The organism is Phormidesmis priestleyi ULC007, assembly GCF_003003695.1.
Taxonomy (GTDB): Bacteria; Cyanobacteriota; Cyanobacteriia; order Leptolyngbyales; family Leptolyngbyaceae; genus Phormidesmis_A; species Phormidesmis_A priestleyi_A.
The window spans coordinates 280,894-333,258 of sequence record NZ_PVWG01000002.1 but is presented as its reverse complement, the minus strand read 5'-3'; the positions used below and the strand labels follow the sequence as shown (position 1 = coordinate 333,258).

Sequence of the window (52,365 nt, the reverse complement as noted above, 5' to 3'; positions counted from 1 at the left end):
ATACCATCTTTCACGGTTGTCATCAGGGGTCACGACCCACTCAGCCTTCATCTTACAACTGATTTAGGATTGCTATATATCTGCGGTCGATCGTGCCGGAGAGCTTAAGCAATCTCCTCACTCGCTTTAGAGCATGATTAACGACGACTGGCGATCGCTTGAAACATCACATCCCAAAACACGCCGTTTTGCACGAATAATCCAAACCGCACCAATAGCGGGGCTTTAGGATTAATACTCAATTTCTCGAAAGCAACGGGCACGATCGTCAGGGCGATAAAGGCAGCTAAAATAAACGTCGGTTTAGAACTCTGAGCACGAATCACCCCACTAAAGTAGACTCCTACCAGCACCCCTAAATACATCAGCAGTTGATCTGCTGGCGATAGCTGCCCTTCTTCACGCTGAGTAAACGCTGTCCAAAGAGACAAGAAGATATCTCCACGAGGTTTAACGCTGACTTCGCTAGAAGACATCCATTGCTGGATAAAGTTGCTTCTGGTTTCAGTGACTTCCTGGCGATCGAGCTTCTTAGCTTTGATTGCACGTCGATTGAGATCGAAGTATTTCAGTAGTTTCATCTGCATCCCCTGATGTGTGCCGAGTGTTTATACCAACGACTCTTTCAACTAGGAAGCAATGTTGATGCAAAAGTTTCCTCAACCAACGCCAAACCCACCAATTTGATTCGCTCTTTACGAATGTGAATATCTTACCGATGTATCTAATTTGACAGACAGATAACATACAAAAAATCCCCCACCATAATGGCAGGGGATTTTGTTTTTAGTTACCTACAGCGTCGGTCAGAATTAACCAAACTTACCTGCCGTAGCCGCAATCACGAAGGCTGCGTAAGTGAGGACATAGCCAGCCGTAAAGTGAGCTAGACCCACCAAGCGAGCTTGAACAATGGAGAGAGCAACTGGCTTATCCTTCCAGCGAATCAGATTCGCGAGAGGAGTGCGCTCGTGTGCCCAAACCAGGGTTTCGATTAGCTCTTGCCAATAGCCTCTCCAGGAGATCAAGAACATGAATCCGGTTGCCCAGACCAAGTGACCCAGGAGGAACATCCAAGACCAGACAGCCAGGTTGTTCATTCCGTATGGGTTGTAGCCATTGATCAACGGAGCGGAATACTGCCACAGGTAGTCACGCAGCCAACCCATTAGATAGGTTGAGCTTTCGTTAAACTGAGCGACGTTACCCGACCAGATTGCCAGATGCTTCCAGTGCCAGTAGAAGGTGACCCAACCAATGGTGTTCAGCATCCAGAACATTGCCAGGTAGAAGGCATCCCAGGCAGAGATATCGCAGGTGCCGCCCCGACCCGGCCCATCGCAAGGGAAGCTGTAGCCAAAGTCTTTCTTGTCAGGCATCAGCTTAGAGCCGCGTGCATCCAACGCACCCTTGACCAAGACCAAGGTGGTGGTGTGCAGACCCAGCGCGATCGCATGGTGAACCAAGAAGTCGCCAGGACCAATGGTGAGGAACAGGGAATTTGTGCCACTGTTAATCGCTTCGAGCCAGCCAGGAAGCCAAACGTTCCCAAAGTTAGGCCAAGCGGTCGAGGCGATGCTGTTGGGGTCTGAAAGCAGAGTACTCAGTCCATACAGCGCCTTGCCGTGAGAAGCCTGAATAAACTGTGCAAACACAGGCTCAATCAGAATCTGCTTTTCGGGCGTTCCGAAAGCGACCACCACGTCGTTATGAACATACAAACCGAGGGTGTGGAAGCCCAGGAACAGCGACACCCAGCTTAAGTGCGAGATGATCGCTTCTTTGTGCTGGAGAACGCGATCGAGCACGTTGCCTTTATTGAGGTCAGGATCATAGTCCCGAACCCAGAAGATCGCGCCGTGAGCAAACGCACCGACCATCAAGAATCCAGCAATATACTGGTGATGGGTGTAGAGCGCTGCCTGAGTGGTGAAATCCTTCGCCATAAAAGCGTAAGGAGGCATCGCATACATGTGTTGAGCGACGAGCGAGGTGATTACTCCCAACGCAGCCAGCGCAAAAGCTAGCTGGAAGTGCAGAGAGTTGTTCATCACGTCGTACAACCCTTGGTGAGGCAGGTTGAACTGACCTTCTGACTTGCCACCGACCAGACCCTTCTTGCTGTCCAGCATGTCTTTGATGCTGTGACCAATGCCGAAGTTAGTCCGATACATGTGACCCGCAATGATAAATAGCACTGCGATCGCCAGATGGTGGTGCGCCATATCCGTTAACCAGAGAGACTCGGTTTGCGGATGGAAGCCACCTAAGAAGGTGAGGATTGCTGTGCCTGAACCTTGAGCCGTTCCGAAGACATGGTTCGCAGTGTCAGGGTTTTCAGCGTAAACGCCCCAGTTCCCGGTGAAGAAGGGAGCCAACCCAGCGGGGTGAGGCAGTGTGGTCAGGAAGTTATCCCAACCGACGTGCTGACCGCGAGATTCAGGAATGGCAACGTGAACGAGGTGACCTGTCCAAGCTAGAGAGCTAACGCCAAACAAACCAGCTAAGTGGTGGTTTAGACGAGACTCAGCATTTTTGAACCAAGCCAAGCTCGGACGGAACTTGGGCTGAAGGTGCAGCCAGCCTGCAAACAGCATAACTGCGGCTAGAACGAGCAAGCCAATAGCACCTGTATAAAGGTCGCCATTGGTTCGCATCCCGATCGTATACCACCAGTGATATAGACCCGAATAAGAGATGTCTACCGGATAGTTTGCGCCACCTTGAGTAAACGCTTCTACCGCAGGCTTACCGAACTGAGGGTCCCAAATCGCGTGAGCAATGGGACGGACATTCAGCGGATCTTGAATCCACTGAGGGAAGTTGCCTTGCCAAGCCACATGGAACTGACTGCCCGATGCCCACAAAAAGATGATTGCCAAGTGACCGAAGTGAGTCGCGAAAAGCCTTTGGTAAAGCTTTTCTTCCGTCATTCCATCGTGGCTTTCAAAGTCATGAGCCGTAGCGATTCCGTACCAAATCCGACGAGTTGTTGGATCTTGGGCAAGGTCTTGGCTAAATTTTGGGAATTTAGTTGCCATAAGTCTTTATGATTCCTCCTGGCTCAACCTAACGACAATGAACGAGCTAGGAAGAATGCCCAGGTTGTGACAATTCCTCCCAAGAGGTAGTGAGCAACGCCCACAGCCCGACCTTGGATAATGCTAAGAGCACGGGGCTGAATGGCAGGTGCGACTTTCAGCTTGTTGTGCGCCCAAACAATCGACTCGATCAATTCTTGCCAGTAGCCGCGACCACTAAACAGGAACATCAAGCTAAACGCCCAGACGAAGTGAGCACCCAAGAACAGCAAGCCATAAGCAGACAGTGCTGAACCGTAGGAGGTGATCACCTGGGAAGCTTGCGCCCACAGGAAGTCACGTAACCAGCCGTTGATCGTGATAGCGCTTTGGGCAAAGTTGCCGCCTGTGATGTGGTCAACGCTGCCGTCAGCATTCACCGTTCCCCAGACATCTGACTGCATTTTCCAACTGAAGTGGAAGATAGCGATCGAGAGGGAGTTATACATCCAGAACAGACCTAGGAAGACGTGATCCCAACCAGATACCTGGCAGGTGCCGCCCCGACCCGGCCCGTCGCAAGGGAAGCGGAAGCCCAAGTTAGCTTTGTCTGGAACCAGACGAGAGCTACGAGCAAACAGCACACCCTTGAGCAGGATGAGAACCGTAACGTGAATGGTGAACGCGTGGATGTGGTGAACCAAGAAGTCTGCCGTACCCAGTGCGATCGGCATCATCGCAACCTTGCCGCCAACGGCGATCGTGCCGCCACCAAATGCATAACTAGCCGGAGCTAAAGCGTTGGGAGCCGTGGAACCCGGAGCCAGCGTGTGCAGGTTCTGAATCCACTGAGCGAAGACAGGCTGAAGTTGGATTGCCGTGTCTGAGAACATATCTTGAGGACGACCCAACGCACGCATGGTGTCGTTGTGGACATATAGACCAAAGCTATGGAAGCCCAAGAAGATACAGACCCAGTTGAGGTGAGAAATGATCGCATCGCGGTGACGAATCACCCGATCGAGCAGGTTGTTCTGGTTCACCACAGGATCGTAGTCCCGCACCATGAAGATGGCTCCGTGAGCGGCTCCACCGACGATGAAGAAACCACCCAACCACATATGGTGAGTAAACAGAGACAGTTGCGTCGCGTAGTCAGTCGCCAAGTAGGGATAGGGAGGCATTGCGTACATGTGCTGAGCCACGATGATGCTCAAGGAGCCAACCATTGCCAGGTTGATCGCCAGTTGAGCGTGCCAAGAAGTGGTCAGAACTTCGTACAAGCCTTTGTGACCTTCCCCAGTGAAGGGCCCTTTGTGAGCTTCCAGCATTTCCTTGATGCTGTGACCAATGCCCCAGTTGGTGCGGTACATGTGTCCCGCGATGATAAACAGCACGGCGATCGCCAAGTGGTGATGCGCGGTGTCAGTCAACCATAAACCGCCTGTGACCGGGTTTAGACCGCCTTTAAAGGTCAGGAAGTCTGCATATTCACCCCAGTTAAGGGTGAAGAAAGGAGTCAGCCCTTTGGCAAAGCTGGGATAGATGTCTGCCATTAGCTGCGAGTTCAAGATGAACTCGTGAGGCAGAGGAATCTTATCCGCAGGAACGCCGCGATCGAGTAGCTCGTTAATGGGTAGAGATACGTGGATCTGGTGTCCAGCCCAGCCCAAGGAGCCTAGCCCAAATAGACCAGACAAGTGGTGGTTCAGCATCGACTCCACGTTCTGGAACCATTCCAGTTTGGGAGCGCGCTTGTGATAGTGGAACCAGCCAGCAAAGAGCATTAAGCCAGCCATGACTAGACCGCCGATCGCGGTGCAGTAAAGCTGAAATTCATTTGTGATCCCGGCAGCGCGCCACAGTTGGAAGAACCCAGAAGTGATCTGAATTCCGTGGAAGCCGCCACCGACATCTGCATTGAGGATTTCTTGACCGAAGATTGGCCACACCACTTGAGCACTAGGCTTGATGTGAATCGGATCTGCGAGCCAAGATGAATAGTTTGAAAACCGAGCGCCATGAAAATACATACCACTCAGCCAAATGAACACGACTGCCAAATGACCGAAGTGAGCACTAAAGATTTTCCGAGATACGTCTTCTAAATCGCTGGTGTGGCTGTCGAAATCGTGAGCGTTGGCGTGAAGGTTCCAAATCCAGGTGGTGGTTTTTGGTCCTTTAGACAGGGTGCGATCGAAGTGACCTGGCTGTGCCCACTTCTCAAAAGAAGTAGCGACCGGATCTTTATCTACGACAACCCGTGCCTTTGCCTCGCGCTCTGGTGGGCTAATTGTCATTGAGACTCTCCTCTCTTTAGACAAGGAACGAGGAATCCTCTAAAATCAGGCTCCATCTAGCCTCAAATCGTTTGCGACTTAGTAATCGCACGGTGACCTGCACTAGATAACTAGGTTCATGAGTCCAAAAGCCGAGGCTTTTTAACGATGAGTGCAGCGTGAGCGATCGATTTGAGCGGTAGAGGGTTGCTCACAACTAGGTCAGATATCTGCAATTGTTGTGAACATAGCCTTCGTGGGTTCTCATCGAGTCATTATAGGTCTTAGATGAAAGCGTTTTTAACGGGAATTTACAATAATTCAAATTCGGTACAGAGTTGACGATGACTGGGTTCTGACTTTTGACAAAGTTTAAAAAGTCAAGCATCTGTTGATTAAGTTTACATACCTCAACGATTGAGAAAAAACATCAAATCTATAGAAGAGGGTCGATATTTTACTTAACTTATTGTTAATATATCTTCGCGAAAAGGATGAGTGATGGGCGCTCTAAGCATTTATATAAGGAATTTAGCGGAGAGGATTCGATGTTTTCCGCTATAGTTCCGTATGGATGGCTCAATGAGGCAGTGTTTTGAACTGGGGATCACTCGTTTCTATCGGACGATCGCTGCCAAGACTTCCTGCTGTCGCTCATGTCTGACCGCTTGTTATTAGGAGTGTGCCTGGTGTTTGGGATCAATCTCTGGCGTAGTGTTGCAAGAACGTTACTCATATCTGGACTACTGGTTTGCTGTCTAAATCTGTGGGGGTGTGGCGGCAGTTCGCATGCAGTCCCTAAGGGCCGTTCAGCCTCTCAGCCATCTGCTAAGGCGGCCCCGGTCAAGCTGGCTGGCAAGATTTCGGAGGTTTCACCGCCAGAGGTGATTCAAGAGTTGCGGGCAGTGCTTGAAAAGTATCAGCCGCAGGTGACGATCGTGTCTCCTCGTCTCAATGAGGTCTTGCAAGAGGACACGGTATCTGTCCGCCTCCAAATCAAGGACTTTCCTCTATTTAAGGATGAAAAACTGGAGTTGGGGCCACACCTGCACCTCTTTTTAGATAACCAGCCTTATCAAGCGGTCTATGACGTGAGTCAGCCAATCGTGCTTAAAGATTTAGCACCCGGAACTCATACCCTTCGAGCTTTTGCGAGTCGCCCCTGGCATGAGAGCTTTAAGAATGAGGGTTCTTTTGCCCAAACAACCTTTCATATCTTCACCAAGACTCCAGATAACAATCCCAGCCCAGACCAACCTTTACTGACCTACAGCCGTCCGCAGGGTGTGTATGGCGCAGAACCAATTATGCTGGACTTTTTCTTGACAAATGCGCCGTTGCATCTCGTGGCTCAAGAAGACGATCAAGACGACGTGGCGGATTGGCGGATTAAAGTGACGGTCAACGGCTCAGAGTTTGTGCTCGATCGCTGGCAGCCTCTTTATCTCAAAGGCTTCAACCTAGGTAAAAACTGGGTGCAATTGGAGTATATCGACGAGCAGGGCAATCCGATTCAAAATGTCTATAACAACGTGGCTCGGAGCTTCACCTACACTCCAAATGGGAAAGACACCCTTTCTAAGCTAGTTCGCGATGAGCTTTCGTTTTCTCAAGTTCGCAGCATTGTTGATCCTAACTACAAAGCTGAGACTCCAGAACCCAGCCCTGAGCCTGTGCCGACTCCGATCGTGCCTCTTCCAGCCCCGGCTCCAGTGGTAAAGCCGTCTCCTGAAGTTAAAGAGTCGCCGATCGTTGAACCTACTCCCAAAATTGAGCCGTCAGAACCTCTTAAATCTGAGGAACCTAAACCTGTTGAAGAACCCAAAGGTGGATTCTTCAATCGTTTCCGTCGTCCGGCTGAAACTGCGAAACCATCTCCTAGCGCTACTCCTGAACCAATTCCGAGTGCCTCGCCCGAACCGACTCCGAGTGTAGCACCCGCTCCGACCGAGCCGATCGAAGAACCTGCACCCAAATTGGAAGAAGATAAACCTGCTGAAATCAAGGAGACTCCGAAGAAAGGATTCTTTGATCGCTTCCGTCGGACTGAAAGCCCAAAACCCGCTCCCGTCGTCATTCCCGAACCAACTCTGAGTGTGCCGCCTGAGATTGTACCGATCGAGAAACCTGCACCAGAAATCCCAGAAACAAAGGTTCCTGAAGTTCCGGTTCCGCAGAAGACAGAAGCACCAAAGAGCCGCTTTTACGATCGCTTCCGTCGCCCTGCTCAGACACCAAAGCCCTCACCCAGTATTGCTCCAGCACCTTTGGACAACATTGAGGAACCCACCCCTAAGCCAGCAGAAACGAAACCATCCGAATCTCCCAACCCTGAATTAAAGACAGAACTAGAGCGTCGATTAGGCATCCCGCTGACTTCACCGGGCAAATCAACCTCAGAAGTCAAACCTGCTGAGTCAAAACAGTCTGAACCATCAGAGGTTCTTGAAGTTAAACCAGTTGAACCGAAGCCTCAGCCGATTCAACCAAGACAGCCCAATCAGTTTCGTCGCCCGACTTCTAGCCCGATCGAGTCTCCCAAAGGTTGAAACAGAAAGTCTTTAGCTGGCAAAAAGTTCATGGTTCGCGTTCGTGCCCCCGAATTGCCTCAAAATAACGTTTGGTTAAACACAACGCGTCCCCTCTCGCTAGCAAGCTTGAAGGGGCGTGTTGTATTGCTAGACTTTTGGACTTATGGCTGCATCAACTGTCTACACGTTTTGCCAGACCTGAAATATCTAGAGCAGAAATATGAAGACAATTTGACGGTGATTGGGGTTCACTCTGCGAAGTTTGATCACGAAAAAGATACTGAAAATATTCGTCAAGCGGCTCTTCGCTATGACATTCAGCACCCTATTTTGGTAGACCGGGACTTTGAGGTTTGGCAGCAATATACCGTTCGCGCCTATCCAACTTTTGCAGTGATCGATCCTAGAGGCTATATCGTCGGCTTTGTCTCAGGTGAAGGTAAGCGTAAGTTTCTAGACGAGCTAATCGAAAAAATAATTCACGAGCATCAAAATCAAGAAGTCATCAACCTGCGAGACTTGGTTCTTGAACAACCCCGATCGAACACTCCTTTACGGTTTCCCGGCAACGTTTTGGCAGATCAGGAGCGCGATCGCTTATTTGTTGCCGATACTAGACATCACCGAATTTTAATCACGACTCTAAACGGCGAAGTTCTTGAGATCGTTGGCACAGGTCAGCCAGGGTTGACCGATGGCAAATTCTCAGAAGTTCAATTTTTTGCACCTCAAGGCATGACGCTTGATCGCACCACCCAAATTCTCTATATTGCCGATACTGACAATCATCTATTGCGACGAGTCGATCTGCACCAAAAAGCGGTCAGCACGATCGCTGGCACAGGAGAGCAGAGCCACACTATTTATCCTCATGGGGGAAAAGCGCTAGAAATATCCCTGAATTCTCCCTGGGATCTAGAACTGGTAGAGAATTGTCTTTTTGTGGCGATGGCAGGGTCGCATCAGATCTGGAGAATGGAGCTAGAGAATAGCACGATCGCGACCTATATCGGGAATGGAGCAGAAGGCTGTGTTGATGGGCTAACCACTCAAGCCGCCTTTGCCCAACCGAGCGGGATCACGATCGATCAAAAAAACCTGTTTGTAGCCGATAGTGAAACCAGTTCAATTCGCGCCATCAGCTTAGGAGAAATGCCCGAAGTGTCTACAATTTGCGGCAGCGGATTTCTCTATGGCTTTGGCGATATCGATGGCATCGGTGAAGCGGTGCGGCTCCAGCATTGTTTAGGAATCGAATTCACAAACAGCCTGCTGTGGATTGCAGATACCTACAATCACAAAATCAAAACAGTCACCCTAGATGGGATTTGCACCACAATTTTAGGAACCGGAAAGGCAGGACATCAAGACGGTGAGGGGCTAAATAGCCAGTTTTTCGAGCCATCAGGACTCAGCGCTACCCAAACTCATCTTTATATTGCAGACACAAATAATCATGCGATTCGACGAGTAGATCTAAAAACGTTGAGTGTGACAACGCTCAAATTTCCCAATTTATGCGCCCCGGATGTGTGCTTTCCAACATCTACCAAGATTTAAAGCATCGATAGGGACGCTCTGTCGAACGTCCCTATCAATGTTGAGCAAAAATCTGAAGCTATTCAGCGTGTTGGCGATACCAGGCGATCGTGGTTCTCAGTCCCTCTTCAAACCCAACTTGTGACACAAACCCAAAGGCTGCTTTTGCCCGATCGGTGTCTAAACAACGTCGGGGTTGACCATTGGGCTGATCGGTTTGCCAGACAATCTCGCCCTTAAACTCCATCAAGTCACAAATCAGCGTAATCAAATCCCGAATCGAGATTTCTTTCCCCGTTCCTAAATTAACTGGATCAGGATCGCTGTAAGTCTGAGTCGCCATCACAATGCCTCTCGCAGCATCTTCTGAGTAGAGAAACTCACGAGTCGGGCTGCCATCACCCCACACAGGTAGCTGACGATCGCCGCGCTGCTGTGCCTCATAAACCTTGCGAATCAGCGCCGGAATCACATGAGAACTGCGCGGATCAAAGTTATCTTCAGGGCCATAAAGATTGACAGGCAGCAGATAAATACCATCAAAACCATACTGTTGGCGATAAGCCTGAAGCTGCACCAGCAATGCTTTTTTGGCAATTCCATAAGGGGCGTTTGTCTCTTCGGGGTAGCCATTCCAAAGGTCGTCTTCCTTAAAGGGAACCGGGGTGAACTTTGGATAGGCGCAGATAGTCCCTAAACAAACAAACTTCTGCACGCCTGCCTGATAAGCAGCATGAATCAGTTGAGTCCCCATCATTAAGTTGTCATAAAACAACTCGGCAGGTTTTTCGCGATTCAGACCAATGCCCCCAACGTGAGCCGCCAAGTGAATCACGATGTCTTGCTGGTTGACTGCTCGCTGGCAGTTTTCCATCGTCTTTAAATCGCAATCGCGCGATCGCGGCACCGTAATCTTCTGGAGGTCAGCCCCTGCCTGAGACAGTTGACTAACGACCTGACGACCTAAAAAGCCCGCCCCGCCAGTCACTAAAATTCGCTTATTTCTGAGGTCCAACGTGGTTGAGGTCATGGTCTGAATTTAGTATTGTGTGGGGTTTATTGAGAGCTGTCCAACCTCAAAACGACACACTACTCGCGAGATTTTCACGAATGGTTGCCAAATCTTGAATGGCAGGTTTGTGATTGCCAGAATGAATGCCTAAAGCGCCTAAATCGCCTTCGACCATCAGGCGAACGAGTTGCTCAAAGGTAACTGAGGGTTCCCAGCCCAACTTTTGTTTGGCTTTAGTCGGATCGCCAATCAGCAGATCCACCTCAGCAGGGCGCAAATAGCGCTCATCAAACTCAACATAGTCTTGCCAGTCAAGATTGACATAGCCAAATGACAGATCTAAAAATTCTTTAATCTCATGGGTTTCGCCTGTAGCTACCACATAATCATCCGGCTGATCTTGTTGCAGCATGAGCCACATTGCTCGCACATAATCTTTGGCATAGCCCCAATCGCGCTTAGAATCTAAATTGCCCAAAAAGAGCTTCTTCTGTTTTCCAGCAACGATGCGAGCAACTGCCCGTGTGATTTTGCGAGTCACAAACGTCTCTCCCCGTCGAGGTGACTCATGATTAAACAAGATGCCGTTACAGGCGAATAGGTCATAAGATTCGCGATAGTTCACGGTTTGCCAGTGAGCATAGACTTTGGCGCAAGCATAAGGGCTACGCGGATAGAACGGGGTTGTTTCTACCTGGGGAACTTGTTGCACTTTCCCAAACATCTCGGATGAGCCTGCTTGATAAAAGCGGACTTCAATTCCGGTGCGCTGCTGATAGTCGCGAATTGCCTCTAGCAGGCGTAAAGTTCCCATCCCAACTGAGTCAGCCGTATATTCAGGAGAGTCAAAGCTAACGCGAACGTGAGATTGAGCGCCTAAGTTATAGATCTCAACAGGCTTAACGTCTTCTAAAATTCGCCGTAGAGTTGTGCCGTCTGTGAGATCGCCATAGTGAAGGAATAACTGTGCTCCTTCGGCGTGCGGATCTTCGTAGATGTGATCGATGCGATCGGTGTTGAAAGTCGAAGTGCGGCGGATGATTCCATGAACCTCATAGCCCTGCTCTAAAAGCAACTCACTCAAATAAGAGCCGTCTTGACCTGTGATACCCGTTAACAGTGCTCGCTTACGCTGCGTCATTCCTCAATTTCCTTGTTGAAACTATAGTGAAAAAGCTGGGCAGATATCATGCTTGACATGCTCCCGCTCAATGTAACCTTGATCGATTCTCAAACTTCACCCTTAGTAATCCCACTGATAGAAGGTCAAACAACATCTAACCTACCGCAAAGAATTCGCCTCAGTGTAAAGGAGCTGTCCATTTTTTAAGAAGCTCTGCTGAAGTCTGAATCGTACGACCTGATTTTAGGTAGCTCCCCGTTCTTGATCAACGGGATAACTGGGCTACACATTGCTAGAAAATACGTTCCTCTCAGTGGGCGATCCGGAAGCAGCGTAAAGATTGGTATTTAAAAACCACAAAATAACCCCTCAAGTGTTGCAAAGCGCGACATTGAGGGGTCAAATTTGTTTTAAGCATCAAACTTTAGTAAGCACCGTTATTTTTGGGAAAAACGACCACGCCGATCGTTTTGACCACAATCCACAAGTCCATCCAAAAATTTCTAGAGTTTGCATAATAAAGATCCATCCGAACTCGCTGTGGGTAGGGGATGTCATTGCGCCCAGACACCTGCCATAACCCTGTAATGCCAGGTCGGATTGTTAAGACTCTATCAATGTGAACACCATATCTAGGTAGCTCCTCTACAACTAGAGGGCGAGGACCCACCACACTCATGTCTCCCATCAAAACGTTCCAAAACTGGGGAAACTCATCGAGGCTGGTCACTCTCAAAACACGACCAATCCACGTAATGCGAGGATCATATTTGAGCTTAAAGTTGTCCTCAAATTCTTGTCTCAACTGAGGAGAAGTCTCGATCATATCCATCAACAGTTCGTCAGCGTTGACGACCATCGTCCTAAATTTAATGCAACCAAAGCGTTTGTAATTCTTACCGACCCGTTCCTGCACATAAAAAATAGGCCCTGATGAACTGAGAGCAATCAGTAACCCAAGGAGCAGATAAACCGGAGAGAAGAGAATTAAAACTGCGAACGAGAACACAATGTCGAACAGTCGCTTAGAGAGTTTCCTATCTAGTGCATCGAGGATAACTGATCTTATCCCCCGTTTTACGAATGCTCGAATCAGCTTACCGGAGATGAGTTGGCTTTCGGCAGTCATCTTACTCCTTTACAATTCCACACCACACACAGTCCTGATCATAAAGCCATAGACTGCTTATGCGACGTTTTTGCTCCCAAGTAAATGAGCAATTTTTCCTAGATTGACTTATGAATCGTAAAAAATGATTAAGAATTTTTGGTCTGGAATTCTTGATAGGCGTGTTCAAGAAACGCTAAATAGCGCTGTTGAAAGACTTTGGGGTGAAAAGAGAGTGCATGAGTACGCAAGATTTCAGGCTCGATTTTTTTTTGATGTTGCTCAAAAATTTTCACCGCTTCGACGATCGCCACCTCAGTTTGCTGCGGAAACAAAATTCCGGTGCCTTGATTTTGATGGTGACGCAAATCTCGCACCGTTTCTAACGTGCCCCCGGCTCCATAGGCGATCACAGGAGTTCCGCAAGCTTGCGCCTCAACAGGGGCGATGCCAAAATCTTCGTAGGCAGCATAAACAAAAGCTTTTGCTTGGGCCATATATTGCTCAACAACGGCATCGGGTTGCCATCCCAAAATCTGCACATTGGATTTCGCTAGTTGCTGAAGCTGCGACAATTCTGAGCCGCTACCAATCACGATTAGGGGTAGCCCCAGTTGATTAAAAGCCCGCACGATCAGCGCAATTTTTTTGTAACTAACCAACCGAGACACCGTGACGTAAAAGTCTTGCTTTTGGGCTTGAAAGGGAAAGCGATCGACCTCCACTGGCGGATAGATCACCTCGGCAGGCCGACGATAATATCGCCAAATTCGGCGGGCTGTGTTTTTAGAGTTTGCGATAAAATAATCGACTCGGTTAGCCGACAGCACATCCCACTGGCGCAACTGGTGTAATAAATAGCGAGTTAAAACTCCGGGCACTCCTCGACCCAGACGGCTGCTATTGAGATAGTCAAACGTGAGATCCCACACATAGCGCATCGGAGCGTGACAATAGCAGACGTGCAATTGCTGAGGTGTGGTGAGGACCCCTTTCGCGACCGCATGAGACGAGGACAAAATTACGTCATAGTGTCGCAGGTCAAGCTGCTCGATCGCCAGTGGTAAAAAAGGCAAATATTTTTGCACTCCGCTTTGAGCAAAGGGAAAGTGTTGAAGAAAAGTGGTGCCAATCTTGCGCTGGTAGAGATAGCTGTCGGGATTCACCGACTCAAAATCAATCAGCGCATAGAGGTCAGCATCGATATGCTTGAGAATTTCTCGCACTACTAGCTCTGACCCGCCTGTGGCTTTGGGCGTTAACCATTCGTGAACGAGGGCATAATTGAGTGTCACAGGAAGTTAAGAGCGTGGATTAAATACTGTCGGTTACTGGCAAGGTCAATGGGCACGGCAGTGCCATGCCCGTATGTAGATTCGCGATTTGATTCAACGTCGGTTCGACAGAAGCGGTTCGCTCCGGTTGTGAATTCGGGAAGTCCCCTAAATTCCCCAAATTGGGGAACCTCAAGCCAAAATTTTCGGTTCAAAGTCCCCCAGAATGGGGGATTTAGGGAGCAGAAGCCGCTCTTGACGAAGCAAAAACTCGTCGAACTGACGTTAATTCATAGTTCTTAGGAGGCGCGATCGAGCTTAGGCCCTGAATCATATCAAAATTACTGATAAAGAAAAGCCAGCCTCGTGAGAAGCTGGCTCAAAATCAACCTGTTGTTTTGCATTGGAGAAAACCGAGCTGCGCGTTCCCAAACATGCAGCGGGGTCTGTAGGGTCATTAAGCCCTATTCGCCCAACATTGTAACAACATACACAAACCTTTTGTCACGAAACTTCATGGCTTCCTGACATATCTATTTCTAACGACAGATGAGAGCTTGAACAATCAAGGTGCTTACTTGACGAAATCTGGTGCAGATTGAGCGATATATCGGCTAGCACATTGAGGTTGTCCCCAAATAACTCGCTCTTGCTTATAAATGGCAATGCCGGGTTTAGCCCCTTTAGGCTTATAAACGTGACGAGGCTCTGTGTAAATTACGGGAACCTGTTCGCTCTGTCGCGCTCGACTGTAGTAAGCGGCAATGTCAGCCACAAATTGCAAATCAGCTTCGTCGGCAACCGCCCCCGGCTCTAAGCGCAGCAAGACGTGACTACCTGGAATCTCTTGAGTGTGAAACCAGAGATCATAATCATTGGCTTGGCGAAATGTTAAGCGATCGTTCTGTCGATTGTTGCGCCCGACCAATAGCTCAAATCCGCTCGGTGTTTTGAACTGGTAGGGATGACTCGCAGCGTCATCTTTGCTAGATTCTTTGCGATAATCTGAACCCTCCATATAGTTCTGCTGGATCAGTTCTTCGCGGATTTCTTCGAGCGCTTCTAAATCTTCTGAAATTTGATAATCGTTAAATTGCTCGATCGCGGCCTCAACCTGTTCTAAATAGTCAATCTCATCCTGCACGGCATTTAGTAACGGCTCAGTCGCGGCACGGGTGCGCTTTAATTTTTGGTGACGCTTATAAAGCGCTTGTGCGTTTTGAACGGCGTTCTTTTCTGGATTTAGAGGAATTGTCACTGGCTGCTCGGTTTCAAAATCAGCCAGGTCGATCGTCTTCATGCCGGGTTTCCACTGGTGCAGGTTTGCCATCAGCAAATCGGCTTGTTGCTTGGATTGGTCAGCTCGATCGGACTGGTCTAATCGACTTGAAAACGTGTTTGCTTTAACGCGGAGCTTGCTTAACAGGGTGTCTATCTTTTGGCGAATTTGATGACGCAGTTGGCTAAATTCTTGACGATTTAGGCGGTCGGTATAGTAGCGATCGACCACTTCTTCAACTGTAGCGGTGGGCTGAGTCATGCTCCAACCCATCACGGTATAGCCGTCTGCCGTCCAACCGGGTTTAAAGTGACCATCTTCTAGCGTCTTGAGCCAGGTTTGCCAGCAGCTAAAGAGACGCTGCCAGTCTGATTCTGTCAAGGTTTCGGTGAGGCAGTCAGGATCGAGTTTGGCAGCATCTAGCATCGACAGCAGCAACGCGGAACTGAGTCCTCGATAGCTTTTAATCAGGTTTCGACGCAGGGCACCGGGGATCAGACTCACCCGCGATCGCCACGTCTCTTGAGTCTCACTCAAAGTTGGAGCGGGATCGGTAAGCGCAGGCGGCAACTCATAAGGCTGTCCAGTTTGAATCGGACGGACACTCGACTGATTAGAACTGACTTGATGAGCCGCCGTGACAATGAGATTGTCTCGATTTGCCAAAATCACGTTGCTATATTTGCCCATAATCTCAACATAGAGATGCCACAGGGCAGGGTCTCCAGGGCGGCGAGAAAACTGCAAATCAATGGCTCGTTCCCACGGTGAAACTGGCTCGATCGCGACCAGCGCCAACCCGCCCAACTGATGAATCAACTGTTGACTAAAGGTAAAAGTATCGGGCGCACGAGGTGGCGGATTGCTGATGCTCAATCGAGCGGCTTGCGGATGCCAGGAAACCGTCAGCCAGCTTCGTTTATCCAACGTGCGAAGTGCTAGACAGATTGTAAAGCGATCGCGCTGATAAACCTGTTCGAGCCGAGCCGGGAGCCAGGTCGTGCGAAGTTCACCGCAGAGTGCTGCGAGGGTTGTAAAGTCAACAGGTTGCAAGGAGTTTTTTAGTAAAGAATCAGAACCAATTAGTCAAAGCGTAAACGTTGAGAAAGGCGAATTTCCTCCGTTTTAAGTTAGGTTTCCCCTTGTTGCAAAAATTTTTTATAGATACGATGAAAAACAATCCCTCTATTTATTGCCTACTTGATGAGGCAGTTTTCTATGACGGACATTAAACTGATCAACATCGGGTTTGGTAATATTGTGTCCGCTGGTCGAGTTGTGGCGATCGTCAGCCCAGAATCTGCCCCCATTAAGCGTATCATTACCGACGCAAGAGACGAGAAGAAACTAATTGATGCCACTTATGGTAGACGTACCCGCGCGGTGATCATCGCCGACTCTGGGCACGTGATTCTCTCAGCGATTCAGCCAGAGACTGTTGCCAATCGGTTTATTCTCAGCAAAGATTCCCACGACGATGGATAGACGTTAAAAGATAAAACTTTCCTTCACGTTCGTCCTTTCCCCCTCACCCTTACTGATTGCAAGCTATACTCACTTAATCAGCAACATTGGGAACACTTAGCGCTAATCAGTTTGAGGCACACCATGGGCAAGGGCAGATTGATTGTATTGACAGGGCCCAGCGGGGTCGGAAAAGGAACCTTGCTACGATCGCTCCTTCAGCGACACCCTGACCTCTACGTATCGGTTTCAGTGACGACCCGTGCCCCTCGTGCTGGCGAAGTGGATGGGCAAAACTATTATTTTGTGACCCGTCCTCAGTTTGAACGAATGGTGGCTCAAGGCGAACTGCTTGAATGGGCAGAGTTTGCAGGCAATTGCTATGGCACACCGCGCAAAGCTGTTGAAGAAAAAATCCAGCAGGGCAAGTGGGTGATTTTAGAGATTGAGCTAGATGGAGCGCGACAAATCCGTAAAACGTTCCCTAGTGCTTTGCGAATGTTTATTCTTCCCCCTTCGCTAAGTGAGCTAGAAAATCGCATTCGAGGACGGGCACAAGACTCAGAAGACGCGATCACTCGTCGATTGACCCATGCGCGAGAAGAAGTCAGTGCCGCAGATGAGTTTGATATCCAAATCGTCAACGATAACTTTGAGGAAGCTCTAGGTAAAATCGAAGTCGCTCTGTTTAAACCCGCAGCCGCTATCTGTTAGAAATTCTAAGTTGATCTGCGTCAAGCAAACCGTCAATTAAGTTACACAAAGACTGAGGATCTATAGATTCTCGGTCTTTTTTGATGTGCTGATTAACGGCAATCTAGAATAGCGTGGACTTGAGACAAAAGCTCGTCGAACTCGATCGGCTTTCTTAAAAAGCCATCAACCTGGAAATCTTTAGAGAGAGTAAGCTGATCGTGACCCGTCACCATCACGATCGAGATAAACGGCAAATCAAGGTTTTCTCGAATCTGCTGCACAACTTCGTAGCCATTCATTCCTGGCATCATCACATCTAACAACACTAATTTAGGTGGAGATAGCTCAATTTTGGCGAGGGCAGCAGAGCCACTGTTGGCAACTTCAACTTGATAGCCTTCATCCTCTAAAAGCACTTGCAGTAAGAAAGAATTATCGGCAACATCATCAACCACAAGAATGTGGTCGGGTGTCGATGTGGCAGAGAGCAAGCTATTCATTTGTATACCAGACTTCATCACGCGCGGTGTTGTGTATCAATGATTTCAAACTCGCTACACATTCGCCTCGCACCAAAGATGGATTACGCCCGGTGATTTAGCTGAATTGTTCACAGAGAACGATCGTGTAAATCAAAACGATATGACTTTTCTTGAGCATCCTCACAAGTTTCTCAAATTGTTTCTCTATATTTGTTATTAGAGATAAAGTTCTTCGCTGATGGGGCATAGAAGCCTTATGTTTCACAAAATTTTGGTTGCGCTAGATGACTCTGATAGCAGTCAGCAAGTATTTGCCGAAGCTGTCGCCCTCGCAAAAGCAACAAACGCTTCGTTGATGCTGCTCCGGGTTCTATCGCCGTTTGAGGGAGACTATCCAGGTTCCGTCTATCCTGCGATCGACGGCATCTATCCAGGGTTGCATCACGAAACCGTGCAAATCTATATGAATCAGTGGCATCGGTTTGAGCAAGAAGCTTTGGAGGCACTACGATCACTGAGTTGCAAAGCGATCGAGGCAGGTGTGCCAGCAGAATTTACCCAAAATCTTGGCGATCCAGGTCGCATAATCTGCGAGATTGCTCACACCTGGAATGCAGACCTGATTATGGTAGGTCGTCGGGGTCGCGCTGGGCTGAGTGAGTTCTTTTTGGGCAGTGTCAGCAATTATGTGCTGCACCATGCACCTTGCTCAGTGTTGACCATTCAGGGATTGACCCAAGCAACTCGATCAGATAAGCCACTGCAACCTGATGTTGCGATCGCCCGTTAGGGCGTGGGTTAAAACTTCTGATCGCTTCGTTGCCGAGCGCTTTTCCCCCCTAAATCCTCCATTCTGGGGGACTTCCGACCCTTTCAAAGTCCTCCAGAATGGGGGATTTAGGGGGCTTCCAAGGGTTTAACACACTCCCTAGAACCTATTGTTTATTGATCAACGAGACATTGCCATGCTAAACAGAATCTTAATTGCTCTCGATAATTCTAAAAACCCTCAACCCGTATTTTCAACCGCAATTGCTTGGGCAAAAATAAATGACTCGCGCTTGCTGTTGTTAAACGTTTTGTCGAACCAGAGTGATCACACTCAAAATAATCTAGCAGAATGGGAAAGTTATTGCGTGAGCGATTTAGAAGAACTGCGATCGCTCTCTCACATCGTCAACAAAGTGGGTCTGATGGCTGACATTGCTCAACCTCTCGGTCATACAGGACAGAAAATTTGTGAGCTTGCCAATTCGTGGGGAGCCGATTTGATCATTCTTGGACAACCCGATGTCATGGCTGACCCAGAAAATGTGTTGAACGATGTCGGTCACTATGTTATTCATCATGCTCCTTGTCCAACCCTGGTCGTGCCTCATCAATGCGATCGTGTTTTTGAGTCTGATATTGACGCGATCAACGAACATTATGCAACGCAAAGAACTGCGGCGCTCAGTGCTGTTTGATGACTTTGGGATCGTGAATTAGAAATATTGGTTACTTGCAATGACGATGGGCATGGCAGTGCCATGCCCCTACGTGGGTTGGGGAATTGTGATGTCGATCGCGGTAACGGGTTGACCTAAACTTGCTAAATTGGGCTGGATTGCTTTTTGATTTCCGACTACTAAAGTGACGATCTTGTTGGGTTGAAGATAGGTCTTGGCAACTCGTTGAACATCTGCGATCGAGGTAGCTTCGATGGCTTTGCGATATTGAAAAATAAAGTCTTTGGGGTAGCCAAAATATTCATATCTCAACAGTCGTGAAAGCGTTTGACTGGGATCTTGAAAGTTGAAGATAAACGAATTCAACACAGAGTCTTTTGCAAAGGCTAATTCGCGAGTTTCTACTGGCTGAGTCCGAATTTTTTCTAACTCACTCAACACCGATTTGATAAAGGGCACCGTGGCATCCGATCGCGTCTGTCCTCCAGCAGCAAACACCCCCGGAAAATCAAATTGTGGACTCCAGCTTGCATAAACTGAGTAAGCAAGTCCTTGGCGCGATCGAATCTCGTTAAAGAGCCGTCCTCCAAACCCGCTCAACACCTCATTCATCACCGATAGCGCCGGATAGTCGGGACTGTTCAACTGTCCGCCGAGATGACCCATTTGAATATAACTTTGGGTTAACTGCGGCTGATCGACGAAGAATATTCCGCTTTGTTTCGCCTGTGAAACTTTGGGTAAGTCAGAATTTGATGCCGTTGTCGTAGGATTCCAAGTGCCAAACTTAGACTCGATTTGCGATCGCATCGTCTGGCTATCAAAATCTCCAACAATGCCTAAAAGCAGGTTGCTCGGACGGAAATAATGCTGATAAAAACGAATTAGATCATCACGAGAAATGTTCTCGATCGTGGCATATTCCACAACTCGCGCATAAGGACTTTCGCCGCCATAAATTAGCTTCTGAAACTCTCTCCCCACAATGCCATTCGGGTCATCATTTCGGCGAGCAATGCCGCCCTGAGTTTGCAGCTTTGCCAGATTAAATTTCTCAGGCGCAAACGCAGGTTGCTGAATAACTTCTGCAAATAAACTAAAGACTTCAGATAAATCTTCACTCAGCGCACTAAAGCCTGCACTGCCAGAAGTGGCTCCGATGCCCGTTTCGATCGAGGCTGCCCGTTGCTCTAATCGTTGATTTAACTGATCAGGGGAGTGTTTTTGAGTGCCGCCCGATCGCATGACCGCTCCGGTTAAGCCTGCCAAACCGACTTGATTAGCAGACTCAAAGCGATCGCCCGTCCGAATCAATGCAGTCCCGCTCACTAAAGGCAATTCGTGGTCTTCCATCAAATAAACCACCATGCCATTTTTAAGCTGAAAGCGGCTATAGTTGGGAACCTTGACTTCGGGGGCAGGGGCTAATTTTAAGTCAGTATAGTGTTTAGCGGTCTCTGCTGAAGCCGGAAGTAGGAGCGTCAAAAGCAAGATGACTAGCGGCACCACAATAAACGTAAACACGAGCGTGATAATTCTGGCAATTTGCTGTTTACGATCGTTCGATTTCATAATAATTAGGGCTTAATTTCTTGCGGAAGGATGCGTCCGATCGTGCGATTTTGACTCGTAAATGTAGCTTGAGAAACTCGCTGAATGTCGGCAGGCGTAATCGCAGCAATGGCATCGACTTGCTTAAACAAATTGCGCCAGCTTCCGGTTTTAATCTCATATTCTAGAAGCGATTCTGCCATCCCAGAATTTGAGTCAAGCGATCGTAATAGTCCGGCTCGTGCTTGAGTTTTTACCCGATCTAATTCTTGAGCCGACACAGGTTCAGTCTTTAAACGTTCAATCTCTAATCTGAGCGCTGTCGAGACATCATCCACCGATTTGCCGGGAGCCGTCAGCGCATAAAACATGATCAACGTTGGATATTTATCACCCGGAAATCCGTTGAACCCTTGAGCGGTTAAGGCAACCTGCTTCTCTTCGACCAGAGACTTATAGAGGCGAGACGTTCGCCCGTCGCTGAGTAGACTCGCGATCGCTTCATAAACCACGCTATCAGGATGACTCAATTGAGGACGATGATAGCCTTCGAGATACCAGGGCTGAGAATTAAGCTTGAGGGTGACTGCTCTCGTTTGGGTTTGCGGCGGCTCGATCGCAGTCACTTCGGGCGGTTTGGGCTGGGCGTGATAGCGTCCAAAATAAGTTTGAGCGAGTCGCTCGACTTCGACGGGGTTGACATCGCCCACGATCGCGATCGTCAAATTATTGGGCGTGTAGTGCGTGTCAAAAAATTGCTGCACATCGGGTCGCGTCAGATTCCGAATATCCTGGTCATAGCCGATCACGGGGCGGCGATAGGGATGCACCTTAAAAGCGGCATCGAGAAAAACTTCGATCATTTGTCCGATCGGAGAGTTTTCGGTTCGCAGTCTGCGCTCTTCTAAAATGACTGCTTTCTCTTTATAAAACTCTCGAAACACTGGCTCTAAAAATCGTTCTGACTCTAGCGACATCCAGAGTTCTAGCTTGTTGGATGGAAAGCTGTAAAAATATCGAGTCGCCTCGCTAGACGTATTGGCATTTAACCCGACACCGCCTGCCTGTTCGACAATGCGACCAAATTCGTTTTGTCGCGCCAACTTTCCAGCAGATGCCTCGGTCTGATCGAATTCTTTTTGTAAGCGATCGCGCGTGGTCTTTTCGGTGTCTTTCTGAAGCTGTTCTGCCAGTTGATCTAAGCGATCGAGCAATGGCTTTTCAGCTTGATAATTTTCGGTGCCGATTCGAGTAGTGCCCTTGAATGCGAGATGCTCTAAAAAGTGGGCGACTCCTGTTTTTTTATCAGGTTCGTCGGCTCCTCCCACATTGGCATAGGTGAGAAACGACACTACCGGAGCTTCGTGCCGCTCTAGCACGATGAACTTTAAGCCATTATCTAGTTTAAATTCTGTGACTCGATCGATCACCCGGTCTAAGTAGGGCTGAATCGACTGAACGGGCGTTGTCTCCAGCGTTAGAGTTTGAGCTAGTGCTGCTTGAGAAACCACGCTCCAACTCAGGACAACCACCCAAAAAATAGCTAAAAATCGACTCACTGCTTGCATAAACTATTGCCATAACTAACTCAGAGAAGCGCATATTCAGCACTCTTCTCAGGATAGTGAGTTTTGGCAAGCTTTATGAGACGCGAACTCATTTCAACGAAAGTTGCTGTGACGATAGAAAATGTAGGTGTCGAATAAAGCACCTACCACCCCACAAGCACCGCCGATCACCAACGAGCCTTCTAACGCTTTGCCGCTGCCAAATGTTTGCAAAAACGTCAAAATCGCCCCAGATGACCACTGGCTAAACGCATCCAGCCCTGGGATTAGACCGAGCAGCATTAGCCCAGCGATCGTGCTGCCCACCAACAAAAGCGGAGTCAGAAAGCTGACTAGGCTGGTCAAAAATAAGGAACGCAAATAAACAGATGGGAGATTCATATCCATAACAAATCAGTAGACTATGGAACCGCTAATCACTAATCAGCTTATAAAAATATTTCCCTAGCATAGGAGCGATCGGGACAACTCTCCTCAACTTGTGAGAAATCTTAAATGTTTATAAAGAAACTCAACTTCTATCTCAGCAGTGTCTCACCAATTTTTGGGCAGAGATGTAATCTGCTTTACCGCTTGTCTCTTCTTAAAGGAGGAGATCTTTAAGTCCAAACTAATCCTCCGCCCTGTATCTCTGGAGCGATGAAGTACCCACCTCATCTTTATTAGGATTCCTCAAGCACTTTCGAGATCAGGAATTTTTTTATGCAAGTTCTTAGCCACCCAGAGGCAACCAATGATCCAAAAGATCCCAGAAACCGGGAGGTCGTGTTTCCAGCCTACGACATTCAAAACGGCAATCTAGCGACCCCGATCAATTCTTCACCGTTGGTCAAGGCATACATTAATAGTCTGCCCGCTTATCGCTCCGGGCTGTCTCCGCTGCGTCGTGGGTTAGAAGTTGGACTCGCTCACGGTTACTGGATTTTGGGGCCGTTTGCCAAACTTGGACCATTGCGAGACACCGACATTGCAAATCTGTCAGGGTTGCTGTCTACGATCGGACTAATCATAATCTCAACGCTGGCAATTTCGCTCTACGCCAATACCAATCCTCCGGGCCCAACCACAACGATTACAACGCCTAATCCTCCTGACGCGTTTAAGACAGAGCATGGTTGGAATGAGTATGCAGGCGGATTCTTGATCGGGGGTGTCGGTGGTGCAGCCCTGGCTTACTTCCTGCTCACCAACATTTCGCTGTTTAAAAACTTTGCGACGGGACTGTAAGATTTTTTAGAGCAGAGCGGCGGCGCGATCGGCTAACCCCGATCGTTCGCCCTTCAGCAAAGTAATGTGACCCGCTAAAGGCTCGTTCTTAAAGCGCTCTACGACATAAGTGAGTCCGTTGCTGGCTGCGTCTACATAGGGGTTATCAATCTGGTCAGGGTCGCCTGTCAACACGACTTTAGTGCCTTCTCCAGCGCGAGTGAGAATCGTCTTAACTTCGTGAGGCGTAAGGTTTTGGGCTTCGTCTACAATCAAAAATTGCTTAGGAATGGTGCGTCCCCGAATGTAGGTGAGTGGCTCGATTTGCAGCAATCCATGCTCGATCAGTTCTTCGTGACCGCGCCGCCAGTGGTCTGGTTTGCCTGAAGAATCTTGAGTGCCCAAAATCAGATCAAAATTGTCATAAAGCGGCTGCATCCAGGGAGTCAGTTTTTCGTTGACATCACCGGGCAAAAAGCCCAAGTCTTTTCCCATTGGCACAACCGGACGGGAGATTAATAACCGACTATAAAGCCGCTCATCAGCAACTTTTTGTAGCCCTGCGGCGATCGCTAATAGCGTTTTTCCCGTTCCGGCTTTGCCCACTAGCGTCACTAACGAAATTGAATCTCGCAGTAATAAATCAAGCGCAAAACTCTGCTCACGGTTGCGCGGGCTGATGCGAGAAACACCACTGCGCGACAGTTTAGTGATCGGCACCACTTTGCCACTCGCTCCATCGACAATGCCTAAAGCGGTGTGACTAGGGTTTGCCTCATCGATTAGGGTTAGCGCCTGGTTAGGAAAAAATTCCTGGTCTAAAGCGACTCCACCCAATTTAAACAAGCGATCGATGTCTTCTGAAGCGACAACGACTTTATCCATCCCGATATAAAGGTCATCGACATCGACTTTATCGGTTTTATAGTCTTCGGCGGTCAGCCCTAGCGCGTCGGCTTTGATTCGCAAATTAATGTCTTTGCTCACCAACACAACTGGAGAGTCACATTGCCGCTTTAACTCAAGGGCCACGGCAAGAATCGCATTATCTGCTTTGTCGCCTTCTAGCTCTGGTGGCAGTTCTAGCAAGGTTTCTCGGCGGCAAAGAGCGACCTGTAAAGAGCCATCTCCATTGATTGAAATGCCTTCGGTCAACTGCCCTTTGCTTCTCAAATCATCCAACATTCGGGAAACCTGACGGGCATTTCGTCCCGTGATTTCAGGCTGTTTCTTGAAGCGATCGAGTTCTTCAATAATCGTGATGGGCAGCACTACATCGTTGTCCTCAAACCGTAACATTGCAGATGGATCATGCAGTAGGACATTGGTATCGAGAACGAACGTTTTCTTCATGAAGGCTTTGGCGATCGTAGAGAGTTTCAAGAATGACTTATCATCCTACATCGGTCTGAGTGCCCTAGTTTGATTTCCTGTGAGTTTCTCAGGTTTGTGTAGGGAATCTCTCGATCGACACATTCCAAAATCTATCTATTTAGAGTAGTTTTGGTGAAGAATATCATCATTCAAAAGCATGGATAGCAAGAGTCTCCAACCTGTTCCTCCCTTTCATGACAAAAACGAGGAAACTCCTGATATCGGTGGCGGTTTGCCCGTAATTGAATATTGGGCAGAACACACGCTCTCGCCCGAAGGTGCAAAACTTTGGCAGACTCTGCTCCACAAAAGTGCTTGTCTGTCTTGCTCGTGGGGCACTGGGGGACAGAAAGGAGGCTTTACCAATGAGGAGGGCGAAAAGCTTCAGCGCTGCATGAAAAGCGTCGAGGCGATCTCAGCGGAAATCAAGCCAGCAGTCCCGGTTGAGGTGTTTCAACAGCGCAGCATTCAAGAGCTTCAGCAACTCACCTCGCTTGAAGCTGACAGACTGGGACGGTTGAGCTTTCCGATGATTTTGCGATCGGGCACCTCACACTACGAGCGCATCTCATGGGAAGAGGTTTATAACATTGCAGAAACTGCCTTTCGTAAAGCGCCCGATCGAGTTGCGTCTTATAGTTCGGGTCGCTCCTCGAATGAGGCGGCTTTTTTGCTGCAATTGATGATGCGATCGCTCGGCTCTAATAATCTTGCCGACTGTTCTGATTTGTGTCACGCTCCTTCAACGTTTGGACTTAAACAAATGTTTGGAACGAACACTTCAGTGGTCAGTTTAGAGAATTTAAAGCACGCAGATTGTGTAGTTTTAGCGGGTGCAAACTCTGCTTATAACCATCCACGATTGATGAACGAGTTGATTAAACTGCGCGATCGCGGTGGCAAAGTCATCGTAATCAATCCCATGATGGAGATTGGATTGGTGAAGTTTGGTTCTCCAGCGTTTCCAGTCAAGTCTCTGATTCCTGGATCAGATATCTCTTCGCTGTATTTGCAGCCGATTCCGGGCAGTGATGTTGCGCTGTTTGTTGGCATTCAAAAATCTTTAATCGATCGCGGATTTATCAAGACCGAATTTCTCAAGGCGCATACTGAAGGATGGGAAGCTGTAGTCGAAGCGGCACGATCGACCAGTTGGGACACGATCACCGAAACGTGCGGCGTTTCTCAACCCGAAATCGAAGCTGCTGCAACCATTATCGGCAACGCGAAAGGAGTCGTATTCGGTTGGGCAATGGGAATCACTCAACACGAAAATGGAGTCGATAACGTCTTCAGTATTGGCAACACTGCGCTAATCACTGGTAATATCGGCAAAGAAGGCGCAGGCGTAATGCCAGTGAGGGGACACTCTAACGTCCAGGGCTTTGGCTCAATGGGTGTGACAACTCAAAAACTGAAAAAAGGACTGCAAGACGCACTAGAAAACCTGTTAGGACATCCGCTGAGTGAAGTCAAGGGATATGACACTCGCGATTTGATTGAAGCGGCTGATCAAGAAAAAGTAGAGACGCTGATCTGTCTAGGTGGCAACTTATATGGCGCGAATCCTGACTCGACTCAGGCAAAGCGATCGCTGAGTAAAATCGACACGATTATCTATTTAGCAACAAAGCCCAACATCGGACATTTTAACGGACTCGCCAAACACACGACGATCGTGCTTCCGGTGCGAAATCGATTTGAGAATCCTTATAAAACGACGACTGAATCGGGTAATAACTTTGTCCGATTGAGCGACGAGGGCGAGACGCATCTCAAAGACGCAGATCTGATCGCTGAAGTCGAGTTTTTAACCGAGTTAGCCCACCGAGTCCACGGCGACTATCCGCTTGACTGGCGTAAGCTGCGAGATCCGAAGTTTGTTAGACAACTGATTGCTAAAACTGTTCCAGGATACGAGCAGATGGCAACGATCGACGAAACTCAAGAAGAATTCACGATCACAGGACGCATTCTCAACGAGCCAAAATTCTCAACGCCATCGGGAAAGGCTGCAATGTCTACAACGCCTTTGCCAACGCTGAAGTTACCCGATGCACGATCCTTTAACCAGTCAAACGTAAACGGCATTGTGGTCGCGATTATGACGGGTCGCAGCTATTCTCAACACAACACTGTGGTCTATAAAATTGGCGACCAATATCGAGGAATGCCTCACCGCAACTGCATTTTAATGAATCGATCGGATGCAGAATCCGCAGGCTTGAGCGAACATCAGCGCGTCACCGTGCAAGGCAATGTCGGAAAACTTGAACAGGTCGAAGTGATCTATGGAGCCGTGCGCCCCGGTGCCGCCGTGATGTTCTATCCAGAGGTAAATGTGATCTTTAAGGCGAGGGTTGAGACGCGATCGGGCACCCCAGCCTTTAAGCGAGTTCCTGCCCTCGTTCATGCCTAAAACCTTACCGATCGAGACCCGACAACGCCATCAAATTGCACAGTTTATAAACAGCTCTCGCTCCAACATTGCCATCCCATTCGCCATCACCCACTTCAACCACATCAAAGCCAACAATCTGCCGCCCACTCTCAACAACCTCACGAAACAAACAAACCGTTTGCTCTAACTCTAGACCGCCCGGAACTGGCGTGCCCGTATTGGGACAGAGTTTAGGATCAAGTCCGTCAATGTCAAAACTGATATAGACGTGTTGCGGCAATTCTGCCACGATCTGTTTGCAAACCTCTAGCCACGAAATGCCCGCATAGAGTTTTTGCTTGAGCATTGGGTCGTAATAAGTAGACACCCGCCCATTTGAGTTTTGAATCAGCGTAATTTCGTCGTGACAAATATCGCGAATGCCCACCTGAACGAGTTTAGAAAGTTGCGGTACTTTGAGCGCATTAAACATAATTGAGGCGTGAGAAAACTCAAACCCCTCATACGCCTCGCGCAAATCAGCATGAGCATCAATGTGCAAAATTCCGAAGTCTGGATAATGCTCTGCGATCGCCCGAATCGCCCCTAATGGCACACTATGATCGCCGCCAATCACCGCTATTTGTTTACCTTGATTCAGCGCGGTTTGAGCCTGATCAAATAGCCATTGGTTAACGGCTTCACACTCTTGATTAATCGTGTGCAGAACCCGAACTAAATCGGGATCATCTTCAACTCGCCGCCCCTGTTCCATCTGCTCGATAATTCGCCTTGCGTCTTGTCTTAGCGTCTGACTTTTTCGCTGAATACGATCGTCGATTCCAACCATAAAAATGCCTTGCTTCCACCCATCGGGGTAGTCAAAGTCATAGACATCTAACTGGCGCGAGGCATCTAACACTCGTTGCGGCGCGGCGGCGGTGCCAGCCCGATAAGAAACCGTCACCTCCCACGGCACACCAATCACAATAATGTTGGCTGACTCATAGTCAAAGGGCAAGCCTAATAAATTTCCGTTGTTAACTCCGATCTCATTCGGGTCAAATGTTTGCAGAATCTCTTCTCTCGTTGCCATTTGCAAACGTCCTCAGTCTTTCTCTCAGTCTAGCTTTCTCAACTACGATCAACGTCCTGCAACCGCTTAACTAAAATAAGCAAACGTGGATAGTTTGATGCGATCGCCCGGCTGTTCAAATCTCTCCTATTCCCTAATCTCGCGAACCTGCGTAGAATGAAGGTGATATCGTGCGATCGGAAGTGGAGAATCAAAATGGGTAACGCCGTGGGAATGGTGGAAGTGCGGGGGTTGCCTCCAGCACTGGCGGTTGCAGATGTCATGGTAAAAGCTGCCCGTGTCACCTTGGTCGAAATGGAAAAAGTCAGCGGTGCCTATGTGACGATTATTGTGCGAGGAAACGTATCGGATGTCAAAATGGCAGTCGAAGCTGGAATCGAGGCCGCCAAAAAAATGCACTCAAATAAAGAAGGCGATAAGCTTTTTCTGTCGTCTCACTACATTCCTCGACCTAGCGATAATTTGATGGCCGTGTTGCCGATCGAATACACCGAAGACACTGACGAGTTTAGAGTCTAGACCGGAAAACACCCTCGGCGTGAGCAGCTAGAAAAGGCAGAATTGACCTTGAACAATTCTTTGATAGGACTGGATGCCTTAGCTCAGGATCAATTAGATGCCTGGGTTTCTGATGCAAAAACAAAAACGCAACTGGGACGACTGCCCGACTACATTCCACTGCTCACTCAGACAAAGCCCAACACGGTTGCTGTCGAGATTCAAACGACAAAAGGGAAGATATTTTCGGCGGGGGAAGTCACACAGCCTTTTGCACTGATGAGCGTGATTAAGCCGTTTTTGCTGCTGTTTGTGTTAGAGCGATCGGGTGCAGATGAGGTCTTTAAACAAGTGGGGATGAAACCCTCCGATCAACCGTTTCATTCTCTAACGCAACTGAGTAGCGATCGTGGTTATCCCCGCAATCCCATGATCAATAGTGGGGCGATCGCGCTGGCGGCTCTGTTGCCTGGAAAAGACGGTGCGGCGCGCTGTAAAGCCCTCTGTGACTGGCTAAATCGTCTCGCAGACACGCATCTGACACTAGATCGAGCCATGCTGACTTCTGTGCGATCGATGGCAAATGAGTCAAATCGCGCGATCGCCCATATGCTGTCACAAGCCGGACATTTAACGTCTGTTGAGATGGCGCTTGATACTTATAATCACATCTGCTGTCTGTCAGGAACCGTCGAAGATTTGGCGCGATTGGGCTTACTCCTGGCATCGTCATCTGGGATTGCTCGTCAACATCAGCAAATTGTGAATGCTTTAATGCTGACCTGCGGGCTATATGAAGCGTCGGGCGCGTTTGCCGTGCGAATCGGGCTGCCCACTAAGTCAGGCGTGAGCGGAGCGTTGTTATCGATTGTGCCCAAAGAAGGCGCGATCGCAGCTTACAGTCCGGCGATCGACCCCACCGGAAACTCTGTAGCAGGACTCTTTCTCTTAGAAAAGCTGGCAACTCACCTCAAGCTCAGTATCTTCGGCTAATGTTCGGCATCAAGCTAACTTGCCTCTAAACCGATTACATTCACCCAGCAGCCTGTTGAGTTCCGCAACAGCTTTCCAAGGATTTCGACCTTTGAAGGGGGCGGCAATGACCGCCTCATAGGGATTTCTTCCAGTTTGCTTAACGGCGGCGATCGCTGCTTTGTTGGAGAGTCCTCGTCCTGCTACAAGCCAAGCTGCTAAAACGTGCCCGGTGCGTCCAATTCCGCCAGAGCAGTGAACCACCACCTTCTCATAACTTCGGTTGGCGATCGCTAAGAACGGCAAAATTTGGTGGATGAGAATTTCAGGGTCGGCAAAGTGAAAATCCTCGATCGGGGCCCAACAAACTTGGTCGAGTCCAAAGGTCTGTCGATAAACGTCAAGCAAATTGGAATAGCGAGTGAGTTGAGATTCAGGAAGCAAACAGCAGACGCGCTTGATGTCTTGATTCTGCATAAATTCAATCCACTCGTTCACTTGCTCGTTGCTATATCCAGGTCGAGCAGAGCCAAACACGATCGGTTCGTTCTCCGAAGCTGAAGCAAATTTATGCATAGTGATGCAAAGGCAACTGATTTGATCTCAGGGCATAACCAGAGGATGCCAGAAGGGATCGTTGGTGTCTTCTAGCCGCGCCATGTCTCCCTGATAGCGCGCGTTTACGGTCTCGGCTCTTTGCTTTAAGCGAGGCGGCACATGACACAAATCAACTGGCAATCCGTGTCCTAGCAGAAACTCTGCTAACTGGTGAGGATGAATATAAATTCCTTCTTTGTGCAGCCCTAGCACAATCTCAGCAAAAGTGTGCCACCGAGTCACGTCTTCAAGAGCAGGATCTTCAGGATCGTTGGATAAATCGTTTTGCATCGCAAGGAGAGAGCGCAAGGCAGATGGACGAAGAGCAATTGCCCGACTCCAACTCTGTCTAATATGGTATCCCTCCTTACAGTTTGTCTGATTTGAAGTTGTGAAAATTTACCATTAGGTGAGCAAAGACTCTCAGGGCAATCAAGAGTTTGAAGCGCGAGGATAATCGCCCAATTTCCACATAAAAGCAGCGATCAGATTAGTGAGAACGTGAGCCACGATCGGCACCAATAAATTGCCTGTCCAGATCGCGCTATAGGCAAATAGTGCGCCGATGCAGGTTGCCCAAACCACATAAGCCCACTGCTTAAAGTTACTCAGGTGAAGCACCCCAAAACAAACGCTAGAAATCAAAACCCCTTCTAAAGTCAGACCAAACTCAGGCAGCATGACTCCACGAAATAGTAATTCTTCACTGAGTCCTGGCAATAACCCCAACCAAACTAAATCGGGAATGAGCAGCGGTTTGAGCACTAATTCGAGGTAATAATCGGCGCTGATGCGATAAGCTGCCCAAAACCGATAGATAATCGAGCTGGCGATCGTCACACCCAGCCCTAGCCCGACTCCTTGCAAGATGGCTTCTGTGGTCAACTTCACTGGCAAGAGATTAACAGAGCCAAGGTGCATCCATAATTTTGCTACGAGCAGCAAAACCACGGCAGTCACCCCCATCGCGATCAAAACTTGAATGCGGGTTAACGGTTCCATTTCTGGAGTTTCAGGAATTTGTGCCACTAGAAATCTGGGGGTGAGGTGTATGAGTAGCTTTATGTTAATGGACGATCGACTCAACCTCTAAGCAGCGCAAAGGAGCGATCGCCGGATTCAGCGCATTGGGTTCTATTCCAGCCCGATCGCACACTAACATTCCTAAAGCTTCCAGATAAGAATTCACCGCGATGGCGTTGATTCCCAATGATTCTGGAGGCACCTGCATCTGAGTGTGATTCTCTCTAACTGCAATAATTTTGGTGTTTGACTGACTCAAACTCATGACTGCGCTGCCTCCACAAGCATTTGCTGGAATCACGATCGCATCTACTTGATCTGCCCATACATCACTCGCCTGCACCATAGACAGAACGCTGCGAGTCGTGAATTGAGGAGCGCGACTTAACCCAACTAAAACACACGGAAGAAAAGTAAATCCTAATTCTTCGGCTGCCGATCGCGGCGATAGTTCGACATCTAATGGCAAAGGCAACAGCGCAGGCGCATGAGCACAAGGAATTTGAAACGTCCGTACAATCAGATGACTAATCACCGCTTCGGCACCCGCTAATGGATCAACGCCTTGACCGTGACGATAATTTTGCAACGCTTGGCTGCCACAGTCGTCAGGAAACCGAGCAACTACCGCGATCGCCGTGGCTCCTACTTTGTGAATCAGTTTATCTGCCGCTCTTAATAAGCTGTCTGGATGCTCGATCGTGCCCCACGCTGCGCCAGAATTCGCGGTTTTTAGTTCGACGTTTAAGGGCTGATCGGTGATCACATACTCGGTTAAATTTAGTCCGAGTGTGGCTCTTGCAGCATCTGCCGCTTGTAAATGTCGCAGTCGCAAATCGGGTTCGATGCCACGATCGAGAATCAATCCAATTCGATTTTGATGCACGGGACGCAATCCCCAATTGCCAGCCGCAACTTGATCAAGTCCGTAACCTTCAACATACAAAGCGTTAGGCAAGTTCCAATAAAGTTGGGCCCCGTTGAGAACATTGGGATGTGTGATTAAGCGATCGCAAACCTGAGCGATCATCCGCGCCACCGGAAGCGCATCACCTGCATAGCCTCCGATCGTGGCTCCGATCCCAGTCGGCACGATCAGAACTACGGTGTAGGCACGTTTAGTCATGATCAATCGTCACGATCGCTTCGATTTGAGCTTTTTGTTGGTTAGCATTCACACTGGTGACAGCCCAGCGTAATGGTTCTCCATGTTTTCGCAATGCAGCTTCGATCGCGCTTTGCATTTCAACCGGAGACGATTTCAAGTCAACTTCTATGCTGATAAAGTGTGTATTCATGACTGAAAAATGAATTCACGAGTGATTAACTCTAATGTGAATAACCTATTTATTTTGATGCTGTCCAAATTGCAGATGATAGACTGTTTCTTCTTTTTCGGTTTCAATCTTGAGGTCAGACCGAGGAAAGCCGACACAGAGTAAGGCGTATCCCTGCTCCTGCAATTCTTGACTTACGCCCATTCCATCGGTTTGATCGATCGTTCCTTCTAAGATTTGAGCGGCGCAAGTTGTGCAAACTCCAGCCGTACAAGAACTGGGCAGATCTAACCCCAATTTGTTTGCAACTTCAAGAACGGTGCGATCGTCGGGCACTTCGATCGTGTGAGTTTGCCCCCGATGCAGAATTTCAACTTTATAGATTGCCATTTTAGATTTGATTGCGCGTGTGTTCCCACCATCATTTTAGAAGAATCGGGGGCAGGAATTTGGGGACGATCTGACTAAAAAGAGGAATGAGAAGAATCTGGATGTTCTCATCATAGCGATCGAGGCGAGTCGAACGATCGCTCATAAAAATGCGCCTGAGAAACCCCAGACGCAAAACCTTACTTGAAAACTTGAGATTGAGGTTAGCCTAATGCCTCAGCACCGCCCACCACTTCTAGAATTTCTTGAGTAATCGCCGCTTGACGTGCCTTGTTGTAAGTCAGCGACAATCCTTTCATTAATTCCGAAGCGTTTTCGCTTGCGTTGTTCATAGCGGTCATTCGGGCAGCAAGTTCACTTGCCGCAGACTCTTGCAACGCCCGAAGCAGTTGGTTATTTAGATATAGCGGCAGCAACGCATCCAGAATTTGCACCGGATCTTGCTCAAAAATCATATCCTGCGGGAAACTGCTCTGAGTCGGCGCGGTCACTTTCTCCCGCTCGACTTGCAACTGCCCGCCGCGAGTCGTCAGACGGAAGATTTCATCATCTGGCACTTCTAACCCTTGAGGGTCAAGCGGCAACAGTGTTTGAATCACCGGACGAGAGCTGATCAGCGAGACAAATCGAGTATAGACAAGCTCAACCCGATCGACCGTATCCGACAAAAACAGAGACAACAACTGATCCGAAATCTGCGACGCTTCCGCCGCGGTTGGAATCTGTTCTAAGCCGATGTAAGTGCCTTCGATCGGCTGCTCTCGACGCTGAAAGTATTGAGCCGACTTGCGACCGACCACAATAAATTTGTAGTTTAGCCCTTCTGCTTGCAGTTCTTTAGCGCGAACCTCAGCGCGACGAATCACGTTGGAGTTATAAGCACCGCACAAGCCTCGATCGCCAGAAATGACTAGCAATGCAACCGTTTTTACATCCCGCTTTCTGAGTAGGGGCAGATTCGCTTCTTCAAAACGCAACCGGGTTTGCAAGCCATAAAGCACTTGGGCAAGCCGATCAGCAAAAGGACGAGTTGCGATCACCTGTTCTTGAGCGCGACGCACCTTTGCAGCCGCCACTAACCGCATTGCTTCCGTAATCTTTTTCGTATTTTTGACCGACTGAATGCGATCTCGAATGAGTTTGAGGTTTGCCATAATCTTGACCCATGTTAGAGCTTGGATTTTGGATTTTGGATTTAATTGGAAATCTAAAATCCAAAACCCAAACTAGTTTTACGCGGCGGCTAGGAAGGTCTTTTTATATTCAGCGATCGCTTCCTTCAACATTCCTTCGGCTTCGTCACTGAGCGCTTTCGTCGCGCGGATGCTTTCGCCATATTTGGGCTTGCTAGTTGCCAAATAGTCGCGCAATCCTTTCGCGTAATCGGTGATTTTATCAACGGGGATATCATCTAAATAACCGTTGATGCCCGCGTAGATGATCGCAACTTGATCACCCACCGATAGCGGAGAATATTGAGATTGCTTCAGCAATTCGCGCAGACGTTGACCGCGTGCGAGTTGGTTCTGAGTCGCTTTATCCAAGTCAGACGCAAACTGAGCAAACGCTTCTAGTTCAGCGAACTGAGCGAGTTCCAGCTTCACCTTACCCGCGACCTTCTTCATCGCTTTAGTCTGAGCCGCAGAACCCACACGAGAAACCGAAATACCTGCGTTCACGGCGGGTCGTAGACCAGAGTTAAACAAGTCAGACGATAGGAAGATTTGACCGTCGGTAATCGAAATCACGTTCGTCGGAATGTAAGCGGATACGTCACCCGCTTGAGTTTCGACGATCGGCAATGCGGTCATGCTGCCTTCACCCAATTCGGGGCTAAGTTTTGCCGCACGTTCTAGCAAGCGAGAGTGGAGATAGAACACGTCTCCAGGATAAGCTTCACGACCGGGTGGACGGCGCAACAGCAAGGACATTTGACGATAAGCCTGTGCCTGCTTGGACAAGTCATCGTAAATTACCAGCGTGTGCCGACCTTGGTACATAAAGTACTCAGCCAGCGATGCCCCGGTATAAGGAGCGAGGTATTGAAGAGTCGCCGCGTCGTTTGCGTTTGCCGCAACAATGATCGTGTAATCTAACGCGCCACGCTCCCGCAGCACGTTCGCGATGTTAGCAACGGTCGAAGCTTTCTGCCCGATCGCCACATATACGCAGATCACGTCTTCGCCTTTCTGGTTCAGAATCGTGTCTACGGCAACGGAGGTCTTGCCAGTTTGACGATCGCCAATAATTAATTCCCGCTGACCCCGACCGATCGGAATCATGGTGTCGATCGCGGTGATGCCCGTCTGCATCGGCTCATACACCGATTTCCGCTCAATGATGCCGGGTGCAGGGGACTCGATCAGACGAAACTCGTTCGTTTGAACGTCGCCTTTGCCGTCGATCGGACGAGCCAGCGCATCCACGACGCGACCAATCATCGCATCGCCCACCGGAATCCGCGCAATTTTGCCGCTTGCTGTGACGCTGCTGCCTTCTTGAATGGTGCGCCCGTTACTCATCAAGACCGCGCCCACGTTGTCTTCTTCTAGGTTGAGCGCAATGCCAACTGAGCCATCTTCAAAGTCAAGCAACTCACCAGACATTGCCTTTTCTAAACCGTAAATCCGGGCGATACCGTCACCGACTTGAAGCACGGTTCCGACATTGGAAACCTTCACGCCCTGATCGTAGCTCTCGATCTGTTGGCGAATAATATTACTAATTTCGTCTGGTCTGATTGCTGCCATTGGAACCTCTTTTGAAGGATGAAGGGGAAAGCGAAAATAGGATTTAGGTGTCAGGGGTTCAGAGTTTTGACTGATTCCTGAAACCCTGACCATTCTTAGGTTGCACTACTTAAACGGAGAGAAATGCGACGCAGTTGACCACGCAAACTTGCATCAATCACCTGAGAACCAACTTTGATAATCACACCGCCGATGAGGTCGCGATCGAGACGAGTTTCGAGATCGACCTGACGTGCAGAAGTCATCGACTTCACCTGTTCGCGGATGGTGTTTTTCTGGTCGTCGTTGAGTTCGACCGTCGAAATCACTTCGGCTAAAACAGCTTGATTTAGCTTTCTGAGAAGTGCCTGATACTGTTTGCAGATGCCATCCAAAAACAGAATTCGTCGCTTATCGACCAGCAGCATTAAAAAGCTTTTAGTGAACGGGTGAACCTGCTCTCCAAAAACCTGTTCTAAAACAGCTTTTTTTGCGTCGGCTTTCGTCAACGGACTGCTGAGAAATGCTTGCAGATCAGGGGACTCATTCCAACTCGATAGAATCCCGGCAACATCTTCACCGAAACGCTCGGTCAAATTATTTGACTGCCCCAAGGACATCAGCGCTTGGGCGTAGGGTTCCAGAACCTGAGCCGTCAAAATGCTATCTTTCATCAGGAACTACCTCCGAGTAGAGCAATGCTGCGATCGACTAATCTCTGCTGCAAGTCATCATTCAGACGACTCGGAAGCTCACCCTCTGCACGCTGCATTGCCATCAGTGCAATGCGTTGACGTAACTCATTGATCACTCGCGCTTGTTCAGAGCCGAGTTCTTGAGCCGCCGTCTCACGCATCCGAGCAACATCCTGTTCAGCCTTCACCAAAATGGCTTCTCGCGCTGACTTGGCTCCATCTTCTGCCGAGGCACGAATTTTAGCAGCCTCAGCTTGCGCTTGCGCTAATTTCTGCTGCTGTGAGGCAAGAGCGGCAGCAGCACTTTGTTTACGCTGTTCCACTTCTTTAATTTGAGCCTCGATCGCCGCCGTGCGATCGCCCAAAATCTTACCTAAGAACTTGCGACCAAAATAAACGACAACGGCAATCACGATCGAGAGGTTGATCAGGTTGGTTTCTAGGATGTCAAAATTGATACCAAAACCACCTTTTCCCACTGCTTCTGCTGCTTCAGAGCCGAGTAAAGTGGCTCCAGCAGCGAGTCGCAAAAAAATTTCCATGAACGTTATCCACAACTGCGCGGTTGACAATCCTAGAGGCGTTAACAACTAACTGCTAACGACCCCATCAAACTCCAGCTAAAAGCTTATCTAGAATTTCGTGACTTAGCGATTCGACCTGCTGCTCTAGCGTTTGCATCGCAGCCTGCTTTTGCTGATCTAACTCTTTTTGAGTGGCTTCGCGTTGAGATTGAGCCTCTTGTTGAGCCTCAGCAGTTTTTTGAGCGGCGATCTTCTGTGCATCTGCCTGAGCAGCCACGATCGTCGCTTGATATTGTCTGCGAGTCTCGGCTAGCTCAGACTCATACTGTTTCGCCAGATTTTCGGCTTTCGCAAGACGCTCTCGCGCATCCGCTTCGTTGCTGCGGATGTAATCACTGCGATCTTCAATCACTTTCGTGAGTGGCTTATAGAACACCACATTTAAGATCGCAGCTAAAAGAAGAAACTGCACTGCCATCAAGGGCAGGGTCGCATCAAAATCAAACATTATCTTGAGTGAGGGTGAAAAAAGTGCAAGACAATTTTAGAAGTTTTGAGCTTTGAGTTTTGAATTCCGTAACCCAGAACTCAAAACTCAAAATTCTTGACCCTTATGATGCAAAGGGGTTAGCAAACAGCAACACCAGCGCGATCACCAGACCGTAGATGGTCAGAGATTCCATGAACGCGAGGGTTAACAGCAGCGTGCCGCGAATTTTGCCTTCTGCTTCGGGCTGACGTGCAATGCCTTCCACTGCTTGACCCGCAGCGTTACCTTGACCGATACCAGGTCCGATCGCAGCCAAGCCAATAGCAAGAGCAGCAGCGAGAACGGAAGCAGCTTGAACGATGGGATCCATAGTGATTTTCCTTTGGGTTGAAAACGGGACAAACAAATGTTCTTTCTGATCGAGCGAGGATTTACGGTGCGTGTTCCTCTTCGCCGTGACCTTCGATCGCTTCGTGAATGTACGCGGCTGCAAGCGTTGCAAACACCAATGCTTGAATTGCACTAGTAAACAAACCTAACAGCATCACGGGCAATGGCACAAACAAAGGCACGAGTAGAACCAGAACCGCTACCACTAATTCATCCGCCAAGATGTTGCCAAAAAGACGGAAGCTCAGGGAGAGGGGCTTGGTGAAATCTTCTAAGATTGCAATGGGCAGCAAAATTGGAGTGGGTTGAATATACTTCGCAAAGTAGCCCAAACCTTTTTTCCTAAAGCCTGCGTAGAAGTACGCCAGCGACACGAGCAATGCCAATGCCACCGTTGTATTGATGTCGTTTGTTGGGGCAGCGAGTTCACCCTCTGGTAGCTTAATCAGCTTCCAGGGAATCAGCGCTCCTGACCAGTTAGAGACAAAGATGAACAGAAACAGTGTGCCAATAAATGGCACCCAGGGACGATAATCTTTTTCACCAAGCTGGTTTCTTGACAACTCACGCACATACTCCAGCGCGTACTCCATCAAGTTTTGAATGCCTCTTGGCACACGTTGAGCGTTGCGAGTTGCCAAAAGTGAGGCAATCACCAAAAGCCCAATCACGAACCAGGAAACCAAAAAAACTTGCCCATGAACCTTTAAATTGCCAATCTGCCAGTAGAGGTGATGACCGACCTCTAAGCTAGCGAGCGGAAACGAGTTGGGAGCAACGAGGAAATTTAGCATTTCAGTTCAGGCGGCTTTCCCCAGATTCAAGGAGTGCAAATTCTATAACAGGCTCAATCGCCAGGATCGAGCAGGGTTCGCAAGGTATAAACGATCAGCGTCGCTTTGTAGGTCAGAAATCCTAAAAAAATAGGTAAGACGTGTAGACCATTCCACTGGGTTCCGACTATAATCAGCCCAATAAAAACGGCGATGTGCGACTTGCCTAGTTTGTCTTTCTGGCTACCAAGTTGCTCAACATTTCTTGCTAACAACTTCAAGTAAACCACACCTGTGCATGCTCCAAGTAAATAATTCAGAGCGATGTTGAGGGAGTAGAAATACCAAACCGGGAAAAAGATTAGACCCGTCAAGATAAGTGTGATCACTAGCAACTCTTGTTGGAGTCGATAGAAATCTTGCATTGATGCACTGGGTTCTGATGACTCAGAAACAGGCGGTGAGATTTCCTCCATTGCAGGTGCGATCCATGAAGTAGGGCAACTTCGCCATGATGAGTTACTAAACTCACAGGGAGTCTAATGCGATCACGACAGTTCGTTTAGCCAGAAGACATCATACCACGCGAGGGTAATAATACTTAATGTCTACGATCGAGGACTCAGTAAAATAAGCTGTTGTTGTTGCAGCGATCGCACGGTCTCCAATTCCAACGGCGCGTCTGACAAGATCTCTCCGATCGTGCGTTGCGACTCCTGATTTTCATCGCAAGCTTTCATAAATTCAAATTCTGGTTCTGACAGATTCACAATCTGATAGTCGTAGTTGAATAAACAGCGACTTGCCCAGCCATCCATGCAAGGGCTGCGCTCAGGAATGGCGTTGAGCAACGCTTCATCAGACGACCAATCGGCTAAGGGCAACTCGCCTCGCCCCAAAAAGAATTCGTAGTGAGTGACAGAAGAGGGATCTAAGAGTTCGATTAAGCGGTAGCGTTGACGATCGCTCAGTCCTTTCGCCCGATCAATCAGGTCTGAATTTTTGCCTAGCAAGCGATCGAGCGTCCACTGTCGAGGATTCGAGAAGCCCAAAAACTTCAGCCCAGACGCATCAATAAGCTGAAATAACGTCTCGATGTTGTAGTCAATCTCTTGGGGATGGACATACATATCTGCAAAACATTCATCGCGCTGATTTTCCATTGACCAGCGTTCTTTTTCTCGCTGCACTAGTCGATTATTTTCAGGAAGTGTCTCGAAAATCTGACGACCGACTTTTACGCCATCGCGATAATCACCTTTTTGGTTGCCTTGTAGGAGGGCGATCGCTTGCTGCATCAACCCGATTTCCCAGCGCCCCAATTCTGCGTAGACAAAGATGTGCATAATCCCGCCAGGAGCGAGTTTTGTCGCTAAGGATTGAATGCCGCGAATCGGATCAGGCAAGTGATGCAATACGCCCACGCAGTTGATCATCTCAAACTTGCCGGGAAGCTGGTTGGCATCGTAGAGGCTGAGGTGATGAAACTCTGCTCGATCGTTGACCGATCGTTGACATCGCTCTCTCGCAACCGTCAACGCCCCAGCACTCAAATCAATGCCAGTCACCTGAGCTTGGGGATTGAGATGCACTAAATATTCGGTTCCGCACCCAGTGCCGCAGCCTGCATCTAAAATGCGGATGTTTTGTCGCTTGGGTTTTTGTCCTGTGCAAAAATTGTAGGCGGCTGACCAGTTCCAGCGCCAGTTATAGCCGGGAGGCGGCTCGTCAAGCAAAGGCTCTGGTGGAAACGGGTAGGTGTTATAGAGCGCTGCAACCGCCGCACTAATCGCTTGAGGATCGGGCATGACAAATCAAAATGACAGTAACTTAGTGATCTAGTGTCTCATTGGGGAAGCCTTGATATCAGGCAAATTGTTGCCAAATGCTTTGAGAAGCGTTAAGTTGTATGAAGAAATATATCTTTAGAGTGAGGCAATCATCATGGAAAAGCAAGAAGGCAAAATCGGCTTTACCAAGTTTGCTGAGTCTTGGAACGGTCGTCTAGCAATGCTAGGCATCGCGATCGGGTTCGCTACTGAGCTAATGACAGGCAAGGGCATCTTAGAGCAACTCGGTTTGATGTAGTTCTCACGACTGATTTTATCTGACCATTTGCCTGGAAGTAACTTGATTACTCTCCAGGTTTTTTATTGAGACTTAAAACTCGACGTTTAAAGGAGTTCTAGGAAATGGAATCACGTCGCGAATGTTGCCCATTCCTGTCATGAACTGTACTAAGCGCTCGAATCCCAACCCAAATCCTGCGTGGGGAACGGTGCCATATCTCCGCAAATCTAGATACCACCAGTAGTCTTTTAATTCCAATCCTTGTGCTTGAATGCGTCGTTCTAGAACATCAAGCCGTTCTTCTCGCTGAGAACCGCCGATAATTTCACCGATTTTCGGAGCGAGAATATCCATAGCGCGAACGGTTTTTTCGTCTTCGTTCAAACGCATATAAAAGGCTTTGATTTGTGTCGGGTAATCTGTCACAATCACGGGCTTTTTAAAGAGTTCCTCGGCTAAAAACCGCTCGTGTTCAGATTGCAGATCTAAGCCCCACTCGACGGGATACTCGAAGGGTCGATCGCTCTTCAGCAAAAGCTCAACTGCCTTGGTATAAGTGACTCGCTCAAACTCGTTTTGAATAATATTTTCAGCCGTTGTGAGGACTGAGTTATCGATGCGATCGTTAAAAAACTGCATATCTTCAGGGCACTTTTCTAGCACATAAGAAAAGATGTATTTGAGGAATGCTTCCGCTAAATCCATGTCTCCTTCTAAGTCACAGAACGCCATTTCTGGTTCGACCATCCAAAACTCTGCCAAGTGACGAGACGTGTTAGAGTTTTCGGCGCGAAACGTTGGACCAAACGTGTAGACATTGCTGAATGCGGTTGCCATAATTTCGGCTTCTAGCTGTCCGCTGACTGTCAAATAAGTAGGTTTGCCGAAAAAATCTTGGGTGTAATCAACCGATTGATTTTCAGTTAACGGAACTTTCTTGAGATCCAAACTAGTGACGGCAAACATTTCGCCTGCCCCTTCACAATCGCTTGCTGTGAGAATTGGAGTGTGAACCCAGATGAAACCTTGTTCTTGAAAGAATTGGTGGATTGCCATCGAGCAAGCATTGCGAACTCTAAAGACGGCTCCTAGCGTATTGGTGCGCGATCGCAGATGTCCAATCTCTCGCAAAAACTCAAACGAATGGCGTTTCTTCTGAAGCGGATAGGTCTCTGGATCAGCCTCGCCATAAACGATTACCGAGTTCGCCTTGACCTCAATACGTTGCCCTTTGCCTAGCGACGATACTAAAACCCCTGATACTTCAACCGATGCCCCGGTGCTGAGTCGTTTGACGATCGACTCATAGTCCGGTAAGTCAGCGTTCATCACCACTTGCAAACCTGCCATCGACGAACCATCGTTGACTTCAATAAACGAGAAGCCTTTCTGTTCTCGCTTGGTGCGAACCCAGCCTTTAATCGTGACTAATTCGTTGGGTTGTCCGTGGCGCAGCAGTTCTGAAATGCGTCGTGTCATGAGATTAGGGGGCTAAGGTTTGAGGAGCAGGGCTTGTGTTGTTGGGAGCCGGATTCTTTAAAGTGTAGAAGGCAAGCGACCAGCCAACGGCGATCCCCAGTCCACCAAATCGCACGGCTTGCCAGAAAACTTCTTTAAAGCCAGCCCACGAAAATAAGCGGCTTTCTAGATTAAATTCCAGCTCTTCTAGCTGCTTTTCGAGCTTCTGCAATTCTAATTTAAGGCTAGAAGATTTGCTTTGGCGGAGCTGCGATCGGATCATTTGCGATCGCTCCTCTAAATTCTTTTGAAGCTGCTGATCATGCTCGATTTGGGCATGGCGCTCTTTGAGTTCCTGAAGCGATCGCTCCACGCGCTCAAGAACTTGCTCAAAGGTGAGCGCTGAATCGTCGGATTCGTGACTGGTGGATAAACGATCGGGGTCTTGGGATGGTGGCATTCAAGCGTAGTAAAGTAAGAGTAATGAGTAAATTCATTTTACCCATTCCGTTAAAGCAGCGTTCTATGCCCGACTTGACAATGATGCAATCTTCTCAGACAGAAGCCTCTAACCCAGTCGCAACCAACAAGCTTTCTGAGTTCAGCGCCCTTGAGTTAGCACAGGCACTGACCGAAAAGTTGAGTATCAGCGATCGTGATTGGCACCGACTAAAGTCAAATCGGCTGGCGCGATCGCGTGAACAAGCCGCCGTTGCTCTAATTTTCCTTTTAAAAGATCAGCCCGAAGAGGCGCTTTTGCGATTACAGCAGGCAGCCGGGTGGTTGGATAAATCAATTTCAGCCCCACCTTGCGAACATCACGGTTCTAAAAAGTAGGGCTAGATTCAGGACAGTGGCTACTTATTAGCTTTGGCTCTGTAGTTTTCTTGAAAATTAGTTCTGCAATATAAGCCCTCTAACTGGGCAGAGATTTGCAGGACAGTTTCTGTAGGAGATGCGGTGACAGCTTGCGCGATCGGCTGACAAAGCATCGTAAAAAGGCAAGAACATCCCGCTAATAAAAGTAGCTCTAATTTCTTGGTTTGCATGGTTCTGTTTAGAGTGATCCTTGGGCAGTGAGGGGTGTTCGTGTTGCTTTGCCAAGATAACAAAATTTTGAGCAACTCTGAAAAACCGATAGAATTAACCCAAAATTTCCTCTAGTGCTGGTTTAATCGTCAGATATTGATATTCAAATCCATTGGCTAGCGTGTGTTTGGGCAAAACTTCTTGACCTTCAAGCACGACTTTAGCGCCATCACCCAACATCGCTTCTAGCGCAAAACTGGGCACCGGGAGCCACGAAGGACGATTCATCACTTGCCCCAGCGTCGTCGTCATCTCCGCCATGCGAACGGGCTGCGGAGCCGTGGCATTAAAAACCCCTTCCATCTCAGGTCGCGTCAATGCTCGTAAAATCAAGCTGACTAAATCGTCTCGATGAATCCAGGAAAACCACTGATTGCCGCTGCCGATCGGCCCACCTGCAAACAGCTTAAAAGGCGTAAGCATTTTGCCCAAGGCACCGCCCATTCCTAAAACAATTCCAAGCCGCAAAATCACCAGACGAACGCCGCTTTCCTTGACCTTGCTTGCTTCGGCTTCCCAGGTTTGGCAAACTTCTGCCAGAAAATCATTGCCAGCAGCACTGGTTTCGTCAAAGGTGACAGTTTCGCTAGTGCCATAAAAGCCGATCGCGGAGGCATTGACCAAAACCGAAGGCTTAGGATTGGCGTTGGCAATGGCTTCAACGAGTTTTTGAGTCGTGATTTTGCGACTGTCCATTAAAGATTGTTTGCGTTCTGGTGTCCACCGATTTTCGGCGATCGCTTCTCCTGCCAGATTCACCACGCCATCACAGCCTGAAATCTTCTCTTGCCAAGCTCCCGACTGAGTTGGATTGTAGGCAACAATTTCTAGATTGGGATCAGTAGAGTTTGGGAAGGCTTGCTCTGCTTTGGTCGCATTGCGAGTCAAGACGATGACTTGATGCCCCTCAGCGTTTAACCGCTCTACTAAACGACTGCCCACAAATCCGGTTGCCCCTGTGACTGCGACTTTCATAGATACTCTCTCCCTAATCGAGACAATTCGCCTCTGTGGGGCGGGTTACAAAACTCAAAGCTCAGTATACAAGGCAAGGATGGAGCTTGAGAAACCCAGCCAGTAAAAAAAATATTGAGCAATCAATAACAAAAAGGTACAAACTATTAAGTCTGTACCTTTTATTCACTCCAACTTGAAGGCGGGATCTGGGGTTCTTGAACACAAATTACTTGAGGTAGTTTGCTTCTGCTTCGAGCATTTTTAAAAGGTTTTCGTCGCCTCTGTCTCTCGCGGCTTCCATGCGGCGCTGCAAGTTTTTTTGCAGATTTTCGCGGTGAGCAGTGGCAGCTTGTGTGAAGGTTTGCTGACGATTTCTGTTCATATCGGACATTTCCAAAAAAATATTTGTGCTATGTGATTGTCTTCTAATCATAACATCTAAGATTCAAACGGTAGTTTATACTACCAAAATTAATGATTAGAAATATAAGAAATCATTATGATTCTGACGCTACTCAGCGATTTTGGGTTGAGCGATGTCTATGTAGCGGTGATGAAAGGCACGATCGCTCAGATCAATCCCACCCTCACCATGATTGATCTGACGCATCAAGTTCCACCTCAAGACATTGCTGCGGCTCGGTTTCACTTGATGAACGCCTATCCCTACTTTCCGGCCGGGACGGTGCACATAGCAGTTGTTGATCCCAGCGTGGGAAGTCTGCGACGCGCGATCGCCATTCAACTTGAGTCTGGATTTTTAGTGGCTCCCGATAATGGGCTAGTGAGTGGCGTTTTGAGCCAGAATTCAGCGATCGCTGCCGTTGAGTTAACCAATCCTTTCTATTGGCGCACGTCATCTCCAAGCACGACCTTTCACGGACGTGACATTTTTGCCCCGATCGGAGCGCACCTAGCAAGCGGAGTACCGATCAGAGAACTGGGGACTGAAATTGGTTTGAGAACGATTATTCATCTGCCGATCGCTAACCCGACTTGTATAGGAAACACGATTTGGGGAGTAATTCAAGCGATCGACCATTTCGGCAACTTGATTACAAATATTTCAGGTGACGAAGTGGCTGGAAAGTCTTGGAGCGTCAGCCTAGAGAACTCGACTTATCCAAGCAAATCCACCTACTCAGACAGCGAACCTGGAGAAATTCTTGCTTTAGTTGGCAGTCATGGCTGGGTTGAAATTGCGGCTAGTCGTGATAATGCTCAAAGACAACTTAATCTGAAGTGGGGCAGTGCAATATCAGTCGTCATGGATGGAACTTAACGGCTTCTGATCGAACTTACCAACGGCTCAAAAACGGGTAGCAAATCGGCGCGACTGACGACCAACGTTGGGAACGATCGCTGACTATAATTCTCTCCAACTTGTAAAGGAAAGATGGGATTGGGTTCGAGTGGGTGCCAGACTGCGCCAGCCGCTTGCACGATCGCCCAGACTGCGGTGATATCCCAAATTTTTGGTGTAGCTTCAATTCCTCCTAAAGTTGCTCCAGCGGCGACCGTCAAAAAATTGTAAGTTGACACACCCAACATCCGAATTTTGGCAGGAAAGGGATTTTTGAGCACCGAGATACTTCGAGCGCACAGATTAAAAAAGTGGTTGCTCGTCAAAGCATCTTGACTAGCGTGAATCGGCTTCTGGTTGAGAAACGCTCCCGTTGGCATCGTCAGCCCCGATGAACCTTGCCAAAACCCGTGAAAAGATTGTCTCAACGGTGGGAAATGCACATATCCGAAGACTGGAATTCCTTTATAAAGTAAGCCCAGTGAGATGCCCCAGAGTGGCAGACCTCTCGCAAAATTCGTCGTGCCATCTAACGGATCAATCACCCAGCACCAGTCTTGATCGGGGAAAATATGTTCGGTTTCTTCACTCAAAACGCCGTGGGTTGGAAATGTGTGAGCGATCGCATTCCGCAATTCTTGATCTGCCCACTGATCGGATTGGGTCACCAAACTACCATCGGATTTTTCAGATGCTTGCGCCTGACCAAAATCTTGTAGCAGTTGGGTGCCGACTCGCTGAGTTTCGGCTTGAGAAAAATCGAGAATTTGAGTCCAAAAATCAGTCATTTGGGAATCTAATATTAATCGAGTTCGGTTTCGAGAACGGCAGCGATCGCAGTTTGAGACTTCGTTCTAAATTCTTGAACGTTGACTCGCGCCAGCAATATGACTGCCAAAATCATGCCTAGCGCCTCACAAGCAAACACCAAGCTAAAAGCAAAGAAGGGCTGCTGAAAGAGTTGACGACCGATGTCAAGAATCACGCCTCCCGCCAAAGTTGCGCTGGCTTGAGACAAAGCTTGAGCCAGTCCCCATGCTCCGACAAAGGTTCCTGCGGTTTCTGCGGCAGTTAGATCCAGCATTAAACTGACTGCACTATTGGTCAGCACACCCGAAGACAAGCCAAACAGAATCACGGCACTTTTGAGCAAAACTTGAGTTTGCGTAGAGCCAGAAATAATGATCAGCAGAAAACAAGCGCTCGTCAGCAAGCAACCCATTTTTGCAGTCCGCTGTTTACCGAGACGAGGCACAACCAGAAAGCCGCCGATGCCCATTCCCGCCAAAACGCCGTATCCCCAGTATTTGTTGAGTCCGGCACTTTCGGCGATCGTCATGCCAAACACTTCGCGGGCATAAGGTTCTAAAACGGGCTGCTGAAGAAATAAACTAATCGTCATCACCAGCAAAAACGCGAAAAAGATTCCTGTTTGTCGGCTGGCAGTCAGAACCTTTAAAGCTCTGCCTAACGTAATTTGATCTTCTCGCTCGGCTAACTGCGATCGTGACGCATAGCGTGAATATTTCTTCTCAATGCCAAATGTCGCCAGAAATGTGAGACCAATGACCGCGATCGGAAAAATTGTAAACAGCCGATTCACCACTGGCTGCAACGTTTCGGGCGTTAAGCCAGTCAGCATTTTTTGCCCGACGATCGCGCCGATGATAATCCCAATCATCAGCATTGACCAGACAATTCCGACAACCTTCGATCGCTGATCTTCGTCAGTGATATCGACCAGCAGCGCCATAAATGGGGTCGAACTGGCGCTAATACACAAGCCATACAGCCCAAACATCAACGCGAGTAGGGCAGCCCAAACCGTGCTTTGCGTAGTCCAGCCCGTAGCAGCGCTGGCACCCAGTTTCCAAACGACCTGCACCGCCAAAAACAGGCAGACTGCTTGTAGAGTCATACCGCTCCAGATATAGCCCGTGCGATGATAGCCCCTAATTGGTTTCGAGTCAGACATCTGCCCAAACCAGATCCGAGCCGGAGCCACAAATTGATACATGGCGATCGTGCCTGCTGCGATCGTCCCTGGCACTTTCAGTTCGGAGATCATCACCTGATTGAGAACGCCTAGCGTCAACAGTGACAATATCCCCAACCCCATTTGAAACAAACCTAGCCGAAACATAGTGAATAAGCCCAGCTTAGGCAGAGACTTTACCGGCTCAGACGACACCAACTGTGGATCAGGAAAATCATTAGTCGCCATAGTTTCTCAAAACGCGGAGGTCACGACAAATCAGTTTCTCATTTTTAGGATAAGGGCGATCGGGCGACTTGAGTCCCATGGATTTGTAACGATCGACGGACGCGCCCCTGCTTGCAAATCGCTAGACTAAGAAATGTTAAGTCCTTAAATCAGATCAAATTTTTATGGTGCAGTCCATTTCCTTTGGCGCAAATCTTCCTGCGATTCCACCGCTTGGCATCGGCACTTGGCAATGGGGCGACTCGCTGTTTTGGAGCTATGGCAAAGAATATGGTGAAGCGCAGGTCAAAGAAGCGTTTGATGCCACGATTGCCTCTGGAGTTGATTTTTTTGATACAGCAGAAATCTATGGCTTGGGCGAGTCAGAAAAGCTGTTAGGGCGGTTTATGAAGCAAACCGATCGCCCGGTACAAATTGCCACAAAATATATGCCGTTGCCCTGGCGATTTTCGGCAGAGTCAGTTCATGAAGCGGTATCAGAAAGTTTGAAGCGGCTCCAAATCGATCGCATTGCGCTTTACCAAGTTCATATGCCGTTCGACTTTTTTATGAGCAAAAAAACACTAATGGAGGCATTAGCAGAAGAAGTGAAGCGAGGGCGAATTGCAACGATCGGAGTCAGCAATTATTCGGCTCAACAAATGCGGGAAGCTCACGACTATTTAGCCGCAAAAGGGGTTCCTCTAGCGGTCAATCAAGTTCGTCATTCACTAATCACTCGCCAGATCGAGACGAATGGGATTTTCAATACTGCCCGTGACTTAGGGGTGACAATTTTGGCATACAGTCCTTTAGCTCAAGGGTTATTGACCGGGAAATATACGCCTGAAAATGCGGACTCCGTGACGGGTGCTCGAAAGCTAGATAGTCGATTCAGCCGTCAGGGATTAGAAAAGCTTGCCCCTGTCATTAGCTTGATGCGTGAGATCGGACAAAAGCACGATAAAATGCCCGCTCAAGTCGCGCTGAATTGGCTCATCACTCAAGGCAATGTGATTCCGATCCCTGGTGCCAAAAACGCTGATCAAGCTCGACAAAATGCAGGCGCTCTAGGTTGGTCACTTGATGCAGACGAATTCACAAAGCTCGATTTATTGACTCGCGATCGCCGCTAAAAAAATAGCCTCATGAGTGACAGGAGTGAAACTTTTAGTTAAAGCGGTTCGCTTGACCTTTAAAGTTCAAAACTTGTCACTCAATGGCGCTCTTTACGATTTTCCCACACAAAAATTCCGGAGTTAAGAACTCTCGACGCGAATAATAGGTCAAGAAGGAGCAGTCCTGTGGATTGACTGACACAAGCGTTTATGAGTGCAGTTTTAGTTGTTGACGATAGCACGACGGTTCGGTTAATTCTCGCAGAGTATCTTGAAAGCAGTGGATATGCGGTGATTGAGGCGATCGACGGCATCGAAGCGATCAAGCAAATTCAGACCCATCACCCAGATCTCGTAATTACTGATATTGTCATGCCACGAATGAACGGCTACGAACTGTGTCGCTGGATCAAGAGCGATCCCCGAACGAAGAACATTCCTGTCATGATGTGTACTATAAAAGACGAAGAGTTCGATCGCTATTGGGGCCTAAAGCAAGGAGCCGATGCCTACATCGCCAAACCATATAAACCCTTAGAAATGGTGAACGCCGTAAGACATTTGTTAGAGCAAGCGTAAACGATCGTTCACAACCGCAATTTTCAATCAAAAAAGCGAGTTAAGGAACCTCCTCAACCCGCTAACTTTAGCTATTTTCTACTGCCGTTCGCACTAATTAACGTCAGTTCGACGAGTTTTTTCGCTGCGTTGTCAGCGGCTTCTGCCCCCTAGATCCCCCATTCTGGGGGACTTTGAACCGGAAATTTTGGCTTGAAGTCCCCAAACTTGAGGGATTTAGGGGCACGACAAACTGTAACGAAGCCGTCGAATTCACGTTAATTAGAATTAGCAGAAGTCTTTACCCGTTTGACAGGCTTGGGCTTATCAGAACCGCTGCCACCGCCACCGCGTGAACGAGGCGCATCATCCGCAACGGGATCACTACCAGAAGCCATCCAAGAAGGACGAGTCTTGTCGTAAACCATTTGCAGAGCGGCTGCCGCGATCGTGTGGGGTTCAAACTCTTCAGCCAGTTGCGCCACGATCGGCAAGAACGAAGCCATCCGCTCACCCGTCAGAGCTTCGCGCACCTGACCTTGTAGCTTGTCTAAGTAACGAGCTTCGATTTCGGCACGAGTCGGCACATTGCGAATCTCTAAACGCTGACGCACGTGGTTCTCAATGTCGCGCAGTTTACGACGATCAAGGGCGTGAACCAACGAAATTGCGGTGCCTTCTTTGCCAGCGCGTCCGGTTCGACCGATGCGGTGGACATAGCTTTCAACGCTGTCGGGCAAATCGTAGTTGATCACATGGGTGAGATCATCAACGTGAATGCCTCGTGCTGCGATATCTGTTGCAACTACCCAACGCACCTGACGCTGACGGAACCTGATTAACAGACGTTCGCGCTGAGTCTGGGTGAGATCGCCATGATACTCATCCACACTATGTCCGGCAGCTTGTAGTTGACTGGTCAGTTCGGCAGCAGCGCGACGAGTCCGCACAAAGATTAGAGCCGTATCGGGATCTTCCAACTCTAGAATGGGTTGCAGCGCCCGCGCTTTCGTCCAACCACGGGGGATGGTGTAAGCGACTTGATTAATGCGATTTGGGGCGGCTTTGGGTTGCTCGATCGTCACCGTCACGGGCGATCTCAAGAACTTCGTCACCAGCTTCCGAACTGAAGGCTCCATCGTGGCAGAGAAGAAGGCAGTTTGACGCTCAACAGGCGCCTGGTTCAGGATCTTTTCGACATCCTGAATGAAGCCCATGTTCAGCATTTCATCTGCTTCGTCTAGCACCATCCAACTCAACTGATTGAGCTTTAAGTCACCCCGGCTGAGGAGGTCAATCACCCGCCCCGGTGTGCCGACGACGATTTGAGAACCTTTGCGTAGTCGAGAAATTTGCTGGTCGATCGACTGTCCACCGTAAATTGCTAAGACTTGGACGCGCTTGTCGTCCACAAACGTGCGGGTTGCCTGACATACCTGCATTGCCAACTCACGAGTCGGTGTCAGGATCAGCGCTTGCACTGCGGGATTTTTGGGATCAATCCGCTCCAAGATAGGCAGAGCGAATGCGGCAGTCTTGCCTGTTCCGGTTTGGGCTTGACCCACCACATCGCGGCCCGCGAGTAGGTGAGGAATGGCTTGGGCTTGAATCGCGGTCGGGGCAGTAAAGCCCAACTCTTCTAAGTTACGAACGCGAGTTTCAGAAAGTCCAAGGCTTTGGAAAGAAAGGGTCATTGAATGCTCCTAATAGGTCAAAGGTCATACGCCATTATTTCGATGAGGGGGATCAAGATGTCCTGAGAAAACTCAGGCACGGTCAATCCTACTGGTTACACCATCGGAAAAGGCGCGGTATAAAACATGCGAGACATGCGGGAGAGACGGTCATCAAAAACGACGCATCTCAGATCGCTTTTAGTAAAACAGGGACATCGAAACCCTCATCGAGTCGCCACTAAGGGGTTCTGCATCAGGTCTGCTGCGGTCGCAACATGCCCATACAGGTCATAGATATCGGCATCGACGATCGCTACTGGCACCAGTGCCCCTAGCGATGCCTCACCCTGGACATACACCAGTCCATCCACCTCTGGCGAAAAGCGGGCAGACCGACCGACTAACTCACCCGTTTCCGGGTTTTCTTGCTCAATCAAAACATCGACAACCTTGCCAATCTGCGATCGATTCCGTCTAAGAGAAATCGGTTGCTGAATCTGCATTAAGGCATCGCGACGGGCATCCATTACCGATTGCGGTAACTGGTTGGGCAACTCGTAGGCGGGGGTTTCCTCTTCGGGGGAGAAGGTGAAGACCCCTACATGATCGAACTCGTGACGTTGAACAAATTGCAGCAAATGTTCAAACTGTTCATCGGTTTCACCGGGGAATCCCACGATGAAAGTGGTTCTCAGCACGGCATCGGGTAACGCTGATTTGATGCGCTCAATGATGCCGTCATTTACCCGACCCTGCCAGGGACGATTCATTGATCGAAGAATCTCTGGGTGGGAGTGCTGAAGGGGCAAGTCTAAATAGGGCAGAACGTTAGGCGTTTCTTGCATCGCCGCCATCACGCTAGGCGTTAAGCCCGTAGGATAGGCATAATGCATCCGAACCCAGGGAATATCTACTTCGCCCAGTGCCCGAATCAATTCTGCCAGTCTGGGTTCCCCATAAATATCTAAGCCATAGTTTGTCGTGATTTGAGAGATTAAAATAATCTCCCGAACGCCTTCTGAGACAAGCTGGTTTGCTTCGGCGACAATGGACTCGATCGTGCGCGATCGTTGGTTTCCGCGCAGGTGGGGAATGATGCAAAAGGCGCAACGATAGTCACAACCTTCTGCAATTCTGAGATAAGC

The 52,365-nt window shown here is 48.7% G+C and carries 53 protein-coding genes (1 of these 53 only partly in view); 15 read left to right on the top strand and 38 right to left on the bottom strand.

What is annotated here, in order from left to right; genetic code table 11:
• Positions 1–137: 137 nt before the first annotated feature.
• The 3 genes from C7B65_RS03965 to psaA form a co-directional block, all read right to left on the bottom strand.
• Entirely contained in the window at positions 138–581 is a 444-nt protein-coding gene (locus C7B65_RS03965; RefSeq protein ID WP_073069588.1) for a hypothetical protein, read from the bottom strand.
• Positions 582–812: 231 nt separating this feature from the next.
• Positions 813–3,041, bottom strand: coding sequence for a photosystem I core protein PsaB (gene psaB, locus C7B65_RS03960; RefSeq protein WP_073069587.1), 2,229 nt, complete (start codon positions 3,039–3,041; stop codon positions 813–815).
• A gap of 23 nt (positions 3,042–3,064) precedes the next feature.
• On the bottom strand, positions 3,065–5,320 hold the full coding sequence (gene psaA, locus C7B65_RS03955) for a photosystem I core protein PsaA (protein WP_073069586.1): 2,256 nt from the start codon (positions 5,318–5,320) through the stop codon (positions 3,065–3,067).
• Positions 5,321–5,955: 635 nt separating this feature from the next.
• Here psaA and C7B65_RS03950 point away from each other — a divergent pair.
• Both C7B65_RS03950 and C7B65_RS03945 read left to right on the top strand, forming a co-directional pair.
• On the top strand, positions 5,956–7,848 hold the full coding sequence (locus C7B65_RS03950) for a hypothetical protein (RefSeq protein ID WP_073069585.1): 1,893 nt from the start codon (positions 5,956–5,958) through the stop codon (positions 7,846–7,848).
• A 30-nt stretch (positions 7,849–7,878) separates the two neighbouring features.
• Positions 7,879–9,390: a thioredoxin-like domain-containing protein gene (locus tag C7B65_RS03945; protein ID WP_073069584.1), complete on the top strand. Its 1,512-nt coding sequence runs from the start codon at positions 7,879–7,881 to the stop codon at positions 9,388–9,390.
• Between the two features lie 58 nt (positions 9,391–9,448).
• Here the strand turns inward: C7B65_RS03945 and C7B65_RS03940 are convergent, their stop codons facing one another.
• The 5 genes from C7B65_RS03940 to C7B65_RS03920 all read right to left on the bottom strand — a co-directional run bounded on the left by C7B65_RS03940 (position 9,449) and on the right by C7B65_RS03920 (position 16,218).
• On the bottom strand, positions 9,449–10,399 hold the full coding sequence (locus C7B65_RS03940) for a GDP-L-fucose synthase family protein (RefSeq protein ID WP_073069583.1): 951 nt from the start codon (positions 10,397–10,399) through the stop codon (positions 9,449–9,451).
• 46 nt (positions 10,400–10,445) lie between these two features.
• Positions 10,446–11,522, bottom strand: a complete 1,077-nt coding sequence (gene gmd, locus C7B65_RS03935) for a GDP-mannose 4,6-dehydratase (protein WP_073069582.1) — start codon at positions 11,520–11,522, stop codon at positions 10,446–10,448.
• 406 nt (positions 11,523–11,928) lie between these two features.
• Positions 11,929–12,633 (bottom strand): undecaprenyl-phosphate galactose phosphotransferase family protein, encoded by a 705-nt coding sequence (locus tag C7B65_RS03930; RefSeq protein WP_073069581.1) that lies wholly within the window; start codon positions 12,631–12,633, stop codon positions 11,929–11,931.
• Between the two features lie 128 nt (positions 12,634–12,761).
• Positions 12,762–13,907 carry a glycosyltransferase gene (locus tag C7B65_RS03925; protein ID WP_073069580.1) on the bottom strand — a complete coding sequence of 382 codons (1,146 nt, stop codon included), beginning with the start codon at positions 13,905–13,907 and terminating at the stop codon, positions 12,762–12,764.
• A gap of 553 nt (positions 13,908–14,460) precedes the next feature.
• On the bottom strand, positions 14,461–16,218 hold the full coding sequence (locus C7B65_RS03920) for an Rqc2 family fibronectin-binding protein (protein ID WP_073069579.1): 1,758 nt from the start codon (positions 16,216–16,218) through the stop codon (positions 14,461–14,463).
• 165 nt (positions 16,219–16,383) lie between these two features.
• Here C7B65_RS03920 and remA point away from each other — a divergent pair, with 165 nt between their 5' ends.
• Positions 16,384–16,650, top strand: a complete 267-nt coding sequence (remA, locus tag C7B65_RS03915; RefSeq protein ID WP_073069578.1) for an extracellular matrix/biofilm regulator RemA — start codon at positions 16,384–16,386, stop codon at positions 16,648–16,650.
• Positions 16,651–16,773: 123 nt separating this feature from the next.
• Entirely contained in the window at positions 16,774–17,343 is a 570-nt protein-coding gene (gmk, locus tag C7B65_RS03910) for a guanylate kinase (RefSeq protein ID WP_073069577.1), read from the top strand.
• A 92-nt stretch (positions 17,344–17,435) separates the two neighbouring features.
• On the opposite strand, the gene C7B65_RS03905 is transcribed toward gmk, so the two are convergent.
• Entirely contained in the window at positions 17,436–17,825 is a 390-nt protein-coding gene (locus C7B65_RS03905) for a response regulator (RefSeq protein ID WP_073069576.1), read from the bottom strand.
• 238 nt (positions 17,826–18,063) lie between these two features.
• Between C7B65_RS03905 and C7B65_RS03900 the strand changes: the two genes are divergently transcribed.
• Positions 18,064–18,597, top strand: coding sequence for a universal stress protein (locus C7B65_RS03900; RefSeq protein ID WP_073069575.1), 534 nt, complete (start codon positions 18,064–18,066; stop codon positions 18,595–18,597).
• 175 nt (positions 18,598–18,772) lie between these two features.
• Complete coding sequence (locus C7B65_RS03895) at positions 18,773–19,273, top strand: universal stress protein (RefSeq protein WP_143161995.1); 501 nt, start codon at positions 18,773–18,775, stop codon at positions 19,271–19,273.
• Positions 19,274–19,342: 69 nt separating this feature from the next.
• Here C7B65_RS03895 and C7B65_RS03890 read toward each other — a convergent pair whose 3' ends face one another.
• From C7B65_RS03890 to C7B65_RS03880, 3 genes are all read right to left on the bottom strand, one after another.
• On the bottom strand, positions 19,343–20,827 hold the full coding sequence (locus tag C7B65_RS03890) for a M16 family metallopeptidase (protein ID WP_073069573.1): 1,485 nt from the start codon (positions 20,825–20,827) through the stop codon (positions 19,343–19,345).
• Positions 20,828–20,832: 5 nt separating this feature from the next.
• On the bottom strand, positions 20,833–22,374 hold the full coding sequence (locus tag C7B65_RS03885) for a M16 family metallopeptidase (RefSeq protein ID WP_073069572.1): 1,542 nt from the start codon (positions 22,372–22,374) through the stop codon (positions 20,833–20,835).
• A gap of 93 nt (positions 22,375–22,467) precedes the next feature.
• Positions 22,468–22,755: a hypothetical protein gene (locus C7B65_RS03880; protein ID WP_073069571.1), complete on the bottom strand. Its 288-nt coding sequence runs from the start codon at positions 22,753–22,755 to the stop codon at positions 22,468–22,470.
• Between the two features lie 321 nt (positions 22,756–23,076).
• On the opposite strand from C7B65_RS03880, the gene C7B65_RS03875 reads away from it, so the two are divergent.
• Positions 23,077–23,601, top strand: coding sequence for a photosystem I reaction center subunit XI (locus C7B65_RS03875; protein ID WP_073069570.1), 525 nt, complete (start codon positions 23,077–23,079; stop codon positions 23,599–23,601).
• Positions 23,602–23,607: 6 nt separating this feature from the next.
• Here the strand turns inward: C7B65_RS03875 and C7B65_RS03870 are convergent, their stop codons facing one another.
• Complete coding sequence (locus C7B65_RS03870; RefSeq protein ID WP_244913154.1) at positions 23,608–24,963, bottom strand: PhoH family protein; 1,356 nt, start codon at positions 24,961–24,963, stop codon at positions 23,608–23,610.
• Between the two features lie 148 nt (positions 24,964–25,111).
• Here C7B65_RS03870 and C7B65_RS03865 point away from each other — a divergent pair, with 148 nt between their 5' ends.
• Positions 25,112–27,373, top strand: a complete 2,262-nt coding sequence (locus tag C7B65_RS03865) for an FdhF/YdeP family oxidoreductase (protein ID WP_073069568.1) — start codon at positions 25,112–25,114, stop codon at positions 27,371–27,373.
• Positions 27,374–27,377: 4 nt separating this feature from the next.
• Here the strand turns inward: C7B65_RS03865 and C7B65_RS03860 are convergent, their stop codons facing one another.
• Positions 27,378–28,430 (bottom strand): agmatinase family protein, encoded by a 1,053-nt coding sequence (locus C7B65_RS03860; RefSeq protein ID WP_073069567.1) that lies wholly within the window; start codon positions 28,428–28,430, stop codon positions 27,378–27,380.
• Between the two features lie 195 nt (positions 28,431–28,625).
• On the opposite strand from C7B65_RS03860, the gene C7B65_RS03855 reads away from it, so the two are divergent.
• Both C7B65_RS03855 and glsA read left to right on the top strand, forming a co-directional pair.
• Positions 28,626–28,949, top strand: a complete 324-nt coding sequence (locus tag C7B65_RS03855; protein WP_073069566.1) for a carbon dioxide-concentrating mechanism protein CcmK — start codon at positions 28,626–28,628, stop codon at positions 28,947–28,949.
• A 48-nt stretch (positions 28,950–28,997) separates the two neighbouring features.
• Entirely contained in the window at positions 28,998–29,921 is a 924-nt protein-coding gene (glsA, locus tag C7B65_RS03850) for a glutaminase A (protein ID WP_223257279.1), read from the top strand.
• A gap of 9 nt (positions 29,922–29,930) precedes the next feature.
• On the opposite strand, the gene C7B65_RS03845 is transcribed toward glsA, so the two are convergent.
• The 15 genes from C7B65_RS03845 to C7B65_RS03775 all read right to left on the bottom strand — a co-directional run bounded on the left by C7B65_RS03845 (position 29,931) and on the right by C7B65_RS03775 (position 40,596).
• The gene (locus C7B65_RS03845) at positions 29,931–30,476 is read right to left on the bottom strand and encodes a protein-tyrosine phosphatase family protein (RefSeq protein WP_073069565.1); all 546 of its coding nucleotides are present in this window, start codon (positions 30,474–30,476) and stop codon (positions 29,931–29,933) included.
• Between the two features lie 27 nt (positions 30,477–30,503).
• Positions 30,504–30,788 (bottom strand): hypothetical protein, encoded by a 285-nt coding sequence (locus tag C7B65_RS03840; RefSeq protein WP_073069564.1) that lies wholly within the window; start codon positions 30,786–30,788, stop codon positions 30,504–30,506.
• A 141-nt stretch (positions 30,789–30,929) separates the two neighbouring features.
• Positions 30,930–31,526 (bottom strand): CPBP family intramembrane glutamic endopeptidase, encoded by a 597-nt coding sequence (locus C7B65_RS03835; protein WP_317615788.1) that lies wholly within the window; start codon positions 31,524–31,526, stop codon positions 30,930–30,932.
• A gap of 37 nt (positions 31,527–31,563) precedes the next feature.
• Positions 31,564–32,646 (bottom strand): DUF3326 domain-containing protein, encoded by a 1,083-nt coding sequence (locus C7B65_RS03830; protein ID WP_073069562.1) that lies wholly within the window; start codon positions 32,644–32,646, stop codon positions 31,564–31,566.
• Positions 32,639–32,818 carry a hypothetical protein gene (locus tag C7B65_RS03825; RefSeq protein WP_073069561.1) on the bottom strand — a complete coding sequence of 60 codons (180 nt, stop codon included), beginning with the start codon at positions 32,816–32,818 and terminating at the stop codon, positions 32,639–32,641. The genes C7B65_RS03830 and C7B65_RS03825 overlap by 8 nt, the downstream gene beginning before the upstream one ends.
• Before the next feature lie 45 nt (positions 32,819–32,863).
• Positions 32,864–33,187: a 2Fe-2S iron-sulfur cluster-binding protein gene (locus C7B65_RS03820; protein ID WP_073069560.1), complete on the bottom strand. Its 324-nt coding sequence runs from the start codon at positions 33,185–33,187 to the stop codon at positions 32,864–32,866.
• Between the two features lie 203 nt (positions 33,188–33,390).
• The gene (locus C7B65_RS03815) at positions 33,391–34,341 is read right to left on the bottom strand and encodes a F0F1 ATP synthase subunit gamma (RefSeq protein WP_073069559.1); all 951 of its coding nucleotides are present in this window, start codon (positions 34,339–34,341) and stop codon (positions 33,391–33,393) included.
• Positions 34,342–34,419: 78 nt separating this feature from the next.
• On the bottom strand, positions 34,420–35,937 hold the full coding sequence (gene atpA, locus C7B65_RS03810) for a F0F1 ATP synthase subunit alpha (RefSeq protein WP_073069616.1): 1,518 nt from the start codon (positions 35,935–35,937) through the stop codon (positions 34,420–34,422).
• A 95-nt stretch (positions 35,938–36,032) separates the two neighbouring features.
• A complete protein-coding gene (gene atpH / locus C7B65_RS03805; RefSeq protein WP_073069558.1) occupies positions 36,033–36,590 on the bottom strand; it encodes an ATP synthase F1 subunit delta in 558 nt (185 codons plus the stop codon).
• On the bottom strand, positions 36,590–37,153 hold the full coding sequence (locus tag C7B65_RS03800) for a F0F1 ATP synthase subunit B (protein ID WP_073069557.1): 564 nt from the start codon (positions 37,151–37,153) through the stop codon (positions 36,590–36,592). Before C7B65_RS03800 ends, atpH begins: the two co-directional genes overlap by 1 nt.
• Positions 37,154–37,220: 67 nt before the next feature.
• Positions 37,221–37,643 carry a F0F1 ATP synthase subunit B' gene (locus C7B65_RS03795; RefSeq protein ID WP_073069556.1) on the bottom strand — a complete coding sequence of 141 codons (423 nt, stop codon included), beginning with the start codon at positions 37,641–37,643 and terminating at the stop codon, positions 37,221–37,223.
• A 103-nt stretch (positions 37,644–37,746) separates the two neighbouring features.
• Positions 37,747–37,995, bottom strand: a complete 249-nt coding sequence (gene atpE / locus C7B65_RS03790; RefSeq protein ID WP_073069555.1) for an ATP synthase F0 subunit C — start codon at positions 37,993–37,995, stop codon at positions 37,747–37,749.
• A gap of 61 nt (positions 37,996–38,056) precedes the next feature.
• Positions 38,057–38,809 carry a F0F1 ATP synthase subunit A gene (gene atpB, locus C7B65_RS03785; RefSeq protein ID WP_073069554.1) on the bottom strand — a complete coding sequence of 251 codons (753 nt, stop codon included), beginning with the start codon at positions 38,807–38,809 and terminating at the stop codon, positions 38,057–38,059.
• Positions 38,810–38,862: 53 nt separating this feature from the next.
• A complete protein-coding gene (locus C7B65_RS03780) occupies positions 38,863–39,264 on the bottom strand; it encodes an ATP synthase subunit I (protein ID WP_073069553.1) in 402 nt (133 codons plus the stop codon).
• A 132-nt stretch (positions 39,265–39,396) separates the two neighbouring features.
• Positions 39,397–40,596 (bottom strand): class I SAM-dependent methyltransferase, encoded by a 1,200-nt coding sequence (locus tag C7B65_RS03775; RefSeq protein WP_073069552.1) that lies wholly within the window; start codon positions 40,594–40,596, stop codon positions 39,397–39,399.
• A 136-nt stretch (positions 40,597–40,732) separates the two neighbouring features.
• On the opposite strand from C7B65_RS03775, the gene C7B65_RS03770 reads away from it, so the two are divergent.
• A complete protein-coding gene (locus tag C7B65_RS03770; protein WP_073069551.1) occupies positions 40,733–40,876 on the top strand; it encodes a high light inducible protein in 144 nt (47 codons plus the stop codon).
• A 72-nt stretch (positions 40,877–40,948) separates the two neighbouring features.
• Here the strand turns inward: C7B65_RS03770 and asnS are convergent, their stop codons facing one another.
• Positions 40,949–42,337: an asparagine--tRNA ligase gene (gene asnS / locus C7B65_RS03765; RefSeq protein ID WP_073069550.1), complete on the bottom strand. Its 1,389-nt coding sequence runs from the start codon at positions 42,335–42,337 to the stop codon at positions 40,949–40,951.
• A 4-nt stretch (positions 42,338–42,341) separates the two neighbouring features.
• Positions 42,342–42,776 carry a sll0565 family protein gene (locus C7B65_RS03760; RefSeq protein WP_073069549.1) on the bottom strand — a complete coding sequence of 145 codons (435 nt, stop codon included), beginning with the start codon at positions 42,774–42,776 and terminating at the stop codon, positions 42,342–42,344.
• 23 nt (positions 42,777–42,799) lie between these two features.
• Between C7B65_RS03760 and C7B65_RS03755 the strand changes: the two genes are divergently transcribed.
• Complete coding sequence (locus C7B65_RS03755; protein WP_317615786.1) at positions 42,800–43,153, top strand: DUF6439 family protein; 354 nt, start codon at positions 42,800–42,802, stop codon at positions 43,151–43,153.
• A gap of 20 nt (positions 43,154–43,173) precedes the next feature.
• Here C7B65_RS03755 and C7B65_RS03750 read toward each other — a convergent pair whose 3' ends face one another.
• The 3 genes from C7B65_RS03750 to pirA all read right to left on the bottom strand — a co-directional run bounded on the left by C7B65_RS03750 (position 43,174) and on the right by pirA (position 44,744).
• Positions 43,174–43,365, bottom strand: a complete 192-nt coding sequence (locus tag C7B65_RS03750) for a hypothetical protein (RefSeq protein ID WP_073069548.1) — start codon at positions 43,363–43,365, stop codon at positions 43,174–43,176.
• 94 nt (positions 43,366–43,459) lie between these two features.
• Entirely contained in the window at positions 43,460–44,380 is a 921-nt protein-coding gene (gene thyD / locus C7B65_RS03745; RefSeq protein WP_073069547.1) for a thylakoid membrane protein ThyD, read from the bottom strand.
• 208 nt (positions 44,381–44,588) lie between these two features.
• A complete protein-coding gene (gene pirA, locus C7B65_RS27615) occupies positions 44,589–44,744 on the bottom strand; it encodes an arginine synthesis PII-interacting regulator PirA (RefSeq protein WP_181314324.1) in 156 nt (51 codons plus the stop codon).
• Between the two features lie 117 nt (positions 44,745–44,861).
• Here pirA and C7B65_RS03740 point away from each other — a divergent pair, with 117 nt between their 5' ends.
• Positions 44,862–45,644: an SAM hydrolase/SAM-dependent halogenase family protein gene (locus tag C7B65_RS03740; protein ID WP_073069546.1), complete on the top strand. Its 783-nt coding sequence runs from the start codon at positions 44,862–44,864 to the stop codon at positions 45,642–45,644.
• On the opposite strand, the gene C7B65_RS03735 is transcribed toward C7B65_RS03740, so the two are convergent.
• Both C7B65_RS03735 and C7B65_RS03730 read right to left on the bottom strand, forming a co-directional pair.
• The gene (locus C7B65_RS03735; protein WP_073069545.1) at positions 45,641–46,453 is read right to left on the bottom strand and encodes an inositol monophosphatase family protein; all 813 of its coding nucleotides are present in this window, start codon (positions 46,451–46,453) and stop codon (positions 45,641–45,643) included. The genes C7B65_RS03740 and C7B65_RS03735 overlap by 4 nt on opposite strands.
• A 14-nt stretch (positions 46,454–46,467) precedes the next feature.
• A complete protein-coding gene (locus tag C7B65_RS03730; RefSeq protein ID WP_073069544.1) occupies positions 46,468–47,889 on the bottom strand; it encodes a BCD family MFS transporter in 1,422 nt (473 codons plus the stop codon).
• Positions 47,890–48,053: 164 nt separating this feature from the next.
• On the opposite strand from C7B65_RS03730, the gene C7B65_RS03725 reads away from it, so the two are divergent.
• Together C7B65_RS03725 and C7B65_RS03720 are read left to right on the top strand one after the other, a co-directional pair.
• Complete coding sequence (locus C7B65_RS03725; protein ID WP_181314323.1) at positions 48,054–49,004, top strand: aldo/keto reductase; 951 nt, start codon at positions 48,054–48,056, stop codon at positions 49,002–49,004.
• Positions 49,005–49,196: 192 nt separating this feature from the next.
• On the top strand, positions 49,197–49,565 hold the full coding sequence (locus C7B65_RS03720; RefSeq protein ID WP_073069543.1) for a response regulator: 369 nt from the start codon (positions 49,197–49,199) through the stop codon (positions 49,563–49,565).
• A gap of 257 nt (positions 49,566–49,822) precedes the next feature.
• Here the strand turns inward: C7B65_RS03720 and C7B65_RS03715 are convergent, their stop codons facing one another.
• Both C7B65_RS03715 and rimO read right to left on the bottom strand, forming a co-directional pair.
• Positions 49,823–51,238 (bottom strand): DEAD/DEAH box helicase, encoded by a 1,416-nt coding sequence (locus tag C7B65_RS03715; RefSeq protein WP_073069542.1) that lies wholly within the window; start codon positions 51,236–51,238, stop codon positions 49,823–49,825.
• 206 nt (positions 51,239–51,444) lie between these two features.
• A protein-coding gene (gene rimO / locus C7B65_RS03710; protein WP_073069541.1) for a 30S ribosomal protein S12 methylthiotransferase RimO crosses the window boundary here: on the bottom strand, positions 51,445–52,365 show its 3' portion. 435 nt of this gene lie beyond the right edge of the window; the window shows 921 of its 1,356 coding nt (coding positions 436–1,356); the start codon falls outside the window, past its right edge; its stop codon occupies positions 51,445–51,447.

Bases quoted from the DNA above. Each gene is read 5' to 3' on its own strand.
- C7B65_RS03950 (WP_073069585.1), top strand. From the start codon at position 5,956: ATGTCTGACCGCTTGTTATTAGGAGTGTGCCTGGTGTTTGGGATCAAT.
- C7B65_RS03815 (WP_073069559.1), bottom strand. From the start codon at position 34,341: ATGGCAAACCTCAAACTCATTCGAGATCGCATTCAGTCGGTCAAAAAT.
- C7B65_RS03800 (WP_073069557.1), bottom strand. From the start codon at position 37,153: ATGGAAATTTTTTTGCGACTCGCTGCTGGAGCCACTTTACTCGGCTCT.
- C7B65_RS03735 (WP_073069545.1), bottom strand. From the start codon at position 46,453: ATGACTGATTTTTGGACTCAAATTCTCGATTTTTCTCAAGCCGAAACT.
- C7B65_RS03855 (WP_073069566.1), top strand. From the start codon at position 28,626: ATGGGTAACGCCGTGGGAATGGTGGAAGTGCGGGGGTTGCCTCCAGCA.
- C7B65_RS03900 (WP_073069575.1), top strand. From the start codon at position 18,064: ATGTTTCACAAAATTTTGGTTGCGCTAGATGACTCTGATAGCAGTCAG.
- asnS (WP_073069550.1), bottom strand. From the start codon at position 42,337: ATGACACGACGCATTTCAGAACTGCTGCGCCACGGACAACCCAACGAA.
- C7B65_RS03905 (WP_073069576.1), bottom strand. From the start codon at position 17,825: ATGAATAGCTTGCTCTCTGCCACATCGACACCCGACCACATTCTTGTG.
- C7B65_RS03830 (WP_073069562.1), bottom strand. From the start codon at position 32,646: ATGACTAAACGTGCCTACACCGTAGTTCTGATCGTGCCGACTGGGATC.
- C7B65_RS03860 (WP_073069567.1), bottom strand. From the start codon at position 28,430: ATGGCAACGAGAGAAGAGATTCTGCAAACATTTGACCCGAATGAGATC.
- C7B65_RS03725 (WP_181314323.1), top strand. From the start codon at position 48,054: ATGGTGCAGTCCATTTCCTTTGGCGCAAATCTTCCTGCGATTCCACCG.
- remA (WP_073069578.1), top strand. From the start codon at position 16,384: ATGACGGACATTAAACTGATCAACATCGGGTTTGGTAATATTGTGTCC.
- C7B65_RS03825 (WP_073069561.1), bottom strand. From the start codon at position 32,818: ATGAATACACACTTTATCAGCATAGAAGTTGACTTGAAATCGTCTCCG.
- C7B65_RS03750 (WP_073069548.1), bottom strand. From the start codon at position 43,365: ATGCAAACCAAGAAATTAGAGCTACTTTTATTAGCGGGATGTTCTTGC.
- atpB (WP_073069554.1), bottom strand. From the start codon at position 38,809: ATGCTAAATTTCCTCGTTGCTCCCAACTCGTTTCCGCTCGCTAGCTTA.
- C7B65_RS03890 (WP_073069573.1), bottom strand. From the start codon at position 20,827: ATGAAATCGAACGATCGTAAACAGCAAATTGCCAGAATTATCACGCTC.
- atpA (WP_073069616.1), bottom strand. From the start codon at position 35,937: ATGGCAGCAATCAGACCAGACGAAATTAGTAATATTATTCGCCAACAG.
- C7B65_RS03845 (WP_073069565.1), bottom strand. From the start codon at position 30,476: ATGCATAAATTTGCTTCAGCTTCGGAGAACGAACCGATCGTGTTTGGC.
- C7B65_RS03865 (WP_073069568.1), top strand. From the start codon at position 25,112: ATGGATAGCAAGAGTCTCCAACCTGTTCCTCCCTTTCATGACAAAAAC.
- C7B65_RS03730 (WP_073069544.1), bottom strand. From the start codon at position 47,889: ATGGCGACTAATGATTTTCCTGATCCACAGTTGGTGTCGTCTGAGCCG.
- C7B65_RS03880 (WP_073069571.1), bottom strand. From the start codon at position 22,755: ATGAATCTCCCATCTGTTTATTTGCGTTCCTTATTTTTGACCAGCCTA.
- C7B65_RS03770 (WP_073069551.1), top strand. From the start codon at position 40,733: ATGGAAAAGCAAGAAGGCAAAATCGGCTTTACCAAGTTTGCTGAGTCT.
- C7B65_RS03760 (WP_073069549.1), bottom strand. From the start codon at position 42,776: ATGCCACCATCCCAAGACCCCGATCGTTTATCCACCAGTCACGAATCC.
- psaA (WP_073069586.1), bottom strand. From the start codon at position 5,320: ATGACAATTAGCCCACCAGAGCGCGAGGCAAAGGCACGGGTTGTCGTA.
- C7B65_RS03795 (WP_073069556.1), bottom strand. From the start codon at position 37,643: ATGTTTGATTTTGATGCGACCCTGCCCTTGATGGCAGTGCAGTTTCTT.
- C7B65_RS03965 (WP_073069588.1), bottom strand. From the start codon at position 581: ATGAAACTACTGAAATACTTCGATCTCAATCGACGTGCAATCAAAGCT.
- C7B65_RS03840 (WP_073069564.1), bottom strand. From the start codon at position 30,788: ATGCAAAACGATTTATCCAACGATCCTGAAGATCCTGCTCTTGAAGAC.
- psaB (WP_073069587.1), bottom strand. From the start codon at position 3,041: ATGGCAACTAAATTCCCAAAATTTAGCCAAGACCTTGCCCAAGATCCA.
- C7B65_RS03740 (WP_073069546.1), top strand. From the start codon at position 44,862: ATGATTCTGACGCTACTCAGCGATTTTGGGTTGAGCGATGTCTATGTA.
- C7B65_RS03780 (WP_073069553.1), bottom strand. From the start codon at position 39,264: ATGGAGGAAATCTCACCGCCTGTTTCTGAGTCATCAGAACCCAGTGCA.
- atpE (WP_073069555.1), bottom strand. From the start codon at position 37,995: ATGGATCCCATCGTTCAAGCTGCTTCCGTTCTCGCTGCTGCTCTTGCT.
- thyD (WP_073069547.1), bottom strand. From the start codon at position 44,380: ATGAAAGTCGCAGTCACAGGGGCAACCGGATTTGTGGGCAGTCGTTTA.
- C7B65_RS03930 (WP_073069581.1), bottom strand. From the start codon at position 12,633: ATGACTGCCGAAAGCCAACTCATCTCCGGTAAGCTGATTCGAGCATTC.
- C7B65_RS03875 (WP_073069570.1), top strand. From the start codon at position 23,077: ATGCAAGTTCTTAGCCACCCAGAGGCAACCAATGATCCAAAAGATCCC.
- gmk (WP_073069577.1), top strand. From the start codon at position 16,774: ATGGGCAAGGGCAGATTGATTGTATTGACAGGGCCCAGCGGGGTCGGA.
- C7B65_RS03895 (WP_143161995.1), top strand. From the start codon at position 18,773: ATGCTAAACAGAATCTTAATTGCTCTCGATAATTCTAAAAACCCTCAA.
- C7B65_RS03945 (WP_073069584.1), top strand. From the start codon at position 7,879: ATGGTTCGCGTTCGTGCCCCCGAATTGCCTCAAAATAACGTTTGGTTA.
- C7B65_RS03720 (WP_073069543.1), top strand. From the start codon at position 49,197: ATGAGTGCAGTTTTAGTTGTTGACGATAGCACGACGGTTCGGTTAATT.
- C7B65_RS03775 (WP_073069552.1), bottom strand. From the start codon at position 40,596: ATGCCCGATCCTCAAGCGATTAGTGCGGCGGTTGCAGCGCTCTATAAC.
- gmd (WP_073069582.1), bottom strand. From the start codon at position 11,522: ATGACGCAGCGTAAGCGAGCACTGTTAACGGGTATCACAGGTCAAGAC.
- C7B65_RS03940 (WP_073069583.1), bottom strand. From the start codon at position 10,399: ATGACCTCAACCACGTTGGACCTCAGAAATAAGCGAATTTTAGTGACT.
- C7B65_RS03820 (WP_073069560.1), bottom strand. From the start codon at position 33,187: ATGGCAATCTATAAAGTTGAAATTCTGCATCGGGGGCAAACTCACACG.
- C7B65_RS03755 (WP_317615786.1), top strand. From the start codon at position 42,800: ATGAGTAAATTCATTTTACCCATTCCGTTAAAGCAGCGTTCTATGCCC.
- pirA (WP_181314324.1), bottom strand. From the start codon at position 44,744: ATGAACAGAAATCGTCAGCAAACCTTCACACAAGCTGCCACTGCTCAC.
- C7B65_RS03715 (WP_073069542.1), bottom strand. From the start codon at position 51,238: ATGACCCTTTCTTTCCAAAGCCTTGGACTTTCTGAAACTCGCGTTCGT.
- C7B65_RS03885 (WP_073069572.1), bottom strand. From the start codon at position 22,374: ATGCAAGCAGTGAGTCGATTTTTAGCTATTTTTTGGGTGGTTGTCCTG.
- atpH (WP_073069558.1), bottom strand. From the start codon at position 36,590: ATGAAAGATAGCATTTTGACGGCTCAGGTTCTGGAACCCTACGCCCAA.